The organism is Ruegeria sp. BI11 (assembly GCF_056538005.1).
Window position 1 is genome coordinate 1 of record NZ_JBQFSM010000007.1, and the last position, 57,671, is coordinate 57,671.

The following is a 57,671-nucleotide window of genomic DNA, read 5'->3' on the forward strand; positions in this document are numbered from 1 at the left end:
CGCCTGTCGCTGCATCGATCCATGGCCCAGGCGCAGAAATATTACGACGACGTCGATATCGCCGAAAACCCAGCCGCAGACATGTTGGGGTAAGACGGAAACACGAGACGCCGGGCTCACCACCCGGCGTCTCGTGTTTTCGATTTTCCACGATCAGATCTTACCCATGGGTAAGATCGTCTTCTTCCTGTAGATTGTCGATCAAAGTTGCAATTGCCTGCTCTAGCTTACCCCGATCCACCCGAGTAAAATCCAGATCATACCGCAATTCGATCCGCCCGCTGGACGCAGAGCATTTTGCGACCCCTGCCCGCACAGACACTTGAAAAGTTGTTTTCGCCCGGCGTGTTTTGCTCGCGCCACTTGCCGACGCCTTCTTCGTGGCACCCACCTCGGCCGCTACAAACGATCGAAGAATTTCCACCTCTCGAGGACCATCTCGATCAGGTTCACCTACTAGGGCATTGCTAACCTCTCTGATCAAACCGGGTTTGGCATCGAGTTTACGTTTAAGATCAACACCCAAATTGCGTGGAATGTCGTTTGGATGATTCAGAACCTTGTCCAGCAAAACTAGCAAACTGGCGAAGGATCGGATGTAGCTGCGCTTGGTGTAGCTTGCGGATTTGAACAGGACGGCAACCGCCTTGTCCATATCCGGGCACTCGTTCGCAGGATCATCCGCGTAGGCCCGCGCCAAAGCTCCCATCTCGGCGAATGAAATATCCTTTCGGATCAGGTTTTCATCCACCATGCGCCGATAGCTGCTTTTAATATCGGTCGCATCCGAAATCCCTGCAGGGATCTTGGCATAGATTTCATCGCCGGTTTCCTTATGCAATGCACGATAGGCGGTCAAACGACGCATGCCTTGAATCAGATCGAAGCGACCATCCGACCGACGTTCAAGACGTATCGGATTGGACAAACCGATGTCCCGAATTGAATCTTTCAACTCATCCAGCTCGGGGTCAGGCCCGGCTTTGCGATCGCGGGTCAACTTCTCGGTGATAACGTTCGCCAAGGCCACTCGCTCGGTAACCAACCCCTCGGACCGCAGTCGAACCAACTCGTGGGCAAGACGGTCATTTTCAGCACGGATGGTTTCTTCGGTCGACTGCTGATCGCGAAGAGCGTCAGCATTCTCGGATATCGCCGTGGCCATCGGCCCGCGCCTCTTTTCCGAGACTTTGTCCTGAGTTTTTCCAGCAGGGATTTCGTCCATGGCAGGTATATCGATGTCAAACATTCTGCGTTTACGGCTCATGCGTCATCCTCCAGCTTGTCCCAGGCCGAAAGCATCACGCCTCGGAATTCCTCATATACATTGTCAAACGTCGAACGGGCCCTGCGCCATGTTTCCCGCGTCATCTCACGGTAATCCATCTCGTAGACCGAACTCAGGAATCGGCCTGACTGTTCGACGGCACGTGTCATCTCGACCGGATGATCCGCGACATGCTCGCCGAAGACTTTGCGGAAAGCATCAAACATAGCGAGGTGCAACGCATTGCCAGGCTCATATCGAGTCAGCAGGAATCGAAGCTCGCAGAACATTTTGGGAAGACCTATCTTACCCGTGGGTAAGGTTTTGTCGAAACCATAGGCTAGATCCTCAAGCGCTTCTGCCAACTGACCGATGAAGGACGTCGTCGAGTCATATTCCCAATATCCCGGACCGGACGGGACGTAGAGCATGTCGGCAGCAAACACTGCATTCATCGACTGGTAGCCAATCGCAGGGGGGCAATCGAACAGGATTAGGTCATACGCATCGTCCGGGATCTGATCCAAATAACGGGACACGGCTGCAAAGAAAGACCACTCGGGGTTAAGGTGCCGGTATTGCGCCGAAGCGAATTCCACAAAGGCTGCATTGGCGCAAGAAGGGATGGCGTCAATGCTGGACCACGACGTCTGCTTGATGAAGTCCGCAATGCGCAGATCCCCAAGGCCCATATCAGTGATTGAGGGCGGCAGCTCGCGGCGGGGCAGGGCGGTTCCCGATTCAGCAGCAGCGGGGCGATTATTCATACGTTCAGTCTCACGGATCAGGTCCCGCGCCATGATACCCCAGACTGTGAAGTCCTCCGCCACATCGGTCAGCCCCATCGAATGGCTCAGCGTGGCTTGCGGGTCAAAGTCCACTACCAGCACGCGGTAACCATCTAGAGCCGCCGCATGGGCCAGGTGAAGCGCAACGGTGGACTTCCCAGCCCCACCTTTGAAATTGGCAACCGCTGCCCGAATGGCACGCTTTCCAGTAGGGCGGGGCGGCATCAAAGATTTGCGGTTCACCTTGAGCCGGCGGCGCAGTTCGTTTACCTCTTCTAGGCTGAACCAACGTTGTCGACCGTCGGGCTCGACTTCTCCGCTTGGTAGCGAAGGATCCGCCGCAAGTTTGCCGCGAAAGGTCGATTGGTTGACGCGGAAGATCAGCTCAGAAACTTCCCAACTTGAAAACCGACGGAGGGTCTTCTCCATTTCCGGGCTGAAGGTTTGTTGGCGAATCCACCCTTGTAGTTTCAAAGATTGATTGCGCAATGCATTTAGGTCTTCGTGCGTGTACATGCCTCGTGTCTCATTCCTTGGGACGCTATTTGTTTTATTTTTTCTATTTACGCTTGATTTGCACTTTACGCAAAAGAAAATATCATAAGTATTGGATCTTACCCACGGGTAAGAAAATAGGGACGAACTGCAGTCTGACCGATTCGGGGGCGTGTGGCTGTATCTCCTCCACCGCGAGCGACTGCCTGGTCAAGATTTAGGGGGACGCTCGGTGGTGAAACCCGTCATATAGGGGGACAAACTGACCCAATAAGGGGTCACATTGGATGTCCCCCTTCACCTATAATTCACCGAATTTCTTTTTTAAGATTGATTTGGTTCTACCCAAAAAAGCCGTCTCTTTTCAGACTCAGCTTGACAGAATCGAAGGATTGGACGCTAATCGGAAGTGAGCGGTGAAAAGCGTTGGCAAACAGCGCAGGATAAGCGATATACAGCCTTAAAAGGTAGGCAGAGCGGTGAGAATGGGAATGCAGGTTCCAAAACCGGTTGGGCGCAAAGCGCTAGCCATCAAATACGATATTTTATCCGCGTTGGTCGTTTACGCTTTGTCTGGTGACAAGCATCGCCAGCGCAGCATCCTGCGTATCGTTGCATTGATAACCACCCGTTACAACTGGCGCAGCAATGAGCTGTCCATCGGTCGGGAAGAAATCGCTCGTCTCTGGTCCGTGAATGAACGGACGGTTAAACGCGAGATGGCCAAACTTCGGGCTTTAGGCTGGATCGCTGTCAAGCGCCCAGCTGTCCGGGGGCGCGTTACGGTATATGAGCTAGATCTAAAACAACTCATGATCGACACGGCTGAGATCTGGCCGGTGATAGGCACTGATTTCCAGGCGCGGATGACGCCAGAGCCCGAAGCAGAGTCCAATATCGTTCCGTTCAAGGTCAAACCCACTTCACCCGACAAATCGGGCATGGATGTCTGGACACAGGTTCAATCCATTCTGCACGGGCGTGATCCCGAGCTTTGGTCCAGTTGGTTCCAACACTTGTCTGAAGCAGAAAGGGCAGGGGGTGTTGTGACACTGATTGCGCCTTCACGCTTTATGGCTGATTATATTGCACAGAAATGGACTGCGCGATTGCTGGCGGCATATAGCCGCGTGGACCCCGAGGTGCGCACGCTGCGTTTTGAAGCTGCGGAATAAATCCGTTTCCGCCGTTAGGTTCCGTTCCAAATGCTCCAATAGTTTTAATAATGTCAACAAACTCAGGTGTGCGCTGACTATTACCCGAAACGAATGACTGTTATTCGTGCGATTCTGTTCCCAAAATCCAAAATTCGTTTCGCCTGGACCTGATTCGCTCGGCAAGAAAGTCTACAAACAACCTTACTCTTGCCGTGTTTTTGAGATCACGATGCAGCAGAAGCCAGATATTCCGATAAGGGATCGGCTTTTGGAACGGAGCCCGGATCAGTTCGGGGTGGCGGTCGCCAAGGTTGCACGCGAGATAGGCCATGCCCAAGCCAGAAGCAGCCAAGTTTATCAGAGGAACCAGTTCCGATACCCGGTGCTTTAGCATGGCCTTGGGGTAATATCCGTCTTTCACCCATTTTGCTGTGGTCGCGTCCTCGGGTTCGTGCCAACCGATAAATTGTAACCCTTTGCCGCCATTGTCTCTGACCCGCTCAGCGTAGTTGCGCGAGCAGTAAGCGGCCTGAGACATCTGAACAAGCTTTCGCCCCACCACATCGTCGGTGACTTCATCCGCGATACGTAACGAGACATCAGCTTCGCGGCGCATCAAGTCGCGGATATCATTCGTGAAATTCATGTTCAGGATGATGTCCGGATAAAGCTCAGCAAAGGCGGCAAAGTCATCCATCAGCGATGTCATCGCTAACCCATGTGGGAGAGTGACATATACTGTGCCACATGGTTGGGTATCCCGACCGACTATGACCCTTGACGCAGCGGCCATCTCCTCCTCAACACGTTCGGCATGAGGCATCAGGTCTTCACCGAGTTGTGTCAAGGCGAGGCCGGACTTGGATCGGTCGAACAACCGACTGCCGACGCGCGCTTCCATGACCGAAAGCCTGCGTGTCAGCGTTGTGTGGTTCACCTGAATGCTGTCTGCTCCACCGCGAAGAGTTCCGGTTCGGGCAACAGCTAGAAAGTACTTCAGATCGTCCCAATTGAGGGAGTGGCTTTCATTTATCGACATGTTTTTTGTGTTTCATTTTTGAAGCACTGTGTCCACAAATACCTAGCTACAGTTCAGTTATTGATCAACTTACCTTGGGCTATGTGAACGCGAACCCAAGGACTCCACTCTAATGAACCATATCCAATCTGTACTGATTACTGGTGCCAACGCTGGGCTAGGTCGCGAGGCAGCGCGGCAGCTTGCGATGCAGAAAGGCATTGCCAAAGTCTATCTGGCCTGCCGAAACCGAACCAAAGCTGAGGTCGCCAGAACGGCACTGGAGCATGAGACCGGACGCAAAGTCTTTGAGATTGTCCTGATGGACGTCACCGATCCTACCTCGGTTCGTTCCGCTGCGGCAAAACTTCCCACGCCAATTGATGCTGTCATCTTAAACGCTGGAGGCACCGGTGGACGACACCCAAATAGCCTCACTAACGAGGGCGTAACCAATATCTTCGCCACCAATGTTCTGGGCCATGTGGTGCTGGTGGACGAGCTATTGGAACGCCAGTTGGTGACATCCACAATCCTTTATGCTGGTTCGGAGGCTGCCCGGGGTATTCCCAAAATGGGAATGCATCGCCCCGAACTGTCCGACGGCACAGTGGACGAGTTCCGGTCGATCGCCGATGGCAGCAAGTTTGGCCCCGAGGGCGATCCGATGCAGACTTACGGCTATGCCAAACTTGTGGCGACCCTGTGGATGGGGGCGATGGCCCGTCAGCACCCGCATATCCGCTTTGTCACCATGAGCCCGGGCGGCACCGCTGGTACTGCGGGCTTTGACGATCTGCCGCTTATGAAACGCATTTTCTTCAAGCATGTGGGCGGGGTGCTGATGCCTCTGTTTGGCATGATGCACAGCGTTGAAGCCGGGGCAAAACGGTATCTGGACGGGTTGCTCAATCCAGAGTTTAGGACCGGGTGCTTTTACGCCAGCCAAGTAGGCTATCCCACAGGGCCGGTCGTGGATCAGGCTGCGATTGATGGAGTGCTGTCTGACATCAACATTCAGGACAACGCAAATCTGGCGCTGCGCCAGTTCGCTTGAATCAAAGGAGAATTGAAATGGAAACCACACTGAACATCCTAGTCATTCTTGCAACCCTCATGCTGTCTGGCCTCGGCATCATGTCGATGTTTGCGCCTCGGCGCATGGTTGCCAATTTTGCAATTGAACCAATAGGCACAGTAGGGCTCAGCACAATCCGTTCGGTAATCGGCGGGCTGTTTCTGTCTTCGGTGGCCTTGCTTGTGATTGGACTGTCCACAGGGCAAACGTTGGGTTATCTAGCTGTTGCGATCCTGATGGCTGTCGTAGTTTTCGGGCGCATTGTCAGCATTCTGGCGGACGGGTTCGACAAGGCAGTTCTACCTCCGCTGGTCGTAGAGCTTGTTGTCATCGCGGTCCTGATCTCAGCCTATCTAGAGATTTCCGTTTAATCGGAATTTCTTCAGGTGAATGGCGGATAGGATGAAATCGCTGCTGTCTTCAAATTTGTTTTAAAACGAAGATCGGACAATGATGCAAATTTCGCTTCGCTGAGCGCAGCCGACATCAGGCACTCCTTCTAGTGATCTACACGATTGCTGTGTGTGTAGGTGTCGGCTTGTACGAAATTGAGTTACGGCAATTGGACTGGAACCCAGCAGATATTGAGGCCATTTGCTTCGTCGAACAAAAGAAGCTTCAGCTATTACTTAGTCACACGAAGGTGCGATAGCACTGTGTTACCTCGGAGTAGTGTTGGAAGTTACGCTGAGTGTTGCAGAACGGATCGAATTCTGAGCCATGTTTGTGGGCGATTGTTGCTGTTCGCATTAACCTGAATTTACAACATCGCAACAGGTGCCTTAAGTGAAGTGCTCCTAACTCACCGGTGGCACATGCTATTGCGGGTTTGTAATCTAACTGAATGGAGGTGTCTTCTCCCTCAGAGATCGCGATGAAAGTCAGCCCCAAATTTTGAGATGCGCATTTTAGTGGTCGGGGGCTGCGCCTGATGTTCCTCGAATTGTCAGGGTCGCGGAATACTCGAAATGGCGGACTGGCAGTTCGGGCGCTCGCATTCGGTCCAGTAGGATCTCGGCCAATCGGGTGCCTAACTTTTTTGGATTGATCGCCATCGTTGTAAGGCCAGGTGTCGAAACTGCAGCATCCTCGATGTCGTCGAAGCCCACTACTGAAAAATCATGTCCAGGTTTCAAGTTGGATCGGATCAAGCCAAAGCATGCCCCAAGTGCGACAACATCCCCATTGCAAACGATGCCCGTTACCTCTGGGTGTTGTTGGCGGAGTGCGGCGATTGCTTCAACACCAGCACGCTTGGTCTCCTCACACGGCCAGATTATTGGGTGTGCGCCGTCCAGTTTATCAAAAGCGCTAAGGTAACCGGCAATGCGTTCCTCGCGCACGGATGTTTGCTCGGTGCCACCAAAGTAGGCGATGTGTCGGTGACCCAAATCAATCAAATGCTGAGTGGCTTGCATAAGTGCTTCGGTGTTTAGAACGCCAACGTGATCAAGTGATTGGGATACCTTTCGCATGAAGGTAACAGCGGGAACGCCGTGGGCATCCAGAAGCTCCATGGCATCTTCGTTCGTGTTGAGCGCCGGAACCCAGATCAAGCCACGGCGGCCAAATCGGATGCAAGCTTCCAAAAGACGATCCTGGCGCTGAAGGTCTCCTTGTGCGTCGAGGACCGACACCATGAACCCTTCGGCTTCCAATAAGTCGACGGCGCCACTGACAACTTCTGCGTTAAACGGGTTTGCCAACTTGTTTATGATAAAACCGATTTCGCGATTGTCACCCGATCGCATTGTGGCCGCCGCTTGATTGGGGACATAGCGCAGCCGCTTGGCTGCACTCAGAACTTTCTGGCGCGTCTGCTCTGAGATTCGGCCTGTGCCGCGCATAACTTGACTGACTGTTGGAACTGATACGCCGGCTTCTTTGGCAACGCTGGATAGGGTGGGCTTTTTTGTCATGGCTACAGTCGTGATATAACGTTCTTCTAAAATCTCAAGTGGTTTTGTATTTTGCAAGAAAATTATGAGTGAGATTAGGTGGCAACAGGCTTGACTCCTGATACAACGATATATCATTGTGATTGCATTCGCCCGCAGACCGACTCGGGGTCATCGGCGAGGGAGGGAGGTTGCCACGTTTCAGACAGCCTCAGACATTGGGAGGAAAACATGTCCATTCATTCGAAAATGGCGGGTGCCGTGTCCGGTGTGGCGATGCTTGTTGCCGCCGCTGCCGTACAAGCCGAAACTCTGTTCTGGTCGACCCAGGCCCGTCCTGCTGAAGAGGCGCAAGCCATGCGGACTGTGGTTCTTAATGGCTTTGATGGTGAAGTTGATTACCAACCAAACGAAGATGGTCCTTGGCTGACTCGTCTGCAAGCCGAGCTGCAAGCAGGCTCTGGCAGCATTGATCTGCTGGGCTCTCTGCACGGCAACTTCTCGGCGATGAATCCTGATGATCTGATGGATCTCAGCGATCTTGGCGTTATGTCAGCTTCAGATACCTTCAACGGTCTAGCCAAACTGGGAACTGACAGCCTCCAATACATGCCGTGGATGCAAGCGAGTTATATCATGGCTGCGAACAAGGAGGCGCTGCAGTATCTGCCCGATGATGCGGATATCAATGCGCTGACCTATGATCAGTTGATTGCTTGGGCGGCCAACGTCGAGGACGCTACGGGTCAGAAAAAATTCGGCTTTCCGGCAGGCCCCAAGGGGCTGAAACACCGATTCTTCCAGGGCTATCTCTACCCATCCTACACCGACGGTGTTGTGCGAACTTTTGCATCGCCCGAGGCTGTTACGGCATGGGAAAAGTTCAAAGAGCTTTGGAGTCACACGAACCCGGCATCGACCAACTTCTCGTTTATGCAGGAGCAGTTGCTGAACGGGGATGCATGGATCGTCTTCGATCATACCTCGCGTCTGGCGCAGGCGTTCAATGAACGCCCCGACGATTTCGTCGCTTTCCCAGCGCCCGCGGGTCCGACTGGTCGAGGGTTTATGCCCGTCTTGGCAGGTGTTGCTATCCCGCGCACAGCACCAGATGCCGAAGGCGCTAAAGCTTTGGTGTCTTATTTGATGCAGCCCGAAACTCAGATCGCGACCCTGAAGGCGACCAACTTCTTCCCCGTGGTCGATGTCGAACTGCCTGACGACCTGCCACCTTCGGTCAAAGCTGCTGGTGAAGCGGTTGCCAAGATGAGCGGCTCGGCAGACGCCAACCCTGGATTGCTGCCTGCCGGTCTGGGCAGCATGGGCGGTGACTTCAACCGCGTCTACGTCGATGCGTTCGAACGCATCGTTCTGGCTGGCCAACCCATCGAGCAAGTTTTGGAAGACCAAAAGAAACAACTTGAAAAAATCATGAACGAAACTGGCGCGCCCTGTTGGGCACCAGATGCCCCTTCAGAAGGCGCTTGTCCGGTCGAGTAAGACCCTCTCCGACAGCCGGGCTGCCGAAATAGTGGCCCGGTTTCCCAGCATATTCCCAGCATAAAGGAGCGGTCCGATGGAAGCGCGGCTATTGCCATACTTTCTGATCCTCCCGGTGACTTTATTTCTCTGCCTGTTCTTCCTCTACCCCTTTGCGCTGGTCGCGCAGCAGGCGTTTGGGACTGAGAACGGCTTCTCACTGGATAATTTCCGCGAGGTTGTGAACTACTGGAAGTTCCCTATCTCGATGAAAAACACCTTCCTTTTGGCTGCAGCCGTGGTGCCGATCCAGTTGGCTCTCTCGCTTCTGATGGCCACGATGGTCACGAGAATGCAGAAGGGCCGTGATCTGGTTCTGTACATTTGGACCATACCACTGGGCATCTCGGATCTTGCGGCTGGTATCATCTGGCTAGCGATCTTTGAGCAGTCAGGCTTCCTAAACTCTATGATGTTAGGGCTTGGTGTCACGGACCAACCTGTGAGTTTACTGAGCTATCAAACCCCCTGGATCGTGTTTCTGGCGATCATGCTGGCCGAGATTTGGCGTGCGACCGCGATTATGCTTGTGATCCTTGTGGCGGGCATCGGCCTGATCCCCAAAGAGTACTACGAGGCCGCAGATGTATTTGGTGCCTCGCGGTGGAAGCAATTTACCCGGATCACTCTGCCTCTTTTGCGACCGTCACTGCAAACGGCACTGATCTTGCGCGTTATTCTGGCCTTCGAAGTTTTTGCCGTGGTGGCAGCCCTTGGCGGCACGATCTTCCCGGTGCTTATGGGCGAGATCTATGCTTATCAGTTTGACTTGCAGAATGGCGGTGCTGCCGCGGCACTGGCGATCATCGTTCTGATCATCTCGATCGTCTTCACTCTGATCATCATGCGCGCTCTGCGCGTCCCGAAAGGAGCTACGATATGACGGCTGTTGCTGACGTAGTAGCCCCCGACGCCCGCAAGGCGGGCAGGGGGCTTTACCGGGCTGGGGTGATCCTGCTGTGTGCCTGGGTGATCGTGCCGCTTTACCTACTGTTCGTGAATACAATGTCCTCACCGGATACGGTCAACAGCTTTCCCAAAAGCTTTCTTCCAGAGTTCGACATGGGGTCCTTGGAGTTCTTCATGGGGTTTCAGGGAATGCTGGCGGCGCTGTGGAACTCGGTTGTGGTTGCATTGATGACGATGGTGATGTCCATCGCCATCGGGGCCCCGGCTGGTTACGCCTTGTCGCGGTTCGACTTCCGTGGGAAAGAGCTGTTTCGCCTGCTGATCCTGTTGACGCGGGCTTTCCCGTTACCGCTTCTGGCGTTGCCCTTGGCAGTTCTATTTATTCGCACGGGTCTGGATGACACAGCCTTTGGTCTGGCGCTTGTTCACACCACTCTGGCGATACCCTTCGCAGTGCTTATCACCTTTTCGCTTTTCTCGGGCATTCCACTGGAACTGGAGGAGGCGGCATGGACATTGGGCTGTACCCGGCTGACGGCCTTTACCAAGGTAATCCTGCCTCTGGTACTGCCGGGGATCACGGCTTCAGCGATATTTGCCTTCGTGATTTCATGGAACGAAGTATTCGCGGCCGCCGTGCTGACCATTGAGAACCGGACGCTTCCTGCGTTCCTGTTGCAGACCCTGGGCGAAGCGCCGCTGCACCTGAAATTTGCAGGCGGCTTCATCCTCGTGGTGCCTGCGCTGATCTTCATCTTCGCCGTACGCAAATATCTATTTGCCATGTGGGGCATCGCCAACCGCTGAACGGTGGCTGAAAGGAAACTGTTATGGCTGAAATTCAGATCAAGAACGTCGCCAAGAACTTTGGGTCTTACCAAGCTCTGCACGACATCAACCTGACCATTGCAGACCAGGAATTCATGGTCCTTTTGGGCGCCTCGGGTTGTGGTAAGTCCACGCTTTTGCGCATCATCGCTGGGCTTGAGACAGCGACGACAGGTGAAGTCTGGATCGGCGGGCGCCGGGTGGACCACCTTTCGCCTAAGGATCGTGGTATCTCAATGGTGTTCCAGAACTATGCGGTGTTCCCGCACCTGACAGTGTTCGAAAACATTGGCTTTGGCCTGCGGATGCAAAAACTGCCGGATGATGAAGTCAAACGTCGCGTTGAGCGCACTGCCGGGTTGATGCATATCGAGCAGCTTTTGAAGCGCTATTCGGGCGAGTTGTCCGGCGGCCAGCGCCAGCGCGTCGCTGTCGCCCGCGCGCTGGCGATGGAGCCGGACGTAATCCTAATGGACGAACCACTGTCGAATCTTGACGCGCTCTTGCGGATGGAGATGCGGGCTGAACTGAAGGGCGTTCTGGCCGAAAGCAAGACCACCGCCATCTATGTGACCCACGATCAGGTCGAAGCAATGTCCATGGCCGACCGGATCAGCGTTATGCATCAGGGCAAAATTGTTCAGGCAGCCTCACCCATCGAGGTTTACAGGGATCCAGCGGCCGAGTTTGTGGCAAGTTTCATCGGCAATCCGCCAATGAATTTCCTTCCGGCTGAAGCTACCGGCTCTGGTCGCTGGACAGTTGCAGGACAGAGCTTTGAAGGTCCGGCAAACGGCAAGAACCTGAAATGGGCCATTCGCCCGGAAGATTTGAGTATCGCGGATCAGGGCTTTGGCGCGCGCGCAAAAGTTGTCGAGCCTTTGGGCGCACACTTGCTGGTGACTTGTGATGTAGAAGGCCACCAGTTCCGTGCGGTACTGGACAGCGAACTCAACGTGAAACCTGGTGATGTACTTACCTTGGCCCCGCAAGAAGGCCGGGGACGCTGGTTCGACCCCGAAACCACTCTGGCCGTGGCGTAAAGGAGAAGCACGATGAGCCAAGCGCTGATCGATCAAGCCCGCGAGGTCATGGAAAGCAATGACCGGGGCAATTATACCGTGCCCACCCACGGCCTCTACCCATTCCAGTGGAACTGGGACAGCGCGTTGTCCGCGCTTGGCTTTTCGCATTTCGACATGGACCGAGCTTGGGTTGAGGTCGAGACCCTTATGTCCCATCAGTGGGATGACGGCATGGTGCCCCATATTGTGTTCCATGAACCCGATGACGGCTATTTCCCTGGACCGGAGATATGGCAAACCGGACGAACTGTGCCCACAACCGGCATCACCCAGCCAGCGGTCGCGGGTCTTGCCTTGCGCAAGCTCTATGATCGCGCCGAAGACAAAGCTGCCGCCCGTGTGCGGCTGGCGAAACTCCTGCCTAAGGTCCACGCTTGGCATCAGTGGTTTTACCGCGACCGCGATCCCGAAAATACGGGGCTGGTTGCGATCATTCACCCATGGGAGTCCGGGCGAGACAACTCAGTGGACTGGGACGAAGGGCTGGATGCTGTACCAACCGAGGGCGTCGCGCCTTTCACACGGCGGGATACGACACATGCCAATCCTGACCACCGTCCATCGGACGAGCAATACAAGTGCTATATTTGGCTGGTCGAACATTTCCGTGGACTTGGCTGGGACAACGCACAGCTCCACGATGCATCTCCCTTCCGTCTGGTCGATCCCGGCTTTAACGGCATCCTTATACGGTCCTGCGACGACGTTGCGGGGTTGGCTGAGGTTTTGGGCGATACTTCGATGGCATCGGAAGCCCGCGCGATGGCCACGAAGGGTCGTGCGGCATTGGAAAGTCTCTGGAATCCGAAACTTGGACAATACACCTGTTTCAACCGGGTAACCGGGCGCTTACAGGACACGCCTACAGTTGGCGGGCTTCTTGCGGTAGTTGCCGATGTCCCTCATGGTCGAGCTGAAGCATTGGCGCGCAGGATAGAATTGTTAGCAGAACGTTGCGGCTATTTGGTGCCCAGCCACGATCCGGCACATGAAGCCTTCGACAGTCAGCGCTATTGGCGTGGGCCTACATGGTTGATCGTCAACTACTTGATAGCCGAAGGACTGGTCCGGTCGGGGCAGGGAGCCATGGCGCAACGCATTCACACCAACAGCCTGCACCTGATAGAGAAAAGTGGCTTTGCGGAGTACTATGACCCGATAAGCGGCGAGCCTTGTGGAGGCAGCAGCTTTACCTGGACCGCAGCGATGGTGATCGAAATACTCAAGAGCCAAAAAGTGCCGGCATAAAACGCTCTGGCATCAATCAGATCATGGCCGATGGCAAGGAGACGGTTGGCTCATTTGGTTTCACTTTACTGCCTCTCGCATTTTGGACGCCCGAAGAATTCATGCCCGGTGCAGGTGAGGCACGTCACATGTTTGACGCACGGTGCGGTTGGGGTATCACCGATTACGGAGATGTTGATTTTACGTCAGGATCAACTGTCTCCAATGCACGCCCATGTTGTAAAGGCGGAAGATATTATTAAACGCGGCGACACAACTCTAGTCGTCGAACTTTTCGGCTCAGACGACGCTGTTGGGTTTGCAGAGGATTGCGTCGGTGTAGTTTGGCTGGATGGCATCCGACGCAACGTTGGGCCTGACGAGAAACTGCGTTTCTCCGTCGGCGAAAGCGCCACCCTGCGCCCAGGCGATTGCACTCGTCTTGGGGCGAAGGCGGGTATGTTCTGATCGGCGAGGTCTCGACCGTCAATGGCGACGAGACTGACACTATCAAGACCGTTCTCTTCATAGTGCACCAAACCTGACGCTGACCAATTCGTGCTTATTCTCGAAAACCCATAGCGGCGGCATTGTTGCGCGCCGAGGTGATTGCCTAAGGGCTGAGTCACTGCGTGCAAGCCGAAAGCCCGCTATGCGGGTTGTAATTGTAGCATTCGAACCTAAGGTCGAAGGTCGGCTAAACCGTACCTTAAGCTGAAATCACGCTTTGGATACTATCCAGTTGTCTTTTGCGAGCTGTGCAGCTTCGAGGCGCTTTAACTCCTCTATTGCACGGAATTGATCTCCTGTCTGCGCCAGTGCAGTTTTGTAGGCGCGCAGGACTGAACGTGGTCGCCAGGGCAAAGCCGCTTGCGAAACCCAAGCACGTAAAGCCGGAGGAAGACGATCAAATTCGCGCATGGGGTTTTCGTTGCGCCGCCGTTTCCGAAGCTTCGTCTGTCCAAGATTGCGGCCCATCAATCGGTCTCATCAAGGTCGAATATTGGGTCAAGCACCAGAACCAGACGCGTTTCACCTGTGCCAGCAATGGGGGGTGAACGGTGCAGAAAACCTGATGCCCGGGTCTGCGGCCAGAGCGTGCCGCGCATGACCATCGGCGCACCGGTTGGGACGGTGAAGACCGGCTTTGGGTCTTCTCCGTTTGTCGAAGTGCCATACTGTGTACCGGTGCCCCGATAGGTGCAAATCAGGCGCGCATGAATGGCGTCTACATGAAACTTCCGGCAAGCGTTTGTAGTGATCGCATCCAGACGAATGCGCAGATATGGTGCGCGCATGATATTGGCAAAACGCGTGGCAAGATCAGAGATATCGTTTTCCAACCACTTGCGTGCCGTGGTGCTTTCGATGCCCGCCGTATCGCACAAGTGCCGCACAGCATCGGGCACAGCGGCCGGGCGTAGGATGAGCCGCGCCTTGGGCAGTTGTGATGAATCCAGCGTGTCGATCCATGTTCGGAACTCCGAAGGCAGTTGGCGTTGCCAGATCATTGCCGCGCAGTCGGGCATTTCGATATTAGCCAGACCGTCTGGCGTGTCTGTAGCATCGACACCCACTGCCGTGCCATTCAATTCGGTTCGAAGATAGTTCACGCAGCATCCTCCACCCGACGCCAAAGCGGGAACGGATCTGGTATGTCGATAGGCAGAGCGTTGGGTCCAGGTGCAACAGCCTCAGTCAGCAAGCAGGAATCGAGCTGGGACTTCAGCGCGGGCCAATCTATGCCTGCGCCAATAAAGACAATCTCTTGCCGCCGGTCTCCCCAAGGCTCCATCCAATGCTGTTTGATGTAGTCCAAAACCGAGGGGTGTTCGGGCCACCGGGTATCAGGGACGGATGCCCACCAGGTCCCGATCGGCTGTACGCTCGACAAAGCGCCAGCGAGGGAAAACTCGGCAACCCACTCAGGCCGCGTTGCAATCCAGAAATGCCCTTTCGCACGGATCACGCCGGGGAGGTCGCGGTTCAACAGAGCCAGAATTTTCTCGGGCTCAAACGGCTGACGTGCACGATAGACGTAAGACGCTACCCCGTATTCCTCGGTTTCCGGCACATGATCGGCAAAACCGTACAGTTCTTTTACCCACATCGGATACTGATGGGCAGCTTCGAAATCGAACAGGCCAGTTTCCAGAATGGCCTCGCTTGCGACTACGGAATGGTTTGTCTCGATGATCTTCGCGTCTGCATTCAGGCTACGGATGATTTTGCGCGCGGCATCGGTCCGGTCAGGACCGGCATCATCGACCTTGTTGAGGATGACGACATCCGCAAATTCGATCTGATCCGTCAGAAGATGAACCAGCGTACGCTCGTCTTCTTCCCCCAATGTCTCGCCGCGATCCTGCAGGAAATCGTGACTGGAATAGTCTTTGAGCAGGTTTACCGCATCCACGACCGTGACCATCGTGTCGAGGCGGGCGACATCCGACAGGCTGTTTCCATCCTCATCGCGGAAATCAAAGGTTGCTGCGACTGGCAGAGGTTCCGAAATCCCCGTGGACTCGATCAACAAATAGTCGAACCGGCCTTCCGCAGCCAGCCGCCGCACTTCGTCCAGCAGGTCGTCGCGCAGGGTGCAGCAAATGCATCCGTTCGACATTTCGACCAGCGTTTCATCGGTGCGGCTCAACTCGGTCTCAGCACGTACCAGATCGGCGTCGATATTCACTTCGGACATGTCGTTGACGATGACGGCGACGCGGCGACCTTCGCGGTTGTTCAGCACGCGGTTGAGCAGGGTGGTTTTGCCGGCGCCGAGAAAGCCGGACAGGACAGTGACGGGAAGGCGGGTATCAGTCATGGCTTAGAAACACTTCTTCTTTCGTGGCGGTTTGGGGTGGATGTGCCCGCAGCATGTCGAGGCTGCGTTGCAATTCGGGTCGGGTCAGATCGCGCGCGATGACCACGATGCCCGAGCGGCGGTCATCGCCGATCCAGTTTTTCAAGGGGACTGGCGGGTCGAAAATGTGCTGGACGCCGTGAAAGACAAACGGGACGTCGATGCCTTCGAGCAACACGATGCTTTTTACTCGCAAGATGTCTGGGCCTTTGAGCGCGATCAGCGTGTCCAGCCAGTAATCAAAGGCTGAATCCTTGATGGGCGTGTCCAGCACGATCGAGGCAGAACTGATCCGTGTATCATGCGGTGTCGGCGCAAACGACACGGGCTTGGGCTTCGATAAGCCTGAAAGGTTTGCGAGCGGGTCAACCTTGGGTTCAGGCGCTGATGTTGTCCATGCAATCGCATCCTCCTGGCGCACGCCTTTGCGCAGACCGCTCAACCCCCACAATTTCTTTGGGTCGAACTGTCCGGCGACCGGTCGTTCGATCCGAGCTGTGGGATTTAACCCGCTCAACCGCTTTGAAAAAGCATCCGCCACTTCCGCAGAAACCAGATCTGTTTTACTGAGGAGGATCAGATCAGCCATCGCGACCTGTGAGACGGCCTCGAACTGTGCATCCAATGTCTCGGGTCCGTTTGCTGCATCGACGACTGTTACCAACCCATCCATGCGGGTCGTGCGTGCCAATTCGGGGTCGACTAAAAGCGTCTGCAGAATGGGGCCAGGATCGGCAAGACCGGTGGTTTCGATGACAACCCGTTCAAATCGCAGGAGGCCGTCGTCCCGCCGTTCGATCAGATCCGCAATTTTTCCGGCCAAATCTCCTCGAATTGAACAGCACAGGCATCCGGATTGCATTAGGATGATCTCGTCTTCGACGGACTCGATCAGATCGTGATCCAGCCCGGCCTCACCAAACTCGTTCACGATAACCGCAATTTTTCCGGAAGACGTCTCTGACAGCACCGCGTTCAGCAAGGTGGTTTTACCAGCGCCAAGAAAGCCTGTCAGAACGGTGACAGGTATCCGGCGGTCTTTGGTGGGGTCAGCGTCATATGCTGCTTGGGAAATCACTGCTCTCTCCTTGATTCATTATGTGATATCATAACAAAAAGAAAGTTCAAGCGGAGCAAGGCACGATTGTGAGTCTGGCTGCAGGTCGCTGGAGGAGAGCGTACTAGTACGCTCTATTCTAATGCATCAGGGGCAACGCGATCACTTGAACCACAATCACGAATACTCTGCGTCGCCCCTGACGCTGTCTAACCCGGCCAATGTTAAAACATTGACCGGGTTGGAGGTTAAAGGCATTCCGCCAGTGTTTTGGCCATGTTGCGGATAACTTGCGGATACAGCGTTGTTCCGGGTTCGAGGTCAGAACCCAGCGGGTCGATGACGCCGGTGCTGGCTTCCGTTCCGTCCAGAACGGTAGCAACAATGCCCGGGTTGAACTGCGGTTCGGTCATGACGCATTCAACACCTTCGTTTTTGATGCGCGCTTGAATCTCTGCAATGCGAGCCGGGCTTGGGTCAGTTGCATCACCGATCGAGATTGCACCCGAGGCTGGGAAGTCGAACGCATCTTCGAAATACTGGTATGCGTCGTGGAAGACGATGAAGCTACCGCCACGGACCGGTTCAAGGGTCTCGGCCACCTCGGCGGACAGTGCGGCCATTTCTTCACGCGCGGCCGCGGCGTTCGTAAAGTATGCACCCGCATTGTCTGGGTCGGCGGATGACAGCTGTGCCGCGATCACGTTCAACCAGGTTTCCGCGTTTGCCGGAGAAAGCCAGGCATGCGGGTCATGTTTGCCGTGCGCGTGTCCTTCATGGTCATCATGGTCGGCGTGGTCCTCGTGATCGTGGTCGTCATGCGCCTCGCCTTCAGCATGATCTTCGTGACCCTCATGGTCCTCGTGCTCGGCATGCTCGTCGCCATGGTCGTGATCCTCATGCTCTTTGTCTTCGGCATGCTCGTCGCCGTGGTCGTGGTCATCATGGTCCTTGTGCTCAGCATGTTCGTCGCCATGGTCGTGATCGTCATGCTCTTTATCTTCGGCATGCTCGTCATGTCCGTGGTCTTCGTGATCCTCATGCTCATGAGCCTCGAACAATGCATTTTCACGGAAATCGAGAAGGACTGTACCGTCCGATTCAAGCAATGTCGTAACAGTTGCGCCCCCGGCGAGCGTTTCCACGGCGTCTTCCATCCACGGCGTCAGGTCTTCACCAATCCAGAACACCAGGTCGGCCTCTTGCAGCGCGGACGCTTCTGAAGGGCGCAGGTTGTATTCGTGCGGTGAGGCACCCGGCTGTATGATCAGATCAGGTGTGCCAACACCTTCCATCACCCGCGCCACCAGAGAGTGCACAGGCGCGATGTCGACCGCAACATTGGGGGCATCCGCCATGGCCGTTCCGCCCATCAGTGCGGCGGTGATCGATAGTGGAAGAAGCTTTCTGGACATCAGACCCTCTGTGTGATTTTATAACGTTACGAGCGGCATACATGATATGGAATAACATGACAAGTGAAACGCCCCCCATCCCGGTCGACGAGACGGCCACGGTTGGATTCCAGAAACACAATCACGCACATTGCGTCGAAACTGCATTGGTGACGGCGGAAGCGCGGTGCAAAGAGGAAGGGCTGCGCCTGACCCCTGTTCGGCGCAAAGTTCTGGAGATGTTGCTGCAAGAGCATCGGGCGCTAGGGGCCTACGCCATTCTTGATTGTTTGCGCGAAGAGGGGTTTGGGTCCCAGCCGCCGGTGGCCTATCGCGCGTTGGATTTCCTTGTACAAAATGGGTTCGTTCACAAGATCGAACGGTTGAACGCTTTCGTTGCCTGTTCTCACCCAGGCGCAGCACATTCGCCGGCCTTTATGATCTGCAGAAAATGCGACGCTGTGGCCGAGGCGCAATCCGCCCCGGCCAAAGGCGTTTTGGGTGCAGCTGCTCGCGCAGCGGGTTTTGAAATCGAACGGACGGTTGTAGAAGCCGAGGGAATCTGCCCGGACTGCACCGAAAAGGCGTAACAATGACCCTGATCACCGTTGAAAACCTAAGCGTTCGCTATGGTGCCAATACCGTGCTGCGTCATGTCGACCTTAGGATTGATCCCGGAGAGATCGTCACGATTGTTGGTCCGAACGGATCGGGCAAGACCAGCCTATTGCGGGCCATTATCGGAGCGACCAAACCTTCCGTTGGGAAGGTTTCACTGAAGTCCGGCTTAAAAATCGGATACGTGCCGCAGAAGCTACACATCGATCCGACGCTACCGATCTCGGTTGAAAGGTTCATGCGCCTGACCAACCGCGTGTCGCGTAAAAGCTGCGTTCAGGCACTTGAAACGGCCGGGGTTCCGGACCTGTTGCAACGCCAGATGTCGCAATTGTCAGGTGGTCAATTCCAGCGTGTCTTGCTGGCACGGGCTTTGATCAACCGACCAGATGTTTTGCTATTGGACGAAGCGACCCAAGGCCTCGACCAACCGGGATCAGCGGCTTTTTACCGTCAGATTGAAGATGTTCGCCGCGAAACTGGTTGTGCCGTTCTGATGATCAGCCACGAGCTGCATGTGGTCATGAGCGCCTCAGATCGGGTGATCTGCCTTAATGGTCATGTGTGCTGCGAAGGCTCACCCGCCGTTGTGGCCTCGGCCCCGGAATACCGGGCGCTGTTCGGAACGGGCACGGGTGGTGCACTGGCCCTGTATCGTCATGATCACGACCACGATCATGACCATTGTGATCATTCTCAGGAAGCGGCAGAATAATGCTTGATGATTTTATGACTCGCGCCACGCTAGCGGGCATTGGCGTCGCATTTGCCGCAGCCCCCCTTGGGTGCTTCGTTGTTTGGCGACGGATGGCATATTTTGGCGATGCCACCGCCCATGCGGCCATCCTTGGCGTTGCGCTGTCGCTGACCTTTCAGATGTCAGTGTTTACTGGAGCGTTAGCGGTTGCGCTTGTCATGGCGTTGACCGTGACGCTGCTGTCCGGGCGCGGCTATGCGATGGATACGCTGTTGGGGGTCCTGGCTCATTCCGCTCTTGCTTTTGGTCTTGTCGCCGTTTCGTTCCTGTCTGGCGTTCGGATCGACTTGATGGCGTACCTTTTTGGCGACATCCTTGCTGTCTCACGGTCTGATCTGGTCGTGATCTGGGGCGGAGCTGCGCTGGTCGTGGCCCTGATCACGTGGCGATGGTCGCAACTTTTGACGGCGACATTGAATGAGGAACTAGCCTATGCCAGCGGTTTTGACCCTAAACGTGAACAATTGATCCTGACATTGGCTTTGGCAGTAACCGTCGCTGTGGCAATCAAAGTGGTTGGTGTTCTGTTGATCGCTGCAATGTTGATCATTCCGGCGGCGGCGGCGCGCAGTTTGGCACGTTCACCGGAGTCGATGGCCTTGATCTCAACGGCGATTGGCGCATTTTCAGCCGTTGCAGGGTTAAGATCTGCTTACATTTTCGATACGCCTGCAGGCCCTTCGATTGTCTGTGTCGTAGCCGTACTATTCGCTTGTTTCAGCCTCGTTGGGTGGCAGTCACGGCGTAAAACTTAGGTTCGCTGTACGATAAGGAACGTGAAAGCGCGCCTTTCCTTTTCCCAAAATGAACTTTGTCCAACCGAAATCAGGCGCTTGCGACACTTGCCATTATGACCCCGCCGGGCCCTGAAAAATAGGAGTTGACCAGAGAAGCTCTTGCCATGGCCGACAATGCCCTTCGTCTGGCCCCCGCCGACCCCTGGGCTTAGTCGGCCCAGGCGTGGGCCAAATTCGCTAATAGAGAATATGATGAGGCTATGAGGATATCGAAAAGGGCTGTGGCACTTGCCCCTGACGATGAACATATATTGGACATTCACGGTTCAATAGCGCTGTTTTCAGGTCATTTTTCCGAGGCCGCAAAACATGCAGAAAAAGCCATGAACGGTGGCCGAAGCAACCAGAGGTTCGCGAACCGAATTATATTTGGCGCAGCGAATTTCCATCTTGAAAATTACCAAACCTCTCTGGATGCGTTTTCGGCAGCAGCGAAATACGGAGACCCGATCAGCGCGCCCTCCTTCGCCTATCAAACCGCCGCTCTTTACGCGTTGGGTAAAACGAATGAGGCCGCGCGTAAGTATGCCGAACTAAAAAATTCATGGCCTGATGCTGACGTGGAAAAAATGCTGACTGGCATTTTCAGAGACCCGTCACATGTCGCGAAAGTAATGAAAAGTATCAAAAGTTTGGAAAAGAACCCTGAGTAATTCCACTCTTACAACTTTCAATGGCAAAAATTGCAATTTCGGTTTGATGGGCGCCGCTACAGCGATGGTTGACTGGTACGAATGGCAGGATTGGGCTGTCGCCAACAGAGGTTTAATGATCTGCGAGGGCGTTTTTGCGGGCACCTGTTACTGCATCAATGACGACCGCAAGTAGGACTATGGAGCCTCCGATAACAGTTACCAGCCCAACATTCTCTCCAAAAAAGACCCAAACCCAAACCGGAGCTAGAACAATCTCCACTAGTCCGAGCACTGTAATTTCTGCCGCCGGTACTGATCTGGAGCCCGCCGTAATAAGCAAGAGCGCGCAACCCAACTGAAAAGCGCCCATTGCTATGCTGATCAATAAGTCATGCATGGAAATAACGAACCCCGTGCCACTCATCAGTGTCGCAATCGAGGCCGTCAGAAAAGTGAAGCATCCTCCTGCCAATGCAAGCACTAAGAGATCCTTGGATCGACCCCAGCGAAGTGAAACTGCGAAGATAGCCAATCCAAAAGCAGCAATCAGCCCAGCAATATTTCCCCAGAACTGCCCGATTGATAATTCGCCGCCAACCATAGTGGTCACACCTACCAACCCAAGCACAATTGCGAACCAGGTTGTCCTGCGGACCCGCTCGGACAGTAAAAGTTTCCCAAGGATGGCCGCAAAAAACGGTGCTGCTGCTACCAGAAAGAACGCATTGGCAACGGTTGTATGTTCGAAAGCGACTATCACTCCGCACGAGGCAAGCATCAGGCCGATGCCACCGATTAGAATTGGTGGATCAAGCTTTGTCAGTTCTCCTCGCATGCCGTTTTGCTTCCTGGTGGCTATGACCGCGGCAAGAAACACGATGGTTCCCAAGGATCGGTAGAATAGAATTTGCCAGGATGTAGCTTCGGTGACGGCTCGAACTCCGACGCCGATGGTTGAAGACACCAGCATACCAAACGCCACAAGCAGAACGCCACGTTTGTAACTTTGACGAATTTGCGATTTAGGTTGATCGGAATATAGCAGTAGCGGCCCCCTTCTTGATGAGTGCATTCAAAATGACCCATATGAACGCTAACCCGTAGAGATCGTTCGGTCGATTAGAGAACCCCTTGGAACTCTGAACAACTATGAAATTTAAGGCCCGTCTTAAATCGTGGTCCGCCTGCGAAGGGCGTCATAGCACATGCGCAGCACCACTCTCCTCTGCTGCCAGATGCTTCAATGCCATCCGGTCCAACTTGCCACCCATAGTCAACGGCAGAGAACTCATTATTCGTACGACGTCCGGTGCCTTGTATCCAATCCGCACGCGCGCAAAATCGATGATCTCATTTGGGGGTAGGGGCTTGGCGCCTTCGGCTAAGCTCACGAACCCCCAGACATCCTCGCCGTGCATCTCGTCTCGCACCCCAACCGCAACCGCTGCCGCAACGGCTGGATGTGCTGTCAACGCATCTTCCACTTCCGCCGGGCTGATGTTCGATCCGTCATGCACGATGATTTGTTTGCGTCGCCCCCGGAACCAGAAATAGCCATCCTCGTCCCGCCTCATCAAATCACCGGTGTCGAGCCAGCCATCCCGAAACGCCGCTGCCGTCGCTTCGGGATTCTCCCAATACTCTATCATCATGGTCGGGCTTTTTACCCAATGCCGACCATCTACGCCCACGGGTACCTCCTCATCAGCTTCGTCGCGAAGCGCAGAAACAAAACCCGGATTGTTCACCCCAACTGCTCCAAGCTTTTCATCGCCCCCGTGGGTGTTGGAATGCGATGTCCCCATTTCAGTCATTCCATAAAACGCCCCAATCGGCACACCGGCTAAAGCGCTAAACGCATCGACCAATTTCTGCGAGGGCTTGTCTCCGCCGGCCATCATCGTTTTTAGAGAGCCAAAGTCTTCGCGAGTTGCACCGTGCCCTGTCAGCAATGCTGCCAAGGGCGCGGGTAAGATCTGCGCCACTGTTGGCCGCGTCTGCCGCAAGAGCGCCAAGAGCTCGTCTGGTGTGAACCGTTGTGCAACATTTGTAGTGGCACCGGCCCAAAGCCCTGCAAACGTCAGCCGCAATCCGGCGGTATGTGAAATCCACGAGGCTGGCAGAACCACGTCTTGAGGGCCTAACCCCAGCCCTTGTGCGTTGCTCGCCACCATATATCCCATGCTGGCATGACTGTGGGTCACACCCTTGGGCTTGCCAGTGGTCCCCGAAGTGAAAAAGATAAACGCCGGAGCCTCGGCTGGAACTGGCGGCAGTGTTCCGTCGGCTTCTCCGTCCAGCAGATCGTCGAAGGACAGCGCCCCGTTTATTTCACCTGCATACGCAATCACCCCCACGGGCAATCGCGCGACACCGGGAACCGCCGCCACATCTCTGGCCCGCTCGCCATGTACCAACAGCGCTGCGGGTTCCGTCAGCCCCAAGGCATAGTCGATATCAGCGGGCATGTAACGATAGTTGAGCGGCATCGCCACTAGACCGGCCCGCATACAGGCCAGGTAATGAATCACCAGTGCAGCTCGGTTTGGCATGATCGAGGCTATCCGATCCCCCGGATTCAACCCCAGGCTCAGATACCTCAGCGCGAGCCGTGTACAGGCGGCATCCAGTTCCCGCCAGGTCAATGACCCGTCCAATGCATAAAGCGCTGTCGCCTCAGGATTCGCCGACAACCCCCGGTGGAAAAGGTTTGGCAAATCCGCTGGTGCGGCCAGTGGAGGTCCGGATACCGGCATGCACAACTCCTAAAAACCAAGCCGCCCGAAAGACTACACCAGACCGAGTTAACAAAAAAGCTCTCAGCCACGCCCCAGGGTTCCGTTTTGAGCGTTGTCCCAATTATAGCTGTGTGCGCTGGAGTATAACCGGTGCCAGCATCTGTGGATTTGAAGAACGGGGATGCTATTTGCCCAAAACCTGACTCCGAATGGCGGTAGCTTGCTCTCGCGCTTTGACGAAACATTTGGGATTAAGCCTCAGCCGTCCATGCAAATTCTTGAAGATGCGGTCGGGCGCGAGGGCGGTCGACTATGACCATAGCCTGAAAAACTGTCCTTCAATCCCAGGGTGGACGAGAACATGCTGGCTATGCCCCCTTTGAGGCGCATTTCTGCACTCAGACAACGTGAAAATAAGGGTGTTCCCTGCTTTGTCGCTAGCGCGATACAGATACACCCAATTCCCGCACGCTTGACGTAAGTCTTGTCAACCCAAGCGCTTAGTTTGCGACACCCCCATGTTTGGTGCAAACTAAGGCGTGGGAGTGATATTTTGAGCGCTGACAACAACGATCGCTGGTGGCTTCTGGGTGCGATGGGAGCAATCCTCGGCGTCATTTTATTGGATGAGACAGCAGTAGGTGTTGCCCTACCGACAATCCGTAGAGAGCTTGGGCTTTCAGAGATATCAGCTCATTGGATAGTCAATATTTATCTTTTGACCTTAGCATGCCTGGCCGGCGCAGCAGGCCGAATAGGCGATATTATCGGAATTCGGGTTCTTCTGATGGCTGGTCTTTCGATATTCGGAGCGGCCTCGATTGTTGCGGGCTTTGCGCCGAGCGGGGTGGCTTTGTTGTTGGCCCGTGCCGTTCAGGGCGTCGGAGCCGCCGCTATCTTTCCTCTGTCTCTGACGCTTATCGCATTGTCATTTGACGGCGCCGAACGGGGTAGGGCTCTGGGCATCTATGGTGCGATTGGCACGTGTTTTCTCGCTGCGGGGCCGTTGGTCGGTGGGGCGCTCACCTCGGGTTTGTCCTGGCGATGGATCTTCTGGATCAATCCGCTTGTTGTCCTTTGTGTTGGCTGCATCGTCTGGAAGTTTTGGCGTGATCCGCCAAGACATGCTGAAATGCGTTTCGATCTGACTGGGATGATGCTTTTAGTCGGCGGACTTTCCCTATCGGTCTATGGCATCATGCAAGGCCCCGACGTTGGCTGGCTACGAGGGAACGTTTTTGCTGCTCTGGTCCTTGGGGTTTCCGCGCTTGTCGCATTTGTATTGGTCGAAAGGCGGCGCGACAATGCTCTTCTCGCAGTCGCGCTATTTCGAAATCCGACGTTCACCGCTTCGAACCTGATTGTTGGAACGGCTCAATATGCCAAGATCGCGACCTTCGTATTTGGATCAATGTACCTTCAAACAGTCAAAGGTTGGGGGGCATTCTGGGCTGGGTTGGCCTTGCTTCCGGCCGTTATACCCACAACTCTTGCCGCACCCATTGCAGGCAAATTGTCGGATGAGCGTGGAACCCGTTGGCCAGCCTTGGTGGGTTTGGTGTTAGTCACCGTTGGACTCTGCCTCATGGCGATGGGAATGATGTTTAAATCCACAGCCATCATAATGATTGGATTCATATCATTTGGTACGGCTGTTTCGCTAATGTTTGTTCCTTCTCAACGGGCTGTCTCAATGTCAGTTCCCCCGCATATGCAGGGTCAGGCAGGAGGGATTGTGTTATCGAGTCAGTTGATAGGGGGAACCCTGGGAATGGCTGTTTGCAGCACCATTCTGGCTGCAACCTCATCTCATGCCGCTGTATTTTGGGTGGCGACAGTTATTGCCCTTTTGGTTCTTTGCTATTCGTACCGAGCAATCGAAACGCATGACCCCGCAGAGTAATCTCTACCGTCTGACCTCCCAAGGCATTGCAATGTGGGATTCAACTCGAGAACCAGTTGAAACTAACCTTTTCTAATTGCTTTGGGACATGGGCGGCGGTGCGTTTGGTAAAGTCATCAGTGAGCTACAGTTATTGCTCAAACACAACGACATTTCAGAAAGTTGCAGGCCAATGCGCACTCTTAACGAGGCACCTCGCTGGGCACAAAGCGAATTGCCTTTGGACAAATCAGCACCGCAGTTCAACGCATGAGTATTCAGATGCAATGCAAAAGGCTAGCTACTAAGCCGGCCCTTCACTTTGCTGTTTGTTTTCTTTCGTCAGTTACACGCCGATTGGCCTGCGTACATACCAAGCCCAGCACCAGCCGCCGTTGCAAGGGTCTTGCCGCTACCTGCACCAATCTGATTGCCTAAGACGCCACCAAGCGCTGCACCGCCCAGAACACCGGCGGCACATCTAGCGTCGCTTTGGGCTTGGGCCTGAGTTGGCGTTGTTGGGGCTCCACATGCTGCCAAGAGCAATGCGCCGCCAAGCAGGCAAGCTACTGTTGTCTTCTTCATGTCGGTTTCCTCACATTCACTCGTATGTCATGGGTTTTTTCTTCCTCACATGTAAGTTCTGCCGAACCTCTCTCCAACCCACTGGCCGTCCAAAAGCAAAAACCTGCCCAATAGCGGCTAAGACTACTTTACCTGCTGTACTAGGCGAGGGCTGGCATTTCACTAGCGGTAGTGGTTTTCTGAAGTTGGGCCTGTATTTGCCAGGAACCGCTGCGTTGAAGCCATGCTTAATAAAAATGAAGTAACTGAGATTTTGGTTCTGGTCACACCGCATTTCAATCTTGCGGCGACAATGGCGTTTCTAGACCCTTTCAGGGCTGCAAACTACTTGGCTGGGAAGCAGCTTTTCCAATGGCATATCGCAAGTGAAACCGACGCTGTTTGCCGGGCGAGCAATGGTGTGGAGGTTGCGGTGGGACCGCTGGAGCCTCTAAAGCAAGCACGGCCTGATATTGTTGTTGTTTCCAGCAGTTGGACGCCCGAAGCTTTCACCAGCGAACCCCTGCTATCGGCAATACGGAAGTACGCGCGGACAGGTAGTTACGTTGCCGGAATTGATACCGCAGCTTTCATTCTTGCCGAGGCAGGCCTGTTGCAGGGGCGACGCGCAACGGTTCATTACGAGCACATCGATGCATTTGGGGAAAAGTATCCTCAGACCGAGATTTGTGAGAATCTGTTCCTTCACGACGGCAACATCGGAACCTGCTGCGGCGGTGCTGCAACCGGAGAATTCGCCTTGTTCCTGTTGCATGGGATTGTTGGTGACGCACTGACAAACGATTGCGCGAAATATCTGTTTTATAGAAACCTGCGAGGATTGGGTGCACATCAAACCGACAGTCAAATTGAACCCCTAGGAAACACGACCCCGCCAAAGGTTCGGAAAGCCATCGCGATAATGGAGCGGCACTTGGAAACGCCGATCAGCATTCCTGAACTGTGCAGGCTTGCCGGGGTGTCTCAGCGTCAGTTGAACCGCCTGTTCCGGGACTACGTAAAAACAAGCCCGCAGTTGTATTACCGGGATATTCGGCTGGACCGTTCTCGGGGGCTTGTCACTCAAACCGAATTGCCCATCTCCGAAATCGCTCCCGCTTGTGGGTTTCCCAGCCACGTTCATTTTTCACGCGCTTACAAGCAACGGTTTGGCCTATCGCCAAGCCGGGATAGGATCGAAGGCCGCGTGCCTTTCGAATTCAGGGCCTGGCCGATGTTCCGACCGGCTACAAGACTAGGAAATGGCGAATAAAGTTGATTTGATGGCGATCTGACTGCCTGTTATAATGTAGTTTATAGAGGATCATACCTTTGCAACCCGGCAGGCAAAGGAGTGTCCGGCATGACAAACTTACCGACCCAGGCTCAATTCGCGACCATCGGTGAGGGGTATTCCGCGGATGCGGGCAATTCGCATTCCTTGAAAGCGGACGCCTATGTCCAGCAAGAGTGGTTTGCCGCCGATCAGCATGAGATCATTGCCAAGTCTTGGCAGTGGGTATGCCATGTGGAGAAGCTGCGGGCACCCGGGTCGTTTGTCACCATTGAGATAGCCGGGCAGCCCATTGCCGTAGTTAGGGATCGCGAGGGCGCGCTGAGGGCGTTTTACAACGTCTGCAAACATCGTGCCCACGAGTTGCTGAAGGGGGAGGGCAGTACTACCCGTATCATGTGCCCATATCATGCCTGGATCTACAAGCTGGACGGCCAATTGGTACGGGCACCGGAAACCGAACATCTTGAGAATTTCAGCACCGGCGAAATTTGTCTCGACCAAGTGCAGGTCGAGGAATTCGCTGGCTTTGTATACGTCAATTTGGACGCCGCCGCCGCTTCGTTGAAAGAGCAGTCAGGTAATCTGGAAACCGAAATACGCCATTGGGCCCCCGATATCGATCAACTGACATTTGGCCATCGTCTGACCTATGATATCAAGTCGAACTGGAAGAATGTCGTCGACAATTTTCTGGAATGCTATCACTGCCCAACCGCGCACAAAGACTTCTGCGATCTGGTGGATATGGACACTTATAAGGTGACCACGCACGGTATTTATTCAAGTCATATGGCGGATGCTGGGAAGTCGTCCAATACGGCCTATGACGTTTCCAACGCCACTGTGCGCACCCATGCGGTCTGGTGGCTTTGGCCGACAACCTGCTTGATGCGCTATCCGGGGCGGTCAAGTATGATTGTCCTGAACATCATTCCCGTAGGCCCGGATCGGACCTTGGAAACATACGACTTTTTCCTTGAAACGCCAGAACCGGATGAAGGCGAACTGGACGCGATCCGCTATCTGGATGAAGTTCTGCAGGTCGAAGATATCGGTCTGGTAGAAAGCGTGCAGCGCGGAATGAGTACGCCCGCTTTTACACAGGGTCGTATTGTGAATGATCCAACCGGATCGGGTAAATCTGAACATGCGGTTCATCACTTCCATGGTCTGGTTCTGGATGCCTATGCAAGGGCACCGCGATGACGCAGCCCAATATCGTTGTTGTCATGGCGGACCAGTTGGCGCCGCATTGGACCGGCGCATATGGCCATCCAGTAGCGAAAACCCCGCACATTGATGCTTTGGCGGCGCGTGGAATGCGTTTTGATGCCGCCTACTGCAATTCGCCTCTTTGTGCCCCGTCGCGCTTTGCTTTTATGTCTGGGCAGTTGATTAGCCGCATCGCCGCCTATGACAACGCAAGTGAGTTTCGGGCCTCGGTTCCGACCTTTGCGCATTACCTGAAGGCACTAGGATACCGCACCTGCCTGTCCGGTAAGATGCATTTCGTGGGTCCTGACCAGAAACACGGATTTCAGGATCGTGTCACGACCGACATCTACCCTGCCGATTTCGCCTGGACTCCGGATTGGGAGGCTCCGGATGAGCGCATCGACAAATGGTATCACAACATGCAGACGGTCAAGGAAAGCGGTGTCGCTGTTGCCACTTTCCAAACGGATTACGATGATGAGGTCGGCTTTGCCGCACGCCGTTGGCTGATCGACCGGGGGCGTGAGCGCTCGGCAGGGGATGAAACACCCTTTTGCATGGTGGCTAGCTTTATTCACCCACATGACCCTTACGTCGCAAAACCCGAATGGTGGGATCTCTATGATGAGGATGAGATCCCCATGCCCGAATATGTGCCCTCGTTAGAGGAGCAGGATCCGTTTTCGCGCAGGGTGATGGATGGAATCGAAGCCAGTGTGGTTCCCCTGACAGAGAAAGAAGTGCGCTGCGCCCGCCGGGCTTATCTGGCCAATGTCAGCTATTTCGACAGCAAGGTCGGTGAAATTGTCAAAGCCATCGATGAGATCGGTGAACGCGACAACACCATTATCATCGTGACGGCAGATCATGGCGACATGCTGGGCGAGCGTGGGTTGTGGTACAAGATGAACTTCTTCGAACACTCGGCCCGTGTGCCACTGATCATGGCGGGGGCAGGGGTTTCGCGTGGTAGTGCAAGCAATGCCTGTTCGCTTCTGGACCTGTTGCCGACCTTTATCGACATCGCGGGTGGCAGCGTGGCAAATCTGGGTGAACCGGTAGATGGTCGTTCCCTAATGCCTCTCGCGCGGGGCGAAGCTGATCCGGTAGATGAGGCTATCGGTGAATACTGCGCCGAGATGACGCCCTATCCCGTTTTCATGATCCGACGCGGCCCTCTGAAGTACATTCACTGCGATGCCGATCCGCCGCAGCTTTATGATCTGGATCAGGACCCGCTGGAAACAACGAACGTGGCTGCCGAACATGCTTATCAGAATGTCTCCGCTGCCTTCGCTGCAGAGGTGGCCGAGCGATGGGACAGTGAAGAACTGCGTCGAAACATTATCGCCACACAGAAATCCCGCCGCGCCTTGCACGCCGCGATGGAGGCAGGGGCCGGAGAGCATTGGGACTACAACCCGCCTTCTGACGCCAGCCAGCAATATGTGCGCAACCACATGGACTGGACTGTAGCCGCCGAACATTATCGTTTGAATCCGAGGACTCCCGATGACAGGAAAACTTGAAGGCAAGTCCGCTTTGGTCACTGGCGGGCGCGGCGGCATTGGGCGTGCAATCGTCGCGCGTTTCCTCCGTGAAGGCGCCCATGTCTATGCCGCCGATCTTACCCCACAAGGCTCGCTGTCTGAACATGACGAGGACGGCAGTGTCTTTGTCAAACTGGACGTCACGCAAGAGCCGGATGCAATCGCGGCATTGGAGCAGGTCAAATCTGACGCTGGCAAGCTGGATATTCTGGTCAACGCTGCCGGGATAGAGATCGAAAAGACCATCGAACAGACCTCGCTGGATGAATGGAACCGCAGCTTTGCCGTGAACTGTACCGGCACGTTCCTGACTTCGAAATACGCTCTGCCGCTTATGCGCATCGCGGCTCAGTCAGGGACTAGCGCCAGCATCATCAACTTCGGTTCGTATGACGGGTTTATCGCTGATCCGGGCCTTGCGGCTTATTGTGCCACCAAGGGTGCGGTCCATGCACTTACCCGTGCGATGGCATGCGACCATGGCCCTGAAGGCATTCGCGTCAACGCCATCTGTCCGGGCTATATCGATACGCCGATGTTGCAAAGTTTCTTCACCGGTGATGGTTCCGGCGCTGGCGGAAAAACTATCGATCAGCTGCAACAGGCGGTACGCGACGTTCATCCGATGCGCACCTATGGCACGCCAGAAGACATTGCCAATCTGGTCAATTGGCTGGCCTCGGATGAAGCACGCTATGCCTCAGGTCAACTGTGGGTGTTGGATGGCGGGCTGTCAGCCCAGGTGCAGCAGATGAAGCTCTGAGGATCCCGCCATGCCAAAGCAGAAGTCTGTCATCATCACCTGCGCTCCGACCGGTGGGATTCACACGCCCACCATGTCCGAGCATCTGCCGATCACGCCTAGCGAGATTGCAGCCGCATCAATCGAAGCAGCTGAAGCAGGCGCTTCGATCATCCACCTTCATGCGCGCGACCCGGACACCGGAAAACCCGATCCAAATCCCGACTTGTTCATGGACTTCCTGCCACGGATCAAACAGGCCACGGACGCGGTCATGAATGTCTCGACCGGTGGTGGTTTGGGCATGACCCGCGAAGAGCGTTTGCGCGCAGCCGTGAAAGCCTCGCCCGAGATGGCAAGTATGAATATCGGATCGATGAATTTCGGCATCTTCCCGATGAAGGATAAATATTCGAACTGGAAACACGCATGGGAGACCGAGTTTCTCGACATGACCCGCGATTTCATTTTCCGCAACACCTTCGCAGACATTGAATACTGCATAAAAGAATTGGGTCAGGGCCATGGCACCCGCTTTGAGTTCGAATGTTATGACTTGGGCCACCTCTACAACCTGGCCTGGATCCGAGACCAGGGCTGGATCGATGGTCCGATCTTTGTGCAGATGGTGTTTGGTATTCTGGGCGGCGTTGGTGCCGATCTCGATAACCTGATGCACATGCACACTATCGCCAACAAGCTGTTTGGTGATGAGTATGAGTGGTCAGTTCTGGCCGCTGGCCGCTTTCAGATGCCCTTTACGACCCAAAGTGCATTGCTGGGCGGTAATGTCCGCGTCGGGATGGAGGACAGCCTGTATATCGGGCCCGGCGAAAAAGCCGTGTCCAGCGCTCAGCAGGTCCGAAAAATTCGCGACATCATCGAAAATCTCGGCCTCACCGTCGCCACCCCTGCTGAGGCACGCGCGCGCCTTGGACTCAAGGGCGGCGATCAGGTTGCCTTTTGAAGGGGAAAACATGCAGACAAACATGCTGATCAACGGCGAACTGGTTGCTGGCGAAGGTGCCACGCTGCCGATCGTCGACCCAGCCACCGAGTCGGAAATTGCCCAGGTTCGAGAAGCTAGTTCGGAACAGGTAGAGGCCGCGGTGCGGTCATCCGACGAAGCCTTTGAAAGCTTCTCTCGCAGCACCCCGGCGGAACGTTCCGCGTTTTTACTGGCCATAGCGGATTGCCTCGAGGATAATCAGGATGAACTGGCCGAGCTTGAAAGCTTGAACGCTGGCAAACCCTGGCCCTCGGCCCGCGACGATGAAATGCCGTTGACCATCGATACGTTCCGTTTCTTTGCCGGGGCGGCGAGAACGATGTCCGGTTCTGCAGCAGGGGAATATGTGACGGGTCATACCAGCATGATCCGCCGCGAGCCAGTTGGGCCTGTCGCAGCCATCGCACCGTGGAACTATCCGCTGATGATGGCGGCCTGGAAATTGGCTGCGCCCATTGCAGCAGGCTGCACTGTTGTTCTGAAACCCTCGGAATTGACCCCATTATCCACGTTGCGGGCAGCAGAACTGCTGAATGATATCCTGCCCAAAGGTGTTCTGAACGTAATTCACGGTGCGGGCCAAACCATCGGTGATCAACTGATCAACAGCCCGGAGATGGAGGCCATTACCGTGACCGGCAGCCCAGCCACCGGAATGGCGGCGATGCGGGCGGCTGGCAGTCAAATCCGGCATGTGCATTTGGAATTGGGGGGCAAGGCCCCGGTGATCGTTTTTGATGACGCTGATATCGATGCCGTTGCCGAAACGATCCGCTTTGGCAGTTTCTTCAATGCGGGCCAAGATTGTGCTCAGCCCTGCCGCGTGCTGGCGCAAGACGGGGTCTATGACAAACTGGTCGCAGCAATCGCGGCGCAAGTCGGTCAGATCCAGACTGGTAGGCAAAAGGAGGAAGGCACTGAGATGGGCCCGGTGATCTCAGCCAGTCAGCGTGATCGCGTGGCGGGGTTCGTTGATCGCGCCCGAGCCAGCAGCGAGATCGTAGCAGGCGGGTCGGCAGGCGAAGGTGCGGGTTACTTCTACCAGCCAACCGTGCTGGCCAATGTCGATAACGACGCAGAGGTGGCCACTCATGAAATTTTTGGCCCTGTCGTTACGGTCTCGCGCTTCAATGAAGCCGAAGACGCAACGCGCATTGCCAATGCTGGTCGCTATGGGCTGGCCTCGTCCGTCTGGACCGCCAATGTCGGCCGCGCCATGGAGATGACCAGCCGCCTGCGCTACGGCTTTACCTGGGTCAATACCCATGGGGTCGGGACGCCGGAAATGCCGTGGGCCGCGATGAAAGGGTCTGGCACCGGCTGTGACATGAGTGTTTATGCGCTCGACGCTTATACCTCGATCCGTCACGTCATGGTGGCGCACTGATGCGGTTGGCTGGGAAAAGAGCATTAGTCACTGGCGGCCGTCAGGGTATCGGGCGCGGAATTGTTGAGGCGTTCGCGAAAGAAGGAGCAGCTGTTACGACTTGCGGTCGTGGTGGTCGACCAGAGGATCTGCCGGATGAGGTTATTTGGTATACACTAGATGTTTCCGACGCCTCTGCCGTGGCAAACTTGGCGTGGACAACTGACGGTACGGATATTCTGGTCAATAACGCAGGTGTGCAGGTCGAAAAGACTGTCGTCGAAAGCACTGACGCCGATTGGGACCTTGTTGTCGGGGCCAATTGCCGAGGCGTTTTCAATATGTGTCGGGCAATTATTCCGGTCATGCCGCAGGGCGCGTCGATCATCAATATCGGGTCGATTTCCGGCAAGGTCGCAGACCCATCCATGGCACTTTATAATGCTTCAAAGGCCTTTGTTCATGGCCTGACACGCTCCATTGCTGTGGATCATGGTCCAAAAATCCGTTGCAATGCGATCTGTCCTGGCTGGATCGAGACAGGAATGCTGGAGGCAGGCTTTGATCTGACCGATGACCCGCAAGCGGCGCGAAAGGATGCGTTGTCCCGTCATGCAACCCGCCGGTTCGGCCGACCTGCGGATATTGCCGCGATGGCCGTGTGGTTGGCATCGGACGAGGCGGGGTTTGCCACCGGGCAACTATTCACGATCGACGGCGGTATGACCGCTGCATCACCAATCAACACAGGGCTTTTCTGATGGTAGAGATTTTGCATACCGCAGTTCTGGGCGCGGGGACCATCGGTGCAAGTTGGACGGCCTTGTTCTTGGCCTCGGGCCGATCAGTAACGGTCTACGACCCCGCCGACGGTGTGGAAAGCGCAGTACGCGCCTATGTCGACCAAGCTTGGAAGACCATGGACGAATTAGGCCTGACAACACGAGGCGTTCCTGGCCAGGTCAACTTTGTGCGATCGGCCCGCGAAGCGGTTGAGGGCGCAGACTTCATCCAGGAAAACGTTCCCGAACGCCTGCCGATAAAACACGCGATATTTGCCGAGATTGAATCGAATATTGCACCGCACGCTATCGTGGCAAGCTCGGCCTCCGGCCTGACACTGAGCCAAATGCAGGCAGGCTGGCGGAACCCGGGTCGTTTCATTCTGGGTCATCCCTTCAACCCGCCGCATCTGATTCCATTGGTTGAAGTGATGGGTAATGATTTGACTGATCCGGATACGGTGCCCATAGCTGAGGCGTTCTACAAAGACATCGGCAAGGTCACCATCCGCGTTAACAAGGAAGTGCCCGGCCACGTCGCCAACCGGCTGCAGGCCGCAGTCTGGCGCGAGGCGATCCATCTAGCGCAAACCGGTGTAGCCAGCGTGGGCGACATCGATAAGGCAATGTCCACGGGACCCGGGCTGCGATGGGCGGCTATGGGTCCTACAACACTCTTCAACCTTGGTGCCGGGTCTGGTGGCCTGACAGCTTTTTGTGACCATTTCGCCGACACGTTCAATGGCTGGTGGGATGATCTCGGTACGCCCCACCTTACCTCCGATATTGCAGAAATGCTCACCGAGGGCCTAGTCGAAGCATATGGCGAGACGTCTGTCGAAAGGCTGTCAGCCCTGCGCGATTTGAAGATTGTGAAAATGCAAAAGGCCTTGGCGAGATTGGAAGAGGAAATGTAGGGTTCCGATGACAACTGCTGGGTAAGGTTGCAGTATGACCTATCATAAAGCCGGTTTGAGTTGCTTCCCAATTGGCGCTGCCGCAGTATCTCGCTGGGTTCCCGCTTAGGGTAATGACTGTACCAATTTCCTCGAGCCGTTAGTGTCCGCGACACTGTTTTAATCTCACGTCAAAACTGATCCGCAATAACGACGATCAGCGGAAATAAATGGGTCCTAGGCCTATGAGTATGCCGCACTCGTTTGATCGGTCAGCTTACCCGAGGCCAGTGTTGCCAGCGCCACCATTGCACTAGCGGTGCCGAGAACCAATGGAAGGCCTCCGATCTGATAGGTCAGGCCGGACAGTACGGTGCCCAACAGGCGGCCCGTCGCGTTGGCCATATAGTAAAACCCAACATCCATCGTCACCCGTTCCGATTTGGTGAAGGCCAGGATCAGGTAGGAATGTAGCGAAGAGTTGACTGCAAAGACCACCCCGAACACCAGCAAACCCAGGACTAGCGTGACGGTAAGCCATATTTCAGGGCCAGAGGATACCAGCACCGCAAACGTCAGTGCGGCAGGGACGCAAAACAGGGCCGCGCCCCAGCCGCGAGTGGCGCGGATCAGGTCAGCTTCGCTGCGTTCACTGGCACGAAGAATTTTAGGCGCGCTAGCCTGAACGGCGCCATATAGGATGACCCAGACCGCCATGAAGGTGCCAATCATGAAGAAGGTTGCACGATTGCCTTCTGTGGTGCCGTCGGACAGGACTGCGTAGAAATAGATCGGGATGCCGACCACGAACCACACATCTCGGGCCCCAAAAAGGAAAACACGTGCGGCCGATAGCCAGTTCACATTGGCAGATTTTGAAAATACCTCGGAGAACTTTGCGCCCTTGCGGCCCTTGGGCAGACCTGCGGGCATGAACAGTATGACTGCAATCATGATCAATGCGAGAACAGCGGCCATAATCAGAATGGCCATCATGAATCCCAAGGTTGCCAACATTATGGCACCCAGCAGAAAACCCAGCCCTTTCACCGCGTTCTTTGAGCCTGTCAGAACCGCAACCCAACGAAACAGCCCACCGCCCTCGGTCGGCGCAAGCAGTTTCACGGAAGATTTCGAAGACATCTTGGCCAGATCCTTGGCCACTCCGCTGGCCCCCTGCACCATCATTACGAAGGCCACGGAAACAGTGATGGTCCAATTCGGATCCAGCTGCGTCATCGCCAGTAATGCCAGAACCTGAAGCCCCAACCCAGCGTAAAGCGTCGAGGTCAAGCCGAACCGGGCCGCAATCCAGCCTGCCGTCAGATTGGTCACGATCCCCGCAATCTCATACAAAACAAACAGATAGGCTAGCTGTACTGGCGAGAACCCCAACGTATGAAAGTGCAATAGCACCAACATGCGCAGCGCCCCGTCGGTTAGCATAAAGGCCCAATAGGCTGCCGTAACCGCGATATAGGCCGACAGGCCCTCGGGCCGTTGGGTCACAGCCCCGCTCCAACCATCAGGGCAACGTCGACTAGGCGATGCGCATAGCCCATTTCATTGTCGTACCAGGCGTAGACCTTCACCTGCGTTCCGTTCACCACCATGGTCGACGGCGCATCCACGATCGAGGACCGTTCGTCATTGGTGTAATCGGTCGACACCAAAGGTCGGGTTTCATAGCCGAGGATACCTTTCAGTTCCTCTTCGGCGGCGGCTTTGAACAATGCGTTGACTTCTTCGGCGGAGGTTTCCCGCTCTACTTCGAACACGCAGTCCGTCAGTGAGGCGTTCAGCAGCGGCACTCGTACCGCATGGCCGTTCAACCGCCCCTTAAGTTCTGGGTAGATCAGTGTTATTGCCGTGGCCGATCCTGTGGTGGTGGGGATCAGAGAATTCAACGCAGAGCGCGCGCGTCGCAGATCCTTGGCCGGTCGGTCCACGATGGTTTGCGTATTGGTTACGTCATGGATTGTGGTCATCGAACCGTGGCGGATGCCCAGATTTTCATGGATTACCTTGACCACCGGGGCCAGGCAGTTGGTGGTGCACGAGGCTGCGGTAACGATCCGGTGTTGTGCCGGATCATAGGTGGCTTCGTTGACACCCATGACGATATTTGCGGTTGGACCATCCTTGACCGGGGCCGAAACGACGACCTTTTTCACACCAGCTTCGAAATAGGGGGCTAGCTTGGCTTCGGTTTTGAACACACCAGTGCAATCAATCACCACATCGACGCCGTCCAAGGGCAGGGCGTTCAGGTCCTTGGCGCCGATGAAAGGCAGGCGGGTGCCATTAATCGTGACACTGTCTGCATTATGCTCGAACCTGGCATCCCAACGACCGTGGACCGTGTCGAATTCCAACAGATGCGCATGCATCTCGGGGTCACCCACAGCATCATTGATCCAGGCGATGTTCACGCCTTTTTCCAAAAGGGGTTTCAAGACCAGTTTTCCCATCCGGCCCAGACCGTTCAGTGCGTAGGTTGTCATTGTTCTTCCTCGACAGGCGTTCTGCCGATGTCATCGACAGCAGATTGTAATGCGATCCGGTCGAGGCTTTCGACCGGCAAAGAAGTGAAGGCTTCGATCCGGCGCTTGAGCGCGCCATAGGCGTTCTGGAAGGCCAGGCTTTTCTCGGCATCCGTGCCGATTGCTTGGACCGGATCCACCATGCCCCAATGACCGCTGATCGGCTGGCCCTCCCAGGCAGGGCATTCCTCGTTTGCAGCTTTGTTGCAGACGGTGAAGACGAAATCCAACTCGGGCGCGTCAGGCCCGGAAAATTCAGAGGTGCTTTTGGACCGTAGCGTCGAAGTATCGTGCCCTTTGTCCTCAAGTACCTGTAAGGCCATCGGGTTCAGCTCGGAAAACGATTTTGTCCCAGCTGAATAGACGTTGAACCGGTCTCCGGCGATGTCTCGAAGCAGGGTTTCAGCAAAAATGGAGCGCGCCGAGTTGCCGACGCAAATGAACAATACATTGAATTTTCGATCCGTCATTGTGCCTTTCCCTTGTCCGGACGGCATGCAGATGTCAGGGCGGCCACGGCAGCAATCGTTCAGCAGAAAACCGATCATGTTCTGCACATTCTTCATTTCAACCGAATAAAGCAGAGAGGTTCCCGACCGCTCTTGCGTCACCAGCCCTGACCGTTGCAGCGCATTTAGATAGTTCGACAGGGTGCTGGGTTTGATACCCAGCTCTGTCGCCAGTTCGCCCGCCGGAACAGTGTCAGGAAAGCGTCGCATCAATATGCGAAACACTGAGATGCGCTGTGGGTGGCCGAGAACAGCGAGTTGCGTTGTAGTTTCTCCTATCATAATTCATGAAATATAGAAATAAAGAATACTTGTCAATCGAACTTTGCAACCCATACAGTGGTGAGCCGTTCGAACAAATGTATCAGGACTGAGTTTGTGGCCTGTGTTTCACGCTACATTGCGCCAATGTACCCAGCGCTTTCCCAGGTTCTGTTCGCCCGTCAAGGCCGTTTAAAAATAGGCGGGGCGCTATGAAAATCTTTTGTCAAAATATACTTCTTTTACGGATGCGTCGTCGGCGCTGGGGTGTACAAACCCCTCATTTCGACGCAACTCTCCTGCAGTTTCCTGGAAATGGTTTTTCATACTGCGTGAAAAATGAGCGGTGCTTTTGTAACCACACTCATGAGCGATCTGCGCATGGCTCATGCGAGTATGAAGCAGAAGTCGCTTGGCATTCTCAGAGCGCCTTTGCCAGATGTATCTGCTTGGCGTGATACCCAGCGATTTCCTGAAGGCGGTATTGAAGTGCTGCGGAGACAGCGAGACATGGTTGGCCACGAATTCCGCCGACAATTCGCCGTCTCCGATCCTGTCGTGAATGAGCCTGACAGCTTCAAGAATTTTAGGCGGGATCTTTTGTTCGGCTTTGCTTCTGCGCGCTTCCAGAAGGAAGCTGCGACATACGGTTATGCCCAAGGCGTTTCGTAAACTGTTCAGGTCGGTAGAAGATTGTTGTCCCACGCCAAGGCCGATCTCTTGCAGCTTTTGCAGCCTGTCGGGAATTCGTATCGCATCGTACTCCTCAAACGCCTGAGCAAACTTACTTTCAGTCAAATTTGGCAGGAAGCCTTCGCACCAGCTGACCTGGGTGGTCACATTTCGGTCGTACAGGAATTCGAATTTTGCACGGCCAGCAAATATTCCAACATGCCCACTTTGGACGCGTAGCGATCCTACTTCTGATTTCATTGTGCAAGCACCGGTGCGAACTGCAATCAACGCCAGATAAGGCCGCAGAATGGGCCCAAAAGTCCCGCCGTGCTGGTATACCGCCTGACCGAAAGAAAATCCGCGAACCTGAACGAATAGTTGCTCCATCTCTTCTCCGGAATCAGTCGGTGTCGGCTAAATAGCTGCGCGTTGCGTGGTGTTCGCACTTGGGAACAGGACGTAAAGAAAGTAGCCGAGAATCTTAACTACAGTCAATAATTAGGGAAACAGAGTCATGTTTAGATTGATCTGAATCAACAAGACTGCAAACCAACCGCGTTGTGAAGTGTTCAGACGCTCAGACAGCCAGCCTTCGGAGTGCCAGCTATGTTTCAGTCAGTGAATCACTCGAAATTTGCCAGCGAGCTGCCGAGAGGCTGCACGTTTGATGAAAACGATTGGCGGATACTTTCGAATTTCTGGCATCCGGTCGCCTATGCACATGACGTGTCAGACAAGCCCGTCAAAGCGCGTCTGCTGGATGTGGATCTTGTGCTCTATCGCACGTCCGAGGGTGTATCGGTAGCACGCGACATCTGCCCGCATCGCGGAACCCGATTGAGTGCAGGTTGGGTTCGCGACAATACCCTGGTATGCCCGATGCATGGGTTGTGCTTCGACCATTCCGGCCAATGCACAAAAATTCCCTCGATGCCGGATCAGAACGCAAGAATTCCACCCAAGATGCGTCTGTACTCGGTCTTGAGTGAAGAGAGATACGGTATTGTGTGGGCTTGCCTGAGCGGTGAACCCAACTGGACCCTTCCGACATGGGAGATGCTGGACGACCCCGGGATCAAGCTCAATTTCATTCCATCGGGTACCTGGATGGCATCGGCCAGCCGACATGTCGAGAACTTCAACGATCTGGCGCATTTCCCGTTTGTTCACGGAGACACTTTTGGCAATGAAATCCCGGCCCCGCTGCCCTTGTACAAAGTACACGAAACCGATTACGGGCTGACCTTCGATATGCCCTATCTAGAAGGCGGCAACCGTTTTCCGGATGGGGTCGAAGCTGAAGATCGCAATGTGATCTATACGTATGAACTGACGTTCCCGTTCAGTACTGCCATTTATATCAAGCCGATCGACAGCGATTACGTCCAGATCATCGCCGACACCGTGTGTCCGGTTTCGGCGCATGAATCAAAATTGTTTCAGATCATCACCGACAACACTGATGAGCCGGATGCAGAGTATCTGATCAAGGAATCCTCGCAGATCAACGAAGAAGACAAACCTCTGGTTGAGGGTCAGCATCCCGAAGATCTGCCATTGGATCTGACCGAAGAAATTCACATTCCGGCGGACCGAATTTCCCTGGAATACCGGCGCGCACTGGCCAAGAAATTCGGGCTCGGCGCCCCGATCGCTAGCTAAGAAGAAAGAGCAACGATGACCGTCACCCTTATCAAGGTGGAAATCAGGGAAAAGTCGGTTCTGGCTCAGGATATCGCCGGGCTGGAACTGGTGGCTGCAGGCGACAAGCCGTTGCCCGCCTTTACCGCAGGGTCGCATATCGACGTTCATCTGAAGGATGGTGTGATCCGTCAGTATTCTCTTTGCAACGATCCGTCCGAGACGGGCCGTTATTGTCTGGGCGTCTTGCGGGAAACGGATGGCAGGGGCGGGTCTGAGGCCGTGCATGAACTGGATGTCGGCCAGCGGGTTGAGATCAGCGAGCCCCGTAATCATTTTACCCTGTCGGATAAGGCTAAGCATTCTCTGTTGATTGCAGGGGGCATAGGTATCACTCCGATCTTGTCCATGGCGCAAGCGCTGCACGCACAGGGTGCCTCGTTCGACCTGCACTATTGCGCTCGCACCGCTGATCGGATGGCCTTTCGCGAGGACCTGCTGGCGTCGGACTTCGCGGATCGGGTGCATCTACATTTCGATGATGGAGCCGAGGATCAGAAATTCGACATTGCCGGGCTTCGTCAGACTCCGGATGCGGGTAGTCATCTGTACGTCTGTGGCCCGACCGGGTTCATGGATGCTGTGCTGGACGCGGCCCACAAGGGTTGGCCTTCAGATGCCATTCATCGTGAGTATTTCGCGGTCGACCCGCCCGGAACGGATGGAGATGACCGCCCTTTCAAGGTCAAGATCGCAAGCACCGGTCAGATCATTGATGTTCCGGCCGAAAGGGCCGTCATCGACGTGCTGGAAGAAATGGGATTCGACATCCCCAAATCATGTGAGCAAGGCATCTGCGGCACTTGCGTCACCAAAGTTCTCGAAGGCACGCCCGATCATCGGGATTATGTGCTGACGGAGGAAGAACACGCAGAAAACGACCAGATGACCGTGTGCTGTTCTCGGGCGCACTCGGACCTACTGGTTTTGGATTTATGACATCCATAAACAATAGGGGATAATACGATGCGCAAAAGAACATTTCTGAAATCCGCCAGTGCCCTGACTTTGGGATTTGGTACTTTCATGGCTTCCACGCAGTTTGCCGCTGCCGAGGATCCAGAAGACCTTAACATTGCTATCATCCTGTCGGCGGGCATTGAATCAAGCTGGGATGGAACGCTTATTCAATCGCTTGAGCGGGTGCAGGCGGAAAAGCCGCACGATCTGGACATTTCATGGCAATATACCGACCCGCTTTGGGGTGACGATGCGGGTGACGCGATGCGCCTGTTTGCCGAGTCAGGCGAATATGACATCATCTGGGCGCATTCGACCTATTCCGATCAGGTCAAGAAACTGAAGGATGAGTTCCCCGAAATCATGTTTGTCGTGGTCGGGTCGGGGAACGAAGGTCTGGGTGGGAACCAGTACTGGGTTTACAAGCGTGTGCATGAATCGGCCTATGCGCTGGGTATTCTTGCGGGCAATCTGACCGAATCCAATACCTTGGGTGTTGTAGGCACTTATCCCGCCGATGATATCAACGACCTAATCAATGCCTTTTTTGCCGGGGCCAAGTCGGTCAATCCCGACGTGACCCAGAAGGTAGCCTTCATCGAAAGCTGGTATGATCCGGGCAAGGCGTCCGAGATGACTTCGGCCCAGATTTCGACCGGGGCGGATATCATTTACCAGTTGGCTGGAAATTTTCAGCCCTGCGAAGAGGCGGGTATAATTTGCTTCTCGAATTTTGGGGATGATCACCACTATTCTCCGTCGACCATCCTGTCCAGCTCGCTGGCGAACTGGGACCCGGATGTAAAATGGGTCGTCGACGAATGGTGGGCCAACAAGGTCGACGGTAAGCCGTTCGACGGCAATACCGAGATCATCTGGCGCGGGATGGCCGAGGGCGGGACAAGCATAGCTCCTTATTATGATCTGGCTGACAAGATTCCCGACGACATCAAGGCAGAAGTTCAGTCGACACTGGACGATATTGCATCGGGCGCGCTGACGGTCGAACTCGACGTATCACAGCCCAAGTCCGATTGAAGGACTGACAAACCGTTTATCTGATCCCGGTGCAATGCCTGCACCGGTGTAGAGCGATGCACCCGAACAAAATGATGGACTCTCTGATGCCACCGATTTTGCGAACACGGAGCCTGACCAAGCGCTTTCCCGGCGTGATTGCGAATGAAGACGTAAGTTTCGATCTTGAAGCTGGCGAAATTCATTGTCTGTTCGGCGAAAACGGCGCGGGGAAATCGACTCTATCGTCGTGTTTGTTCGGGTTCTACCAACCCGAGGGAGGTGGCCTGGAGCTAAAGGGGGAACCTGTCGAGTTCCGCTCTCCAAGGGACGCTATTCATGCTGGTATCGGAATGGTGCATCAGCATTTTGTCCTAGTTCCCGATTTTACCGTGTTGGAAAACATCATGGTCGGGACCCATGACGTCGGCTGGAAACTGCACCAGGACGAAGCACGTGCGCGTGTGGATGAGCTGTGCCGGGAATATGATATCGACCTTGATCCTAATGTGCTGGTCCGAGACCTTGCGGTTGGGCAGCAGCAATGGGTCGAAATTCTCAAGGCGCTGTATTTGAACGCCGAAATCCTGATCCTGGATGAACCCTCCGCGGTGTTGACGCCGGAAGAATCCGTTCGCCTGTTTCGAATCATTAACCATATGAAAGACCTTGGAATTTCCATCGTTCTGATCAGCCACAAGATGGTCGAGGTGATGCAGTCTGACCGTGTCACTGTCCTGCGCAAGGGCAGGGTGGTTGGAACAGTTAGATCCGGCGAAGTGACGCCCAAGGAGCTGACCCGAATGATGGTTGGGCGCGACGTTGAACTGCGGGTCATTCGCGATCGGGCAACCGAAGATGAGACCGCGAAAGAGACCGTCTTAGTGGTGGACAACCTGAGCTTCCGAGACAACCGAGATAATCTGGCGCTGGATCAGGTCAGCCTGACAATCGGCCGTGGTGAGATACTGGGGCTGGCGGGTGTGTCCGGCAACGGGCAGAAAGAGCTGTTTGAAATCCTCTCTGGTATCCTTGTTCCTGCCAGTGGAGAAGTGACGCTGGCCGGTGAAAGGATCGAAGGTCTGCCATCGCGTCACTACATGGATCGCGGTGTGGGGCTGGTGCCTGATGACCGCTTTCGCGAGGGGTTGATCCCCGAGTTTGATATTCAGGAAAACATGATCCTGGGTTGGCAGCGCCATGACGACTATACTCAAGGGCCGTTCCTGAACCACAAGCAGATCGGCACAGTCGCCGAAGGGCTGATTGACGAGTTTCAGATCAAAACCCCATCGGCCGCTACTCCGGTTAATCACTTGTCTGGCGGCAATGCACAAAAGGTCATTTTGGCGCGCGAATTTGTGCATTCGAACAAGTTACTTTTGGCCAATCAGCCAACGCGTGGGTTGGATCTGGGGGTGATCGAATATGTCTATAAACAGATCATCGCCAAACGGGACGAGGGGTATGCGGTTCTGCTGGCATCGGAAGAACTGGAAGACCTGCTGAACCTTTCTGACCGCATCGCCGTTATCTCGGGTGGCCGGATCACGGGTGTCGTCGATCCCGAAAATACCTCTGTTGAAGAAATCGGCCTGCTGATGGCCGGACAAAGGAAGGAGGCTGCGGAATGACCTCCATCGAACGTGACACCCAGGTATCGCGCGCGCCCAGCCGATTCAGGATCGAACCGCGAGTGAACCGCAAACCGATCTGGACATTCTCGATGTATTTCCTGGCAACAGTGCTAGGGCTTTTACTCTCCGCCCTGCTGCTTTGGACCAGCGGGGCAGATGTGGTCAAAGCCTTTTCAGCGTTGTTGAAAGGTGGTTTTGGAAGCCAAAAGGCAATCGTTGCCACGCTGTCCAAGGCAACGCCGCTAATCCTGACTGGCCTCGCTACGGTGGTCGCTTTCCGGGCTCAAGTTTGGAGCATCGGACAAGAAGGTCAAGTCTACGCCGGGGCGATGGGGGCTTACACGGGCTATCTGATGCTCGCCGGTTTGCCGCCCGTCTTGTACGTCACCGGCATCATTCTTTGTGGAATGATCGGGGGGGCCATATTGGGGGCGCTGGCAGCAATCCTGAAGGACCGGTTCGATGTGAATGAGATCATCTCGACCGTAATGATGAACTATCTGATCGTATTCCTGTTGTCTTATCTGATTGGTGGCGGACCATGGACGGAGGTGTCAGAGTCGGTGGTCTACCAGCAATCCGCACCGATCAGCGAGGCGGCGCAACTGCCTGCTTTGTTTGGCAGCGCTAAGCTGCATCTGGGTCTGGTCTTCGCCATCGTCGCGGCACTGGTTTGTTATGTCGTTCTGGACAAAACGCCGCTTGGATATGAGATCCGTGCAATGGGCTATAATCCAGTCGCGCTGGCATATCGCGGCACCAATATTGGGCGCACCATCATCGTGGTGATGATCCTCAGTGGTGCAATAGCCGGTCTGGCCGGGGTATCCGAAATCTTCGGCACTGCGCACAGACTGCGCTCGGACACGCTGTTTGGTCTTGGTTATACCGGCATCATCATTGGCATGATCGGTGGCTTACGTCCCCTCGGTACGGTCGTAGCAGGGATCATCTTTGGCGGGCTCAGCAGCGGCGCGCTTTACATGAAACTTCTTGCGCAAGTTCCCGCCGCGCTGGTTCCGGCGATGGAAGGCATCCTGATGCTGACCTTTCTCTGCGCCGGGGTGGCCGCACGCTACAAAATCGTAAGGACCCAGACAAATGAGTGAGTTGTTTCAACAAACCATTCTGATCAGCATCCTTGCGGGTATGGTGCGTATCGCAACGCCGATCCTGTTCGCAGCGATCGGAGAGCTTGTCACCCAGCGTGCAGGTATCTGGAACATGGGTGTGGAAGGCACCATGCTGATGGGTGCGTTTACCGCCTATTTTGTCGCCACGGCCACCGGTTCGATCTGGTTTGCCGTGTTTATGGCGATGGTTGCTGGTGCATTGGTCGGGCTGATCATCGCCTTCATGACCGTGACCATGCGGGTGGACCATTTTATCACCGGACTTGCCGTTAATCTGTTGATCGCGGGGCTCACGCTCTACTGGTTTCGCATGTATATCAGAGGGCGGGCACAGCCCACTTTTGACGGTTTCGACAATGCTCCGATCCCGATCCTTTCCTCAATTCCGATCGTCGGCGAAATCCTGTTTGACCAGCGTCTGCTGACATATGTCGCCTTCGCTGCCGTGCCGGCGGTCTGGTATCTGCTTTACCGAACCCGCTGGGGGTTAGAACTGCGCTGTCTGGGTGAAAACCCAAAGGCGCTGGACATCAAGGGCCTCAGCGTCTCGGTCCGTCAATATGCTGCAGTGTTGTTCGGTAGCGTGATGACCGGACTTGGCGGTGGCTTTCTGATGCTTGGATTTTCCGACCGGTTTCTTGCCGATATCACTGCCGGGCGCGGCTGGCTGGCGATTGTGGCGTTGATCGCGGGCAACTGGATGCCCAAGGGCGTATTGGCGGCCGTGCTGATCTTTGCCCTGCTCGAAAGCGTGGCAACTCATGTTCAGGTGCTGGGCATCGACGTGCCGCATCAGATTTTCTTAGCGCTTCCTTACCTGGCTTCGATCCTTTTGCTGATGGGTTTGCGTCGTCGGTCCAGGCAGCCACTGCGACTGGGCATCCCGTATTTCCGCTGATCCGTAATGAGGAGAGCATTCATGACACACGCTACATGCACTGATCCGGTCGTTCTCGCACAGTGGCACCCTCTTTCTTCGGTGGACGAAATGGTGCCTGGCAAGGTTCACGATACGGTTCTGCTGGGTCAGAAATTGTCATTTGCCTTGGATGCAAACGGACAGGCACATGTATGGCATCATACATCTGATGCGCCCAGCGGTATGGCTTTTGTACCTGGCAAAACCGGGGATCAGGTCCTGTCGCAAATAGAGTACGGCTATATCTGGGCTTGTCTGGGCACAGACCCCGAGCCTTTGTTTTCCTTTTCGGAATATCATGAATCCGATCGGCGCTTTGTACCGACAGGGATGTTTGGCGTGAACGTTTCGGCAGGCCGCGCAGTCGAGAATTTCCTTGATATGGGCCATTTCCCCTACGTTCATACAGGTATTCTCGGCGAGGAACCTCATACCGAAGTCAAAGAGTACGATGTCGAAGTTTCAGAAACCCGCGACGAGGTTCTGGCCACGCGCTGTCGGTTCTATCAGCCGCAGGCAGCGCTTTCTTCGGATGAGGGGGCGGATGTGGAATACACCTATCGTGTCCCGCACCCGAATTGCTCTATCCTATATAAATCCAGCCCCAATGACCCAAGCCGCAGGGATGCAATTTATCTGTTTATTCAGCCGGTCGGTCCCGAGAGCATTTTGGCGCATACGGGCATGTGCATTCTGGATGAGGAAAGCTCGTATCAGGCTATCCGGTATTTTCAGCAGGTAATCTTCGGGCAGGACAAACCAATCCTGGAAAATCAGATGCCTAAGCGATTGCCGTTGGACCCGCGGGCCGAAACGCCGATCCGCGCCGACAAATCCGCAATTGCCTATCGCCGATGGCTGAGCAGCAAAGGTCTGACTTATGGCGTTATCCCGGTTTCCAACCCCTGAACCATTCAATTCCACGGAGGATACCATGACCTGCGACAACAAAATTCTGTTGAACGACTGGCATGTTGTTGCCGAGGCTAACCTGTTGGCCTTTGGCGACGTACAACGAACCGTATTGTTTGAAGAGCCTGTCTATGTGTCACGGGATGGAAATGGCACAGTCCAGATCAGGCATGGTACTGCGCAGGGGCCAGAGCTGCCCTTGCAGGAAAAATACGGGTTCATCTGGACGTGCCTTGGCACCCCGGACCGCGACATCATTCATGTACCGGAAGCTTTTGAGTCTGACCGGTATCTGGTCAGCGGTGGATCGTTCGGCGTCAAGGTTTCGGGATTGCGTGTAGTCGAGAATTTCCTGGATATGGGTCATTTCCCCTTTGTACACACCGGTTGGCTGGGCGAGGAGCCGCATACGGAGGTGCAGCCCTATGAGGTGGAACTGACCAAGGATGACGAGATCATCGCGTCGGAATGCTTCTTTTATCAGCCTCAGGCTTCACCGACCGCCGAAGGCGGGATCATGGTGGAATATACCTATCGCGTCTACCGGCCCTATACCGTAGCCCTCTACAAAACAAACCCGACCTATCCTGAGCGCAACGACTATATCGTGCTGTTCGTGCAGCCGGTCGGACCCGAAGACTGCATCGTGCATCCGTACCTCTGCTACGTCAAAGACGGGATGGAAGAAGATACGCTGCGCTGGTTCATGCAGCTGATCTTTGCACAGGATAAGCCGATCCTGGAAAACCAGGTTCCCCGCAAATTGCCACTTGATCCCCGAGCTGAAACGCCGATCCGCGCGGACAAGGTCGCCATTCTCTATCGCCGCTGGCTGAGGGACCACAAGGTCACCTTCGGCACGCTGCCAGCAGTCGCCTGAGCCGGCACAGAAAGGACTTTTCATGACTACCGAACTTCATTCGCAATGGATCCCGATCGCGTCCAGCTCGGATCTGCCACTGCGCCATGTGTATCAGGCTAAGCTTTTGGGGCGTGAATTTGCGGTGTGGCGTGCCGATGACGGCTATGTCAATATTTGGGAGAACCGCTGCCTTCACCGTGGTGTGCGCCTTTCCATCGGCATCAATGACGGGCGCGAGCTGAAATGCCAGTATCACGGTTGGCGCTATGCCAATCGTACGGCGGGCTGCACTTATATCCCAGCCCACCCGGCAGACGCACCGGCACGGACGATCTGCAACAATACCTATCCTGCGCACGAAGCGCATGGTTTGGTGTGGTGTGGCGAGCAAGCCGTAGGTGATATCCCGGTACTAGATGGGTTCGAAACCGCAACCGTTCTGCGGCCTATCCCGGTCAATGCGCCCCGAGATTTCGTGATCAACGCACTGAAAGACTATAGCTTTAGCGATGGCTGCGTGGGATCGGTGAATGACGACGGATCGGTGACGATAACGGCTGCGGACGGTGATGCGGTACGCTTTTTCGTGCAGCCTTGTGACAGCAACCACAGTGTCATTCGCGGGCTGGCAAACAACGCTGTGCAGGGGGCGGAACACGTTGCACTATTGCGGTTGTACAACCGGACTCTGACAGCCTTACGCAGTGAAATCGAAGCACAGGCCGCGCAACTCGAAACGCCCGAACCAATGACCGCTCCGATCGGTCGGGTATCCGAGGAGCTGGTCGACATTCCGCCGGTCAGTACCGATGGGCGCAAGGCTGACTTGCGCGTGCAGGTCGCGGCAAAAGAGATGACCGCCGAAGGCGTCGTTAGCCTGCGATTGGAACCTTTGACCGGCAGCCGGCTACCAACATTTCAGCCCGGCGCTCATATTGACGTTCATCTACAAAACGGACTGATACGCCAGTATTCATTGACTAATGGGCCCGGTGAAACGGATCACTACACTATTGGTGTGAAACGCGAACCGGACAGTCGGGGAGGCTCTGCTGCCATCCATGACAGTGTCAGCAAGGGTGATGTCCTGGCAATCTCGGTGCCGCGCAACAATTTCCCTTTGCGCCGGGATGCAGTGAAAACAATCTTTGTCGCCGGGGGCATTGGCGTTACGCCGCTTTTATCGATGGCACGGACTTTGAACAGCCAAGATATGGGCTTTGAGTTCCACTATTTCGTTCAATCCGACGACCACGTGGCTTTCAAGCGGGCCATTGGTGAATTCGACCGGGCCGCGACCCTTCACAAAGGCCTGTCGCCGGATAACACCGTCGCCACTTTGCGCAAGGTTCTGACCGAACCCGGTCGTGCCCGCCATGTCTATATCTGTGGTCCGGGCCCGATGCTTGAGGCGGCTCGTCAGGTCGCCTCAGATTGCGGCTGGTCCGACGAAGCGGTGCATTTCGAGTATTTCAAGAACACAGTTGAGCTGGATGATACCAACAGTTTCGAAATTGATCTGGCTCGCTCGGCCATGACGCTGACGGTGCCAGCTGGTCAGACCATCCTAAGTGTATTGCGGGAGAACGGGATAAACATGGGCAGTTCTTGCGAGCAGGGCGCTTGTGGCACTTGCCGGTGCGGCGTGATCGAAGGCGAGGTGCTGCATCAGGACGTCTACCTATCTGATAGCGAAAAGGCCGAAGGCAAGTCCATCATGACCTGCGTGAGCCGGGCTAAATCCGACCGTCTTATTCTGGATATCTGAGGTGCATCATGATCAAGCTTTATGACTACGAACTATCTGGCAACTGCTACAAGTTGCGATTGCTGATGTCCTTTCTGGGTATCGAGTTCGAAACGGAGAAGATCGACTTTTATCCGGGCTTGCAACACAAGTCCGATGAGTTTCTGCAGCTTAACCCGCTGGGGCAACTGCCGGTGATCGACGATGACGGGCTGGTGTTGCGCGACGCGCAGGCGATACTGGTCTATCTGGCGACGAAATATGATGGGTCAGGTAAGTGGTACCCAACCGCCGATCCGGCATTGTTGGGCCAGGTATCGCAGTGGTTGGCTTTCGCCGATGGAATTACGTCAACGGCGTCCGCCGCCCGGTTGCACGACAGCTTGCTGTATCGCCATCTCGACATTGATGCAGCCCGCGCCGGGGCTCACAGGCTTTTCCGTATTCTCGACGAACATCTGTATTTTGCCGAGCTGGACGGGCAGGACTGGATCTGCCCAGGCGATCATCCGACCATCGCCGATATCGCCTGTTTCCCCTACATCATGCTTAGCGAAGATGGAGGCATATCGCGGATGGATTATCCGGCGATCCGCCGCTGGTGCGATCGGTTCAAACGCCTTCCTGGCTTCGTCGTAATGTCCGGCGTGTTCCCGGCCGGGCCAGCGGCCAAAGATGGGACTGAGAAAGCCGCGTAACAAAGACACTCCCTTTCGCCGCATACCCGTGCGGCGAATCTCGGCGTCCGGTCCGAGATGCGACAACTTTGGGCCGGACGCCACCTTTGATGACTTTCCAAGTAAGGACAATCTAATGATGAAAACTCGCGCTGCAGTCGCTCTTGCCCCTGGTAAACCGCTTGAGGCGATGGACGTGAACCTGGAGGGCCCCCGCGCCGGAGAAGTTCTGGTTGAGATCAAGGCCACGGGTCTGTGCCACACCGATGAATTCACCCGATCGGGTGACGACCCCGAAGGCATTTTCCCCGCAATTCTTGGGCATGAAGGTGCTGGTGTGGTGATCGAAGTGGGTGAAGGTGTCACTTCGTTGGAGGTTGGTGATCATGTGATCCCGCTTTACACACCCGAATGTCGTGAGTGCGAATACTGTCTGAACCCCAAAACCAACCTGTGCCAGGCCATTCGTTCGACGCAGGGGCAGGGGTTGCTGCCCGACGGCAGCACCCGGTTTTCAATGCTGGATGGAACACCGATTCACCATTACATGGGGTGTTCCACCTTCGCCAACCATACCGTTGTTCCCGAGATCGCGCTGGCCAAGATCCGCAAGGACGCACCGTTCGACAAGGTCTGCTATATCGGCTGTGGTGTCACCACCGGGATTGGTGCGGTCATCAACACGGCCAAGGTCGAGATCGGCTCGCGCGGAGTGGTTTTTGGATTGGGCGGCATCGGATTGAATGTCATTCAGGGTCTGCGGCTGGCCGGAGCGGACCAGATCGTTGGGGTCGACTTGAATGACAGCAAGGCCGACATGGCGCGCGAATTCGGGATGACCGATTTCGTCAATCCATCGAAAGTGGACGGTGACCTGGTCGCGCATTTGGTTGAGGTAACCAACGGCGGGGCGGATTATACATTTGACGCCACCGGCAATGTTGGTGTTATGCGCACCGCGCTGGAATGCGCGCACAAAGGCTGGGGTGAATCGATCATCATTGGCGTGGCGCCCGCAGGAGCCGAAATTTCGACCCGCCCGTTCCAGCTTGTCACTGGGCGTAGTTGGCGCGGCACAGCCTTTGGTGGTGCTTCCGGCCGTACAGACGTACCCAAGATCGTAGACTGGTACATGGATGGCAAGATCGAGATCGATCCGATGATCACCCACAAACTGACTCTGGATCAGATCAATGAAGGTTTCGACCTGATGCACGAAGGCAAATCCATTCGTGCAGTGGTCGAGTTCTGATCTATGGGGGTTTTTGAACCTACGTCCTGTCTCGGTGGCAAAAACGCGGCTTAAAGCAAAGGCTGGTCCCTGTATAACGAAAGGCCAGACCGACGACAAAAAAGCCAGATGCGTTACACCAGTTGTCACTGTGGACGCGCCTGCAAATCGCGTTGGTCTGAGCATTTCGTCCAAGGGTGCCTGGACTAGTCTGTCGCTTGTAGAGGTCAAAACGTACTGGATCATCAGTGGCCCGACCGAAAGCGTACCTTCCATGCATGATGCTACATTAACCATCATCTCCGGCGCCGATGGGCAGCCCGGAAAACACCGTCTCGCTATCATCGATTGCAGCAAAACTTTTGACGCCGGAGACCCCAAAAACCGATGGATCGGACACCAGACGTTAGTCAAAGTTCGGCAGACTGAGATCTTTGTTCTTGAAAAATAGTAGTTACCATCGTCCAAAATGATCACACCGATTGTACACAAGCGTTTTGGTCCTTCGGTCGTGGTGGCCTTGCAGCATGAGAATTTGGCTTCTCGCTGTAATTCACGTTTGGTTTACCGCAAAAACCTGCAAGCCCCGAAATTATTGGTATGGAGCTTAGTGGCATGGGTTTTCCAGGGGGTTCCTGTTCTCGCGGTGCAAACGGTAACGATCCATAAAAAATAGATGGCAATTAGAAAGTCTAGGCTTCAGCCTGAGGGGTGGACGTGAAACGTTCTTTTCCGATTTTTGGTTGTAGGAACACAAAGTATTGGGTGGCGCTAGCGCCAGGCACCAAGAGCAATACGCTCGGTCAGGTTGTTTATGACCATGGGTCTCTAGTTGAAGTTCGACCGGAATTTCTGTGAAACCCTTTGATCACCAAGGCCTAAAGAACTGTTGACTGGTTTACTTCAACATACTTGCGCATAAAGGCAGAGATGATTTTCTTTGATCCTGTGGGTCAGTCGACTGACCATGCGACGCGAGGTGTGGATGAGTCTTATTCAATCTATCGATGAATTTATCCAAAGAAACATTTGGTTTGCCGTTCTCGCAGTTACGTTGTTTGTGCTCTGGGTTGTTTGGCGACCGCACCGGGCGATGGCGTTGTCGCGACCGGTGGCCGGTATTCATCAGATCCTCAACCTTATAGGGGGGTTTCTGACCGTCTCAGCGGTTATGTCACTGCATGCACTGTTGAGCCTGAGACTTGATGCCGGTCAGCACGCAGATCTGGCCGCCAAGCTGGAATTTTCCACCTTTCTGATTGTGTACGTCACCGTCAGTGTTGTAATCGCAAGATCCATTGAACTGCTGTGGATTTCACGTTCCAGTTTCATTGATGAAGGCTATATCCCTGGATTGCCGCGCGTGCTGCTGTTTGGCGCGGCCATTATTCTTAGCCTCACGACGTTTGGGGTAAGTCACGGTCTTTCGATAAACGGTCTGTACTTGTCGACTGGCGCGATGGCAGCAATCATTGCATTTGCGATGCAGCGCACATTGGGGGACTTGTTTTCCGGTATTTCGCTAAGTGTCGAGCATCCGTTCAAAATCGGAGATTGGATAGAGCTTGAGGATGGAACGAAAGGTGAGGTTCGGGACCTGAACTGGAGGGCGACCCGGCTAAGGGCGTGGGACAATACGACGTTGATTGTGCCAAACAGCAAACTCGCGGCACAGAAATTTCGAAATCTGCATGGCCCTGATCATCGCTATTCCCCGATGTACACTGTGACCCTGCCGCCCGAAATTGACCCCCGTTTCGCCAAGTCGCTCTTGCTTGAGGTCGCGCTCAAGTGCAAACGATTGAGTAAAACGCCATTGCCCAGCGTGCGCCTGGTCGACTCGGGGAAAATTCCGTATCGGTACATCGTTTGGCTGCACTTTCCGAACTACCCGGCAATGTTTGCAGGTCGAGAAGAGTTTTTTCGGGAGCTTCACTATGCGCTCAAGCAGGCGGGAATTCAAAGTGCCCCGTCTATGCAGGATGTCAGGTTTCAGGCAGCCGAAAAAGTTGTGGCAACACCACCGACGACGCTTCACGCCTTACGCAGTCTGGATTTTGCATCATTGTTTGACGAAGCCGAGCTTGAAAGCCTGAACTCTCGCAGCTACTCGGCGATTTTTGATGCAGGTACAGTTGTTCTGCCCGAAGGTGAAATTTCTCCGTCTGTCTATATTGTTTTGAACGGGGTTATTGAAACCAGTGTTACCGATGCCTCTGGGAAAACACGAATTCTCAATCCGCTGGTGTCTGGCGAGTATTTCGGTCTGGCCTCTATGCTGACCGATGCGCCGTCGTTTCAGACGTTCACCGCGTCGAGTGATGTCGTGCTGGTGCAAATTGATCGAATGTGCTTTAAGGACATTGCGTCTCAACGTGAAGACCTTTTGCAGGGGTTCGCGGAAATTGTCGAAAATAGAATGGCGATCGCTGCAAACATGAAGAACGACCTAGGCTCGAAACGCGCAGGGCGTTTGGCGGACGTTTTCCAGCGGATCGAGAAAATCCTGAGCAGCTAATTTCGACAGGAATTGTTTTAGCCTTCAATGGCTACAGAGGCGTCGTTTGCTGTGACGCCTTGGCCTGTCGTTTTGGCGATGCCGGTACCTTCACCGTCCTGGACCAAGCATCGAGGCTTCTGCCGAGCGTGAGTGAATTCAATTTTGCTTGTCTCACCGCAAGGCCGCAATTGGACAGAAAACTATACCAATTGGTAAAAGCCGTGCTACACCTACCAAATGGCAGGTCGCATGACACTCCTTTGCGATCGGCCATGGAAACCCGGATGGAGATACACAATGCCTCAGAAATTCACGACAAGACGCGGCGCGTTGCGGGCGATTGCAGGTGCGAGTGCAGCCACTCTGGCGGCACCACATATTGCCAAGGCGGCAGAAGGTACGACCTGGAAAATTCAAACAAGCTGGCCCGGCGGTGCTGGGTTGCAAGTATTCAAAGACTGGTGTGCCACGATTGTCGAAAAAACCGGTGGGGAGCTGGCATTTCAACCGTTTGGTGCAAACGATGTTGTTGGTGACTTCCAACTCTATGATGCGGTTAAAAATGGTGTTCTGGACGCGGTAAACCCGTTCACCATCTATGCCCAAGGCATCATTCCGGCCGCAACCTTCCTGACGTCGATCCCGCTGGGTTTACGCAACCCGCATGAATATGATGTTTTCTACTATGGTCTTGGCGGCTTGGACATTGCCCGCGAGCTTTATGCGGCCCAAGGTCTGCACTTTGTTGGCCCAGTCCATCATGGCCCGAACATCATTCACTCTAAAGTTCCGATCCGGTCGATCGACGATTTTGCTGGGCGCAAGATGCGTTTGCCCGGTGGTATGGTCGCCGAAGTGTTTACGGCCATTGGCGCTGAAACCACGGTTCTGCCGGGGTCGGAGATTTTCCCCGCGCTGGAAAAGGGCACGATTGATGTGGCCGACTATGTTGGTCCGGCCGTAAACTACGCGCTTGGGTTCAGCCAGGTTACCGATTATATCGTCATGGGCCCTCCGGGTTTTATGTCTCTTTATCAACCGGTTGACATCATGGACATCACCGTGGGAAAGGCGGCGTGGGATAAGCTGTCGCCACAGATGCAGCAATTTGTCGAGATGGAAACTCACGTCTATTCCGACATGCATCATGCCGCGATTCAGGCAGCTGACCAGGAAGCGTGGCAAAAATTCGAGACTGACGGCACAGAAGTTACGCGCCTCACCCAAGATGATGTTGACCTGATGACTGAAGTCGCCGTTCCAATCTGGTTTGACTACGCCAATCGCGACCCGCAGGCCGCGCGGGTGTTCAAGATTCAGCTGGATTACATGCAGTCGGGATCATTGGGATATGTCGACCCGGGACTGACTCAGGGTCTGGAACTCAAGCTTTAATCTGGTCAATAAATTTGACCGCTACCCGGGGTGAAGGCCCCGGGTAGCTGTTTATCCCTGCAAAAAACGAGGACTGCTATGCCGGGGCTTGGCTTTACGCTGCCGCATTGGCTTTATTGGGTGGGGTTGATCGTATTCCCCCTTGTGGCGATGGTGCTTTCGCGCCGCCCACAGCCGACTGAAAAACGCTACTCATTACCGCTGGCCTATATGATTGCGGTGACGGGCGGTATTATCGGACTGCATCGCTTTTATCTCAAAAGCATGCTGGGATTGGTTTATCTGCCGATTTTCCTGTTTGTCCTGTTTGCCAATGGTCAGACTCAGGACGCCCGGAATGTCCTGTCAGATTATGTGAACCAGACCCGCAGCGCGGAGCGCACCATTACGCGTGAAGAAGATCGGGTAGCAGACGCCAAGGCAAACCTGGGTGAGCTTCAGGCGGCCGTCGATGCGGCGGAACAGGGATCGTTCTCGCAAAAAAGTGCAGAGCGTCGTTTGAAGCGCGCCGAAGATACGATCGAAAAGGGCGAAACTCGTCTGCAGGAAGCGCGGGCTGTGGCTGAAGAGGTTGCGCCTTTGCAGGATGAGGCGGAGCGCACATTCGCATTTTGGAGTAATGCCGCAGGATACGCATTTTATTTAATTCTGGCCCTGATCCTAATCGACATGCTGTTGCTGCCTGGGATGATCAAACGCGCCAATGCCAACCTGCCCGCGCACGAGGAAAAATCGGATGCGGAAAAGGCTTTGGAAGAGGCCGAAGCAGAAGAGGGCCCGAAACACGACAGCGAATACGCCACCAATTGGATTGACCGTCTGTCGCTGTTCTGCGGTGAATTTGTGGCCTACTGGGCCGTGATTGCCGTCTTCGTCTACTATTACGAAGTCATCGCCCGCTATGTCTTTGGCTCGCCCACTAACTGGGCGCATGAGGCGATGTACCTGATGTTCGGGATGCAGTATCTGATCGCCGGTGCCTATGCGATGTTGACGGAAAGCCACGTGCGCGTTGACATTTTCTATGCTCCGCTGTCGCGTCCGAAAAAGGCCTGGGTCGATCTGCTGACTTCGATCTTCTTCTTCATCTTTGCCGGAACCCTGTTGGTGACATCTTGGATTTTCGCCATGGATGCGCTGGCTGTGCCCGCCGGTAACTCGGTCGTGTCAGACTGGGCACGCGGCCAGATCGGGCTGGGCGAAATGCTGACAAGCCTAAGCGCCGCCCAATGGACCGACTCCAATATCCGTTGGGGTGAGATCAGCTTTAACGAATGGGAAGTACCGCTGTGGCCGATGAAGTGGGTCATGGTTATGGGCGGGCTGCTGCTGGTCCTGCAGGGTATTTCGAAGATGTCCAAGGACATCCGTGAAATCGCACGAGGAAACTAAGAGACATGGGTATCGAAATCGGAATTGAGTGGCTGACACTCATTATGTTCGGCAGCCTGCTGGCCCTGCTCATGGCGGGTTTGCCCCTGGCGTTCGTAACGGGTGGTCTTGCCTGTGTGTTTCTCTTCATTCTCGGCGACGCAAGGGCA

General features: G+C 54.9%; 52 protein-coding genes and 1 pseudogene (1 of these 53 running past the window's edge). 37 read left to right on the forward strand and 16 right to left on the reverse strand.

Features of this window, described 5'->3' with window-relative positions:
- Nucleotides 1-160: 160 nt before the first annotated feature.
- Together ACR0DT_RS15360 and ACR0DT_RS15365 are read right to left on the reverse strand one after the other, a co-directional pair.
- Entirely contained in the window at nucleotides 161-1,267 is a 1,107-nt protein-coding gene (locus ACR0DT_RS15360) for a ParB/RepB/Spo0J family partition protein (RefSeq protein WP_480711594.1), read from the reverse strand.
- Nucleotides 1,264-2,571 (reverse strand): AAA family ATPase, encoded by a 1,308-nt coding sequence (locus tag ACR0DT_RS15365; protein WP_480711595.1) that lies wholly within the window; start codon nucleotides 2,569-2,571, stop codon nucleotides 1,264-1,266. The genes ACR0DT_RS15360 and ACR0DT_RS15365 overlap by 4 nt, the downstream gene beginning before the upstream one ends.
- A gap of 470 nt (nucleotides 2,572-3,041) precedes the next feature.
- Here ACR0DT_RS15365 and ACR0DT_RS15370 point away from each other — a divergent pair, with 470 nt between their 5' ends.
- Entirely contained in the window at nucleotides 3,042-3,725 is a 684-nt protein-coding gene (locus ACR0DT_RS15370) for a DnaA N-terminal domain-containing protein (RefSeq protein WP_480711596.1), read from the forward strand.
- 100 nt (nucleotides 3,726-3,825) lie between these two features.
- Here ACR0DT_RS15370 and ACR0DT_RS15375 read toward each other — a convergent pair whose 3' ends face one another.
- Complete coding sequence (locus ACR0DT_RS15375) at nucleotides 3,826-4,746, reverse strand: LysR family transcriptional regulator (RefSeq protein ID WP_480711597.1); 921 nt, start codon at nucleotides 4,744-4,746, stop codon at nucleotides 3,826-3,828.
- 112 nt (nucleotides 4,747-4,858) lie between these two features.
- Here ACR0DT_RS15375 and ACR0DT_RS15380 point away from each other — a divergent pair, with 112 nt between their 5' ends.
- Nucleotides 4,859-5,782, forward strand: coding sequence for an SDR family NAD(P)-dependent oxidoreductase (locus ACR0DT_RS15380; protein ID WP_480711598.1), 924 nt, complete (start codon nucleotides 4,859-4,861; stop codon nucleotides 5,780-5,782).
- Nucleotides 5,783-5,799: 17 nt separating this feature from the next.
- Nucleotides 5,800-6,174, forward strand: coding sequence for a DUF4345 family protein (locus tag ACR0DT_RS15385; protein ID WP_480711599.1), 375 nt, complete (start codon nucleotides 5,800-5,802; stop codon nucleotides 6,172-6,174).
- Between the two features lie 537 nt (nucleotides 6,175-6,711).
- On the opposite strand, the gene ACR0DT_RS15390 is transcribed toward ACR0DT_RS15385, so the two are convergent.
- Complete coding sequence (locus tag ACR0DT_RS15390) at nucleotides 6,712-7,722, reverse strand: LacI family DNA-binding transcriptional regulator (protein WP_480711600.1); 1,011 nt, start codon at nucleotides 7,720-7,722, stop codon at nucleotides 6,712-6,714.
- A 210-nt stretch (nucleotides 7,723-7,932) separates the two neighbouring features.
- Here ACR0DT_RS15390 and ACR0DT_RS15395 point away from each other — a divergent pair, with 210 nt between their 5' ends.
- The 6 genes and pseudogenes from ACR0DT_RS15395 (at nucleotide 7,933) to ACR0DT_RS15420 (ending at nucleotide 13,834) form a co-directional block, all read left to right on the forward strand.
- A complete protein-coding gene (locus ACR0DT_RS15395; RefSeq protein ID WP_480711601.1) occupies nucleotides 7,933-9,201 on the forward strand; it encodes an ABC transporter substrate-binding protein in 1,269 nt (422 codons plus the stop codon).
- Between the two features lie 76 nt (nucleotides 9,202-9,277).
- Entirely contained in the window at nucleotides 9,278-10,123 is an 846-nt protein-coding gene (locus tag ACR0DT_RS15400) for a carbohydrate ABC transporter permease (RefSeq protein WP_480711602.1), read from the forward strand.
- Nucleotides 10,120-10,956, forward strand: coding sequence for a carbohydrate ABC transporter permease (locus tag ACR0DT_RS15405; protein WP_480711603.1), 837 nt, complete (start codon nucleotides 10,120-10,122; stop codon nucleotides 10,954-10,956). Before ACR0DT_RS15400 ends, ACR0DT_RS15405 begins: the two co-directional genes overlap by 4 nt.
- 23 nt (nucleotides 10,957-10,979) lie before the next feature.
- The gene (locus ACR0DT_RS15410) at nucleotides 10,980-12,020 is read left to right on the forward strand and encodes an ABC transporter ATP-binding protein (protein WP_480711604.1); all 1,041 of its coding nucleotides are present in this window, start codon (nucleotides 10,980-10,982) and stop codon (nucleotides 12,018-12,020) included.
- Between the two features lie 12 nt (nucleotides 12,021-12,032).
- Nucleotides 12,033-13,310: an amylo-alpha-1,6-glucosidase gene (locus ACR0DT_RS15415; protein WP_480711605.1), complete on the forward strand. Its 1,278-nt coding sequence runs from the start codon at nucleotides 12,033-12,035 to the stop codon at nucleotides 13,308-13,310.
- A gap of 23 nt (nucleotides 13,311-13,333) precedes the next feature.
- Nucleotides 13,334-13,834, forward strand: a pseudogene (locus ACR0DT_RS15420) (D-lyxose/D-mannose family sugar isomerase).
- A 175-nt stretch (nucleotides 13,835-14,009) separates the two neighbouring features.
- Here the strand turns inward: ACR0DT_RS15420 and ACR0DT_RS15425 are convergent.
- From ACR0DT_RS15425 to ACR0DT_RS15445, 5 genes are all read right to left on the reverse strand, one after another.
- Entirely contained in the window at nucleotides 14,010-14,267 is a 258-nt protein-coding gene (locus tag ACR0DT_RS15425) for a DUF6525 family protein (RefSeq protein WP_480711606.1), read from the reverse strand.
- Nucleotides 14,267-14,902 (reverse strand): DUF1826 domain-containing protein, encoded by a 636-nt coding sequence (locus ACR0DT_RS15430; RefSeq protein ID WP_480711607.1) that lies wholly within the window; start codon nucleotides 14,900-14,902, stop codon nucleotides 14,267-14,269. The genes ACR0DT_RS15425 and ACR0DT_RS15430 overlap by 1 nt, the downstream gene beginning before the upstream one ends.
- Nucleotides 14,899-16,113, reverse strand: coding sequence for a GTP-binding protein (locus ACR0DT_RS15435; RefSeq protein WP_480711608.1), 1,215 nt, complete (start codon nucleotides 16,111-16,113; stop codon nucleotides 14,899-14,901). The genes ACR0DT_RS15430 and ACR0DT_RS15435 overlap by 4 nt, the downstream gene beginning before the upstream one ends.
- Nucleotides 16,106-17,230 (reverse strand): CobW family GTP-binding protein, encoded by a 1,125-nt coding sequence (locus ACR0DT_RS15440; protein WP_480711609.1) that lies wholly within the window; start codon nucleotides 17,228-17,230, stop codon nucleotides 16,106-16,108. The genes ACR0DT_RS15435 and ACR0DT_RS15440 overlap by 8 nt, the downstream gene beginning before the upstream one ends.
- 227 nt (nucleotides 17,231-17,457) lie before the next feature.
- Entirely contained in the window at nucleotides 17,458-18,624 is a 1,167-nt protein-coding gene (locus tag ACR0DT_RS15445) for a zinc ABC transporter substrate-binding protein (protein WP_480711610.1), read from the reverse strand.
- A gap of 56 nt (nucleotides 18,625-18,680) precedes the next feature.
- On the opposite strand from ACR0DT_RS15445, the gene ACR0DT_RS15450 reads away from it, so the two are divergent.
- From ACR0DT_RS15450 to ACR0DT_RS15465, 4 genes are all read left to right on the forward strand, one after another.
- Complete coding sequence (locus ACR0DT_RS15450) at nucleotides 18,681-19,193, forward strand: Fur family transcriptional regulator (protein ID WP_480711611.1); 513 nt, start codon at nucleotides 18,681-18,683, stop codon at nucleotides 19,191-19,193.
- A 2-nt stretch (nucleotides 19,194-19,195) separates the two neighbouring features.
- The gene (locus tag ACR0DT_RS15455) at nucleotides 19,196-19,936 is read left to right on the forward strand and encodes a metal ABC transporter ATP-binding protein (RefSeq protein ID WP_480711612.1); all 741 of its coding nucleotides are present in this window, start codon (nucleotides 19,196-19,198) and stop codon (nucleotides 19,934-19,936) included.
- A complete protein-coding gene (locus tag ACR0DT_RS15460; protein ID WP_480711613.1) occupies nucleotides 19,936-20,733 on the forward strand; it encodes an iron chelate uptake ABC transporter family permease subunit in 798 nt (265 codons plus the stop codon). Before ACR0DT_RS15455 ends, ACR0DT_RS15460 begins: the two co-directional genes overlap by 1 nt.
- 263 nt (nucleotides 20,734-20,996) lie before the next feature.
- Nucleotides 20,997-21,428 carry a hypothetical protein gene (locus ACR0DT_RS15465; RefSeq protein WP_480711614.1) on the forward strand — a complete coding sequence of 144 codons (432 nt, stop codon included), beginning with the start codon at nucleotides 20,997-20,999 and terminating at the stop codon, nucleotides 21,426-21,428.
- 112 nt (nucleotides 21,429-21,540) lie between these two features.
- Here the strand turns inward: ACR0DT_RS15465 and ACR0DT_RS15470 are convergent, their stop codons facing one another.
- A complete protein-coding gene (locus ACR0DT_RS15470; protein ID WP_480711615.1) occupies nucleotides 21,541-22,482 on the reverse strand; it encodes a DMT family transporter in 942 nt (313 codons plus the stop codon).
- A 124-nt stretch (nucleotides 22,483-22,606) separates the two neighbouring features.
- Nucleotides 22,607-24,166: a class I adenylate-forming enzyme family protein gene (locus ACR0DT_RS15475; RefSeq protein WP_480711616.1), complete on the reverse strand. Its 1,560-nt coding sequence runs from the start codon at nucleotides 24,164-24,166 to the stop codon at nucleotides 22,607-22,609.
- A 535-nt stretch (nucleotides 24,167-24,701) separates the two neighbouring features.
- Between ACR0DT_RS15475 and ACR0DT_RS15480 the strand changes: the two genes are divergently transcribed.
- The gene (locus ACR0DT_RS15480) at nucleotides 24,702-26,051 is read left to right on the forward strand and encodes an MFS transporter (protein ID WP_480711617.1); all 1,350 of its coding nucleotides are present in this window, start codon (nucleotides 24,702-24,704) and stop codon (nucleotides 26,049-26,051) included.
- 321 nt (nucleotides 26,052-26,372) lie between these two features.
- Here the strand turns inward: ACR0DT_RS15480 and ACR0DT_RS15485 are convergent, their stop codons facing one another.
- Nucleotides 26,373-26,615, reverse strand: coding sequence for a glycine zipper 2TM domain-containing protein (locus ACR0DT_RS15485; RefSeq protein ID WP_480711618.1), 243 nt, complete (start codon nucleotides 26,613-26,615; stop codon nucleotides 26,373-26,375).
- A 223-nt stretch (nucleotides 26,616-26,838) separates the two neighbouring features.
- Between ACR0DT_RS15485 and ACR0DT_RS15490 the strand changes: the two genes are divergently transcribed.
- The 8 genes from ACR0DT_RS15490 (at nucleotide 26,839) to ACR0DT_RS15525 (ending at nucleotide 35,472) form a co-directional block, all read left to right on the forward strand.
- A complete protein-coding gene (locus ACR0DT_RS15490) occupies nucleotides 26,839-27,867 on the forward strand; it encodes a GlxA family transcriptional regulator (RefSeq protein WP_480711619.1) in 1,029 nt (342 codons plus the stop codon).
- 90 nt (nucleotides 27,868-27,957) lie between these two features.
- Nucleotides 27,958-29,097: an aromatic ring-hydroxylating oxygenase subunit alpha gene (locus tag ACR0DT_RS15495; RefSeq protein ID WP_480711620.1), complete on the forward strand. Its 1,140-nt coding sequence runs from the start codon at nucleotides 27,958-27,960 to the stop codon at nucleotides 29,095-29,097.
- A complete protein-coding gene (betC, locus tag ACR0DT_RS15500) occupies nucleotides 29,094-30,635 on the forward strand; it encodes a choline-sulfatase (RefSeq protein ID WP_480711621.1) in 1,542 nt (513 codons plus the stop codon). Before ACR0DT_RS15495 ends, betC begins: the two co-directional genes overlap by 4 nt.
- On the forward strand, nucleotides 30,619-31,419 hold the full coding sequence (locus ACR0DT_RS15505; RefSeq protein WP_480711622.1) for an SDR family NAD(P)-dependent oxidoreductase: 801 nt from the start codon (nucleotides 30,619-30,621) through the stop codon (nucleotides 31,417-31,419). Before betC ends, ACR0DT_RS15505 begins: the two co-directional genes overlap by 17 nt.
- A 10-nt stretch (nucleotides 31,420-31,429) precedes the next feature.
- Entirely contained in the window at nucleotides 31,430-32,365 is a 936-nt protein-coding gene (gene kce, locus ACR0DT_RS15510; RefSeq protein ID WP_480711623.1) for a 3,5-dioxohexanoate:acetyl-CoA acetone transferase, read from the forward strand.
- A 10-nt stretch (nucleotides 32,366-32,375) separates the two neighbouring features.
- Entirely contained in the window at nucleotides 32,376-33,794 is a 1,419-nt protein-coding gene (locus tag ACR0DT_RS15515; RefSeq protein WP_480711624.1) for an aminobutyraldehyde dehydrogenase, read from the forward strand.
- A complete protein-coding gene (locus ACR0DT_RS15520) occupies nucleotides 33,794-34,534 on the forward strand; it encodes an SDR family NAD(P)-dependent oxidoreductase (protein ID WP_480711625.1) in 741 nt (246 codons plus the stop codon). Before ACR0DT_RS15515 ends, ACR0DT_RS15520 begins: the two co-directional genes overlap by 1 nt.
- Nucleotides 34,534-35,472, forward strand: a complete 939-nt coding sequence (locus ACR0DT_RS15525; protein WP_480711626.1) for a 3-hydroxyacyl-CoA dehydrogenase NAD-binding domain-containing protein — start codon at nucleotides 34,534-34,536, stop codon at nucleotides 35,470-35,472. Before ACR0DT_RS15520 ends, ACR0DT_RS15525 begins: the two co-directional genes overlap by 1 nt.
- Before the next feature lie 222 nt (nucleotides 35,473-35,694).
- Here the strand turns inward: ACR0DT_RS15525 and arsJ are convergent, their stop codons facing one another.
- From arsJ to ACR0DT_RS15545, 4 genes are all read right to left on the reverse strand, one after another.
- Nucleotides 35,695-36,960, reverse strand: coding sequence for an organoarsenical effux MFS transporter ArsJ (arsJ, locus tag ACR0DT_RS15530; RefSeq protein ID WP_480711627.1), 1,266 nt, complete (start codon nucleotides 36,958-36,960; stop codon nucleotides 35,695-35,697).
- Nucleotides 36,957-37,955, reverse strand: a complete 999-nt coding sequence (locus ACR0DT_RS15535) for an ArsJ-associated glyceraldehyde-3-phosphate dehydrogenase (RefSeq protein ID WP_480711628.1) — start codon at nucleotides 37,953-37,955, stop codon at nucleotides 36,957-36,959. Before ACR0DT_RS15535 ends, arsJ begins: the two co-directional genes overlap by 4 nt.
- On the reverse strand, nucleotides 37,952-38,785 hold the full coding sequence (locus ACR0DT_RS15540; protein ID WP_480711629.1) for an arsenate reductase/protein-tyrosine-phosphatase family protein: 834 nt from the start codon (nucleotides 38,783-38,785) through the stop codon (nucleotides 37,952-37,954). Before ACR0DT_RS15540 ends, ACR0DT_RS15535 begins: the two co-directional genes overlap by 4 nt.
- A 189-nt stretch (nucleotides 38,786-38,974) precedes the next feature.
- A complete protein-coding gene (locus tag ACR0DT_RS15545) occupies nucleotides 38,975-39,826 on the reverse strand; it encodes a helix-turn-helix domain-containing protein (RefSeq protein ID WP_480711630.1) in 852 nt (283 codons plus the stop codon).
- A 219-nt stretch (nucleotides 39,827-40,045) separates the two neighbouring features.
- Here ACR0DT_RS15545 and ACR0DT_RS15550 point away from each other — a divergent pair, with 219 nt between their 5' ends.
- From ACR0DT_RS15550 to ACR0DT_RS15620, 15 genes are all read left to right on the forward strand, one after another.
- The gene (locus ACR0DT_RS15550; protein ID WP_480711631.1) at nucleotides 40,046-41,101 is read left to right on the forward strand and encodes a Rieske 2Fe-2S domain-containing protein; all 1,056 of its coding nucleotides are present in this window, start codon (nucleotides 40,046-40,048) and stop codon (nucleotides 41,099-41,101) included.
- A 15-nt stretch (nucleotides 41,102-41,116) separates the two neighbouring features.
- Nucleotides 41,117-42,079: a PDR/VanB family oxidoreductase gene (locus tag ACR0DT_RS15555; protein WP_480711632.1), complete on the forward strand. Its 963-nt coding sequence runs from the start codon at nucleotides 41,117-41,119 to the stop codon at nucleotides 42,077-42,079.
- 27 nt (nucleotides 42,080-42,106) lie between these two features.
- Nucleotides 42,107-43,138, forward strand: coding sequence for a BMP family lipoprotein (locus ACR0DT_RS15560; RefSeq protein WP_480711633.1), 1,032 nt, complete (start codon nucleotides 42,107-42,109; stop codon nucleotides 43,136-43,138).
- Nucleotides 43,139-43,224: 86 nt separating this feature from the next.
- On the forward strand, nucleotides 43,225-44,751 hold the full coding sequence (locus ACR0DT_RS15565; protein ID WP_480711634.1) for an ABC transporter ATP-binding protein: 1,527 nt from the start codon (nucleotides 43,225-43,227) through the stop codon (nucleotides 44,749-44,751).
- Nucleotides 44,748-45,863, forward strand: coding sequence for an ABC transporter permease (locus ACR0DT_RS15570; RefSeq protein ID WP_480711635.1), 1,116 nt, complete (start codon nucleotides 44,748-44,750; stop codon nucleotides 45,861-45,863). Before ACR0DT_RS15565 ends, ACR0DT_RS15570 begins: the two co-directional genes overlap by 4 nt.
- The gene (locus ACR0DT_RS15575) at nucleotides 45,856-46,785 is read left to right on the forward strand and encodes an ABC transporter permease (RefSeq protein WP_480711636.1); all 930 of its coding nucleotides are present in this window, start codon (nucleotides 45,856-45,858) and stop codon (nucleotides 46,783-46,785) included. Before ACR0DT_RS15570 ends, ACR0DT_RS15575 begins: the two co-directional genes overlap by 8 nt.
- A gap of 21 nt (nucleotides 46,786-46,806) precedes the next feature.
- Nucleotides 46,807-47,715 (forward strand): aromatic ring-hydroxylating dioxygenase subunit alpha, encoded by a 909-nt coding sequence (locus ACR0DT_RS15580; protein WP_480711637.1) that lies wholly within the window; start codon nucleotides 46,807-46,809, stop codon nucleotides 47,713-47,715.
- A gap of 25 nt (nucleotides 47,716-47,740) precedes the next feature.
- Nucleotides 47,741-48,598: an aromatic ring-hydroxylating dioxygenase subunit alpha gene (locus tag ACR0DT_RS15585; RefSeq protein WP_480711638.1), complete on the forward strand. Its 858-nt coding sequence runs from the start codon at nucleotides 47,741-47,743 to the stop codon at nucleotides 48,596-48,598.
- A gap of 22 nt (nucleotides 48,599-48,620) precedes the next feature.
- Complete coding sequence (locus ACR0DT_RS15590; RefSeq protein ID WP_480711639.1) at nucleotides 48,621-50,348, forward strand: Rieske 2Fe-2S domain-containing protein; 1,728 nt, start codon at nucleotides 48,621-48,623, stop codon at nucleotides 50,346-50,348.
- 8 nt (nucleotides 50,349-50,356) lie between these two features.
- A complete protein-coding gene (locus ACR0DT_RS15595; protein WP_480711640.1) occupies nucleotides 50,357-51,025 on the forward strand; it encodes a glutathione S-transferase family protein in 669 nt (222 codons plus the stop codon).
- Between the two features lie 118 nt (nucleotides 51,026-51,143).
- Nucleotides 51,144-52,256, forward strand: a complete 1,113-nt coding sequence (locus ACR0DT_RS15600) for an S-(hydroxymethyl)glutathione dehydrogenase/class III alcohol dehydrogenase (protein WP_480711823.1) — start codon at nucleotides 51,144-51,146, stop codon at nucleotides 52,254-52,256.
- Between the two features lie 964 nt (nucleotides 52,257-53,220).
- Nucleotides 53,221-54,753 carry a mechanosensitive ion channel domain-containing protein gene (locus ACR0DT_RS15605; RefSeq protein ID WP_480711641.1) on the forward strand — a complete coding sequence of 511 codons (1,533 nt, stop codon included), beginning with the start codon at nucleotides 53,221-53,223 and terminating at the stop codon, nucleotides 54,751-54,753.
- A gap of 279 nt (nucleotides 54,754-55,032) precedes the next feature.
- Nucleotides 55,033-56,130 carry a TRAP transporter substrate-binding protein DctP gene (gene dctP, locus ACR0DT_RS15610; RefSeq protein ID WP_480711642.1) on the forward strand — a complete coding sequence of 366 codons (1,098 nt, stop codon included), beginning with the start codon at nucleotides 55,033-55,035 and terminating at the stop codon, nucleotides 56,128-56,130.
- Between the two features lie 78 nt (nucleotides 56,131-56,208).
- Nucleotides 56,209-57,522: a TRAP transporter small permease subunit gene (locus ACR0DT_RS15615; RefSeq protein WP_480711643.1), complete on the forward strand. Its 1,314-nt coding sequence runs from the start codon at nucleotides 56,209-56,211 to the stop codon at nucleotides 57,520-57,522.
- A 5-nt stretch (nucleotides 57,523-57,527) separates the two neighbouring features.
- On the forward strand, nucleotides 57,528-57,671 hold the beginning of the coding sequence (locus tag ACR0DT_RS15620) for a TRAP transporter large permease (protein ID WP_480711644.1). The gene runs 1,212 nt beyond the window's last position; the window shows 144 of its 1,356 coding nt (coding positions 1-144); its start codon is at nucleotides 57,528-57,530; the stop codon falls past the right edge of the window.

Coding starts and splice junctions, on each gene's coding strand:
- ACR0DT_RS15550 (WP_480711631.1), top strand. CDS start 40,046: ATGTTTCAGTCAGTGAATCACTCGAAATTTGCCAGCGAGCTGCCGAGA.
- ACR0DT_RS15555 (WP_480711632.1), top strand. CDS start 41,117: ATGACCGTCACCCTTATCAAGGTGGAAATCAGGGAAAAGTCGGTTCTG.
- ACR0DT_RS15395 (WP_480711601.1), top strand. CDS start 7,933: ATGTCCATTCATTCGAAAATGGCGGGTGCCGTGTCCGGTGTGGCGATG.
- ACR0DT_RS15400 (WP_480711602.1), top strand. CDS start 9,278: ATGGAAGCGCGGCTATTGCCATACTTTCTGATCCTCCCGGTGACTTTA.
- ACR0DT_RS15460 (WP_480711613.1), top strand. CDS start 19,936: ATGCTTGATGATTTTATGACTCGCGCCACGCTAGCGGGCATTGGCGTC.
- ACR0DT_RS15525 (WP_480711626.1), top strand. CDS start 34,534: ATGGTAGAGATTTTGCATACCGCAGTTCTGGGCGCGGGGACCATCGGT.
- ACR0DT_RS15425 (WP_480711606.1), bottom strand. CDS start 14,267: ATGGGCCGCAATCTTGGACAGACGAAGCTTCGGAAACGGCGGCGCAAC.
- ACR0DT_RS15360 (WP_480711594.1), bottom strand. CDS start 1,267: ATGAGCCGTAAACGCAGAATGTTTGACATCGATATACCTGCCATGGAC.
- ACR0DT_RS15475 (WP_480711616.1), bottom strand. CDS start 24,166: ATGCCGGTATCCGGACCTCCACTGGCCGCACCAGCGGATTTGCCAAAC.
- ACR0DT_RS15370 (WP_480711596.1), top strand. CDS start 3,042: ATGCAGGTTCCAAAACCGGTTGGGCGCAAAGCGCTAGCCATCAAATAC.
- ACR0DT_RS15445 (WP_480711610.1), bottom strand. CDS start 18,624: ATGTCCAGAAAGCTTCTTCCACTATCGATCACCGCCGCACTGATGGGC.
- ACR0DT_RS15605 (WP_480711641.1), top strand. CDS start 53,221: ATGAGTCTTATTCAATCTATCGATGAATTTATCCAAAGAAACATTTGG.
- ACR0DT_RS15615 (WP_480711643.1), top strand. CDS start 56,209: ATGCCGGGGCTTGGCTTTACGCTGCCGCATTGGCTTTATTGGGTGGGG.
- ACR0DT_RS15515 (WP_480711624.1), top strand. CDS start 32,376: ATGCAGACAAACATGCTGATCAACGGCGAACTGGTTGCTGGCGAAGGT.
- ACR0DT_RS15575 (WP_480711636.1), top strand. CDS start 45,856: ATGAGTGAGTTGTTTCAACAAACCATTCTGATCAGCATCCTTGCGGGT.
- kce (WP_480711623.1), top strand. CDS start 31,430: ATGCCAAAGCAGAAGTCTGTCATCATCACCTGCGCTCCGACCGGTGGG.
- ACR0DT_RS15365 (WP_480711595.1), bottom strand. CDS start 2,571: ATGTACACGCACGAAGACCTAAATGCATTGCGCAATCAATCTTTGAAA.
- ACR0DT_RS15590 (WP_480711639.1), top strand. CDS start 48,621: ATGACTACCGAACTTCATTCGCAATGGATCCCGATCGCGTCCAGCTCG.
- ACR0DT_RS15375 (WP_480711597.1), bottom strand. CDS start 4,746: ATGTCGATAAATGAAAGCCACTCCCTCAATTGGGACGATCTGAAGTAC.
- ACR0DT_RS15600 (WP_480711823.1), top strand. CDS start 51,144: ATGAAAACTCGCGCTGCAGTCGCTCTTGCCCCTGGTAAACCGCTTGAG.
- ACR0DT_RS15495 (WP_480711620.1), top strand. CDS start 27,958: ATGACAAACTTACCGACCCAGGCTCAATTCGCGACCATCGGTGAGGGG.
- ACR0DT_RS15450 (WP_480711611.1), top strand. CDS start 18,681: ATGACAAGTGAAACGCCCCCCATCCCGGTCGACGAGACGGCCACGGTT.
- ACR0DT_RS15390 (WP_480711600.1), bottom strand. CDS start 7,722: ATGACAAAAAAGCCCACCCTATCCAGCGTTGCCAAAGAAGCCGGCGTA.
- dctP (WP_480711642.1), top strand. CDS start 55,033: ATGCCTCAGAAATTCACGACAAGACGCGGCGCGTTGCGGGCGATTGCA.
- ACR0DT_RS15505 (WP_480711622.1), top strand. CDS start 30,619: ATGACAGGAAAACTTGAAGGCAAGTCCGCTTTGGTCACTGGCGGGCGC.
- ACR0DT_RS15405 (WP_480711603.1), top strand. CDS start 10,120: ATGACGGCTGTTGCTGACGTAGTAGCCCCCGACGCCCGCAAGGCGGGC.
- ACR0DT_RS15410 (WP_480711604.1), top strand. CDS start 10,980: ATGGCTGAAATTCAGATCAAGAACGTCGCCAAGAACTTTGGGTCTTAC.
- ACR0DT_RS15535 (WP_480711628.1), bottom strand. CDS start 37,955: ATGACAACCTACGCACTGAACGGTCTGGGCCGGATGGGAAAACTGGTC.
- ACR0DT_RS15455 (WP_480711612.1), top strand. CDS start 19,196: ATGACCCTGATCACCGTTGAAAACCTAAGCGTTCGCTATGGTGCCAAT.
- ACR0DT_RS15485 (WP_480711618.1), bottom strand. CDS start 26,615: ATGAAGAAGACAACAGTAGCTTGCCTGCTTGGCGGCGCATTGCTCTTG.
- ACR0DT_RS15415 (WP_480711605.1), top strand. CDS start 12,033: ATGAGCCAAGCGCTGATCGATCAAGCCCGCGAGGTCATGGAAAGCAAT.
- ACR0DT_RS15595 (WP_480711640.1), top strand. CDS start 50,357: ATGATCAAGCTTTATGACTACGAACTATCTGGCAACTGCTACAAGTTG.
- betC (WP_480711621.1), top strand. CDS start 29,094: ATGACGCAGCCCAATATCGTTGTTGTCATGGCGGACCAGTTGGCGCCG.
- ACR0DT_RS15545 (WP_480711630.1), bottom strand. CDS start 39,826: ATGGAGCAACTATTCGTTCAGGTTCGCGGATTTTCTTTCGGTCAGGCG.
- ACR0DT_RS15385 (WP_480711599.1), top strand. CDS start 5,800: ATGGAAACCACACTGAACATCCTAGTCATTCTTGCAACCCTCATGCTG.
- ACR0DT_RS15380 (WP_480711598.1), top strand. CDS start 4,859: ATGAACCATATCCAATCTGTACTGATTACTGGTGCCAACGCTGGGCTA.
- ACR0DT_RS15565 (WP_480711634.1), top strand. CDS start 43,225: ATGCCACCGATTTTGCGAACACGGAGCCTGACCAAGCGCTTTCCCGGC.
- ACR0DT_RS15585 (WP_480711638.1), top strand. CDS start 47,741: ATGACCTGCGACAACAAAATTCTGTTGAACGACTGGCATGTTGTTGCC.
- ACR0DT_RS15470 (WP_480711615.1), bottom strand. CDS start 22,482: ATGCACTCATCAAGAAGGGGGCCGCTACTGCTATATTCCGATCAACCT.
- ACR0DT_RS15520 (WP_480711625.1), top strand. CDS start 33,794: ATGCGGTTGGCTGGGAAAAGAGCATTAGTCACTGGCGGCCGTCAGGGT.
- ACR0DT_RS15580 (WP_480711637.1), top strand. CDS start 46,807: ATGACACACGCTACATGCACTGATCCGGTCGTTCTCGCACAGTGGCAC.
- ACR0DT_RS15570 (WP_480711635.1), top strand. CDS start 44,748: ATGACCTCCATCGAACGTGACACCCAGGTATCGCGCGCGCCCAGCCGA.
- ACR0DT_RS15540 (WP_480711629.1), bottom strand. CDS start 38,785: ATGATAGGAGAAACTACAACGCAACTCGCTGTTCTCGGCCACCCACAG.
- ACR0DT_RS15560 (WP_480711633.1), top strand. CDS start 42,107: ATGCGCAAAAGAACATTTCTGAAATCCGCCAGTGCCCTGACTTTGGGA.
- ACR0DT_RS15435 (WP_480711608.1), bottom strand. CDS start 16,113: ATGACTGATACCCGCCTTCCCGTCACTGTCCTGTCCGGCTTTCTCGGC.
- ACR0DT_RS15490 (WP_480711619.1), top strand. CDS start 26,839: ATGCTTAATAAAAATGAAGTAACTGAGATTTTGGTTCTGGTCACACCG.